This is a genomic window from Embleya sp. NPDC020886 (genome assembly GCF_044333915.1).
Lineage (GTDB): Bacteria > Actinomycetota > Actinomycetes > Streptomycetales > Streptomycetaceae > Embleya.
In genome coordinates this window covers 169225-225424 of sequence record NZ_JBIRRX010000012.1, presented here as the reverse complement: position 1 = coordinate 225424, position 56200 = coordinate 169225, and the positions used below count along the sequence as shown (strand labels likewise).

Annotated in this window: 55 protein-coding genes and 1 tRNA gene (2 of these 56 running past the window's edge); 20 read left to right on the top strand and 36 right to left on the bottom strand. The window is 71.2% G+C overall.

Annotated features, from left to right (window positions below):
• Together efeB and ACH4U8_RS34085 are read left to right on the top strand one after the other, a co-directional pair.
• Window positions 1–767: the 3' portion of an iron uptake transporter deferrochelatase/peroxidase subunit gene (gene efeB / locus ACH4U8_RS34090; protein WP_379987940.1), read on the top strand. 502 nt of this gene lie to the left of the window's left edge; only the last 767 of its 1269 coding nucleotides appear in the window; its start codon lies beyond the left edge, outside the window; the stop codon is at window positions 765–767.
• 5 nt (window positions 768–772) lie between these two features.
• Window positions 773–1198 (top strand): hypothetical protein, encoded by a 426-nt coding sequence (locus tag ACH4U8_RS34085; RefSeq protein WP_395782326.1) that lies wholly within the window; start codon window positions 773–775, stop codon window positions 1196–1198.
• A 60-nt stretch (window positions 1199–1258) separates the two neighbouring features.
• Here ACH4U8_RS34085 and ACH4U8_RS34080 read toward each other — a convergent pair whose 3' ends face one another.
• Entirely contained in the window at window positions 1259–2200 is a 942-nt protein-coding gene (locus ACH4U8_RS34080; protein ID WP_395782325.1) for an NADP-dependent oxidoreductase, read from the bottom strand.
• 67 nt (window positions 2201–2267) lie between these two features.
• Here ACH4U8_RS34080 and ACH4U8_RS34075 point away from each other — a divergent pair, with 67 nt between their 5' ends.
• Window positions 2268–2675, top strand: a complete 408-nt coding sequence (locus ACH4U8_RS34075) for a helix-turn-helix domain-containing protein (protein ID WP_360311207.1) — start codon at window positions 2268–2270, stop codon at window positions 2673–2675.
• Between the two features lie 19 nt (window positions 2676–2694).
• On the opposite strand, the gene ACH4U8_RS34070 is transcribed toward ACH4U8_RS34075, so the two are convergent.
• The 5 genes from ACH4U8_RS34070 to ACH4U8_RS34050 form a co-directional block, all read right to left on the bottom strand.
• On the bottom strand, window positions 2695–3294 hold the full coding sequence (locus ACH4U8_RS34070; protein ID WP_395782324.1) for a hypothetical protein: 600 nt from the start codon (window positions 3292–3294) through the stop codon (window positions 2695–2697).
• Complete coding sequence (locus tag ACH4U8_RS34065) at window positions 3295–3444, bottom strand: hypothetical protein (RefSeq protein ID WP_395782323.1); 150 nt, start codon at window positions 3442–3444, stop codon at window positions 3295–3297. It lies immediately after the preceding gene.
• Between the two features lie 125 nt (window positions 3445–3569).
• Complete coding sequence (locus tag ACH4U8_RS34060) at window positions 3570–4058, bottom strand: MarR family winged helix-turn-helix transcriptional regulator (RefSeq protein ID WP_395782322.1); 489 nt, start codon at window positions 4056–4058, stop codon at window positions 3570–3572.
• Window positions 4059–4130: 72 nt separating this feature from the next.
• Window positions 4131–4961 (bottom strand): ABC transporter permease, encoded by an 831-nt coding sequence (locus ACH4U8_RS34055; protein WP_395782321.1) that lies wholly within the window; start codon window positions 4959–4961, stop codon window positions 4131–4133.
• The gene (locus ACH4U8_RS34050) at window positions 4958–6025 is read right to left on the bottom strand and encodes an ATP-binding cassette domain-containing protein (protein ID WP_395782320.1); all 1068 of its coding nucleotides are present in this window, start codon (window positions 6023–6025) and stop codon (window positions 4958–4960) included. The genes ACH4U8_RS34055 and ACH4U8_RS34050 overlap by 4 nt, the downstream gene beginning before the upstream one ends.
• 150 nt (window positions 6026–6175) lie before the next feature.
• On the opposite strand from ACH4U8_RS34050, the gene ACH4U8_RS34045 reads away from it, so the two are divergent.
• Entirely contained in the window at window positions 6176–6931 is a 756-nt protein-coding gene (locus ACH4U8_RS34045) for a TetR/AcrR family transcriptional regulator (protein WP_360311211.1), read from the top strand.
• A gap of 98 nt (window positions 6932–7029) precedes the next feature.
• On the top strand, window positions 7030–9102 hold the full coding sequence (locus ACH4U8_RS34040; RefSeq protein ID WP_395782319.1) for an FGLLP motif-containing membrane protein: 2073 nt from the start codon (window positions 7030–7032) through the stop codon (window positions 9100–9102).
• Here ACH4U8_RS34040 and ACH4U8_RS34035 read toward each other — a convergent pair.
• Genes ACH4U8_RS34035 through ACH4U8_RS34025 form a run of 3 tightly spaced genes read right to left on the bottom strand, consistent with a single transcriptional unit; the run spans window position 9077 to window position 11510 of the window.
• Entirely contained in the window at window positions 9077–9550 is a 474-nt protein-coding gene (locus ACH4U8_RS34035) for a hypothetical protein (RefSeq protein WP_395782318.1), read from the bottom strand. The genes ACH4U8_RS34040 and ACH4U8_RS34035 overlap by 26 nt on opposite strands.
• Window positions 9551–9555: 5 nt before the next feature.
• A complete protein-coding gene (locus tag ACH4U8_RS34030; protein ID WP_395782317.1) occupies window positions 9556–11187 on the bottom strand; it encodes an alpha/beta hydrolase in 1632 nt (543 codons plus the stop codon).
• Window positions 11181–11510 carry a hypothetical protein gene (locus tag ACH4U8_RS34025; RefSeq protein WP_395782316.1) on the bottom strand — a complete coding sequence of 110 codons (330 nt, stop codon included), beginning with the start codon at window positions 11508–11510 and terminating at the stop codon, window positions 11181–11183. Before ACH4U8_RS34025 ends, ACH4U8_RS34030 begins: the two co-directional genes overlap by 7 nt.
• Window positions 11511–11832: 322 nt before the next feature.
• Here ACH4U8_RS34025 and ACH4U8_RS34020 point away from each other — a divergent pair, with 322 nt between their 5' ends.
• From ACH4U8_RS34020 to pheA, 3 genes are all read left to right on the top strand, one after another.
• Window positions 11833–12012 carry a BRO family protein gene (locus tag ACH4U8_RS34020; RefSeq protein ID WP_395782315.1) on the top strand — a complete coding sequence of 60 codons (180 nt, stop codon included), beginning with the start codon at window positions 11833–11835 and terminating at the stop codon, window positions 12010–12012.
• Window positions 11943–12626 (top strand): BRO family protein, encoded by a 684-nt coding sequence (locus ACH4U8_RS34015; protein ID WP_395782314.1) that lies wholly within the window; start codon window positions 11943–11945, stop codon window positions 12624–12626. Before ACH4U8_RS34020 ends, ACH4U8_RS34015 begins: the two co-directional genes overlap by 70 nt.
• An 854-nt stretch (window positions 12627–13480) precedes the next feature.
• Window positions 13481–14431 carry a prephenate dehydratase gene (pheA, locus tag ACH4U8_RS34010; RefSeq protein ID WP_395782312.1) on the top strand — a complete coding sequence of 317 codons (951 nt, stop codon included), beginning with the start codon at window positions 13481–13483 and terminating at the stop codon, window positions 14429–14431.
• A 19-nt stretch (window positions 14432–14450) separates the two neighbouring features.
• Here pheA and ACH4U8_RS34005 read toward each other — a convergent pair whose 3' ends face one another.
• Together ACH4U8_RS34005 and ACH4U8_RS34000 are read right to left on the bottom strand one after the other, a co-directional pair.
• Window positions 14451–16097 carry a diacylglycerol kinase family protein gene (locus ACH4U8_RS34005; protein ID WP_395782310.1) on the bottom strand — a complete coding sequence of 549 codons (1647 nt, stop codon included), beginning with the start codon at window positions 16095–16097 and terminating at the stop codon, window positions 14451–14453.
• 30 nt (window positions 16098–16127) lie between these two features.
• Complete coding sequence (locus ACH4U8_RS34000; RefSeq protein WP_360311227.1) at window positions 16128–16940, bottom strand: phosphatase PAP2 family protein; 813 nt, start codon at window positions 16938–16940, stop codon at window positions 16128–16130.
• Between the two features lie 102 nt (window positions 16941–17042).
• Here ACH4U8_RS34000 and serS point away from each other — a divergent pair, with 102 nt between their 5' ends.
• Window positions 17043–18320 (top strand): serine--tRNA ligase, encoded by a 1278-nt coding sequence (gene serS, locus ACH4U8_RS33995; protein ID WP_360311229.1) that lies wholly within the window; start codon window positions 17043–17045, stop codon window positions 18318–18320.
• Complete coding sequence (locus ACH4U8_RS33990) at window positions 18317–19111, top strand: HAD family hydrolase (RefSeq protein WP_395782308.1); 795 nt, start codon at window positions 18317–18319, stop codon at window positions 19109–19111. Before serS ends, ACH4U8_RS33990 begins: the two co-directional genes overlap by 4 nt.
• A gap of 1 nt (window position 19112) precedes the next feature.
• On the opposite strand, the gene ACH4U8_RS33985 is transcribed toward ACH4U8_RS33990, so the two are convergent.
• The 5 genes from ACH4U8_RS33985 to ACH4U8_RS33965 form a co-directional block, all read right to left on the bottom strand.
• On the bottom strand, window positions 19113–20372 hold the full coding sequence (locus tag ACH4U8_RS33985) for a CynX/NimT family MFS transporter (protein WP_395782306.1): 1260 nt from the start codon (window positions 20370–20372) through the stop codon (window positions 19113–19115).
• Complete coding sequence (locus ACH4U8_RS33980) at window positions 20369–21139, bottom strand: FadR/GntR family transcriptional regulator (RefSeq protein ID WP_395782304.1); 771 nt, start codon at window positions 21137–21139, stop codon at window positions 20369–20371. The genes ACH4U8_RS33985 and ACH4U8_RS33980 overlap by 4 nt, the downstream gene beginning before the upstream one ends.
• Before the next feature lie 72 nt (window positions 21140–21211).
• Entirely contained in the window at window positions 21212–21688 is a 477-nt protein-coding gene (locus tag ACH4U8_RS33975; protein WP_395782302.1) for a hypothetical protein, read from the bottom strand.
• Window positions 21685–22503: an alpha/beta hydrolase fold domain-containing protein gene (locus tag ACH4U8_RS33970; RefSeq protein WP_395782300.1), complete on the bottom strand. Its 819-nt coding sequence runs from the start codon at window positions 22501–22503 to the stop codon at window positions 21685–21687. Before ACH4U8_RS33970 ends, ACH4U8_RS33975 begins: the two co-directional genes overlap by 4 nt.
• A gap of 56 nt (window positions 22504–22559) precedes the next feature.
• Window positions 22560–23954, bottom strand: coding sequence for an MFS transporter (locus ACH4U8_RS33965; RefSeq protein WP_395782370.1), 1395 nt, complete (start codon window positions 23952–23954; stop codon window positions 22560–22562).
• A gap of 170 nt (window positions 23955–24124) precedes the next feature.
• Here ACH4U8_RS33965 and ACH4U8_RS33960 point away from each other — a divergent pair, with 170 nt between their 5' ends.
• The 4 genes from ACH4U8_RS33960 to ACH4U8_RS33945 all read left to right on the top strand — a co-directional run bounded on the left by ACH4U8_RS33960 (window position 24125) and on the right by ACH4U8_RS33945 (window position 27775).
• A complete protein-coding gene (locus tag ACH4U8_RS33960; RefSeq protein WP_395782298.1) occupies window positions 24125–24796 on the top strand; it encodes a TetR/AcrR family transcriptional regulator in 672 nt (223 codons plus the stop codon).
• 58 nt (window positions 24797–24854) lie between these two features.
• Window positions 24855–25742, top strand: a complete 888-nt coding sequence (locus ACH4U8_RS33955; RefSeq protein WP_379987934.1) for an LLM class flavin-dependent oxidoreductase — start codon at window positions 24855–24857, stop codon at window positions 25740–25742.
• A gap of 85 nt (window positions 25743–25827) precedes the next feature.
• Window positions 25828–26631, top strand: coding sequence for an HAD-IIB family hydrolase (locus tag ACH4U8_RS33950; protein WP_360311245.1), 804 nt, complete (start codon window positions 25828–25830; stop codon window positions 26629–26631).
• Window positions 26632–26800: 169 nt separating this feature from the next.
• The gene (locus ACH4U8_RS33945; protein WP_395782296.1) at window positions 26801–27775 is read left to right on the top strand and encodes a phosphotransferase; all 975 of its coding nucleotides are present in this window, start codon (window positions 26801–26803) and stop codon (window positions 27773–27775) included.
• Window positions 27776–27844: 69 nt separating this feature from the next.
• Here ACH4U8_RS33945 and ACH4U8_RS33940 read toward each other — a convergent pair whose 3' ends face one another.
• The 16 genes from ACH4U8_RS33940 to ACH4U8_RS33865 all read right to left on the bottom strand — a co-directional run bounded on the left by ACH4U8_RS33940 (window position 27845) and on the right by ACH4U8_RS33865 (window position 46857).
• A complete protein-coding gene (locus ACH4U8_RS33940; protein ID WP_395782294.1) occupies window positions 27845–29410 on the bottom strand; it encodes a protein kinase in 1566 nt (521 codons plus the stop codon).
• A gap of 393 nt (window positions 29411–29803) precedes the next feature.
• The gene (locus tag ACH4U8_RS33935) at window positions 29804–30955 is read right to left on the bottom strand and encodes a protein kinase (RefSeq protein ID WP_395782292.1); all 1152 of its coding nucleotides are present in this window, start codon (window positions 30953–30955) and stop codon (window positions 29804–29806) included.
• 165 nt (window positions 30956–31120) lie between these two features.
• A complete protein-coding gene (locus ACH4U8_RS33930; RefSeq protein WP_360311253.1) occupies window positions 31121–31654 on the bottom strand; it encodes a bacterial proteasome activator family protein in 534 nt (177 codons plus the stop codon).
• Between the two features lie 27 nt (window positions 31655–31681).
• On the bottom strand, window positions 31682–34525 hold the full coding sequence (locus tag ACH4U8_RS33925; protein ID WP_395782290.1) for an FtsX-like permease family protein: 2844 nt from the start codon (window positions 34523–34525) through the stop codon (window positions 31682–31684).
• Entirely contained in the window at window positions 34522–35271 is a 750-nt protein-coding gene (locus ACH4U8_RS33920) for an ABC transporter ATP-binding protein (protein WP_379987936.1), read from the bottom strand. The genes ACH4U8_RS33925 and ACH4U8_RS33920 overlap by 4 nt, the downstream gene beginning before the upstream one ends.
• Window positions 35268–35852 carry a PadR family transcriptional regulator gene (locus ACH4U8_RS33915; RefSeq protein WP_360311259.1) on the bottom strand — a complete coding sequence of 195 codons (585 nt, stop codon included), beginning with the start codon at window positions 35850–35852 and terminating at the stop codon, window positions 35268–35270. Before ACH4U8_RS33915 ends, ACH4U8_RS33920 begins: the two co-directional genes overlap by 4 nt.
• A gap of 98 nt (window positions 35853–35950) precedes the next feature.
• Window positions 35951–36763 (bottom strand): hypothetical protein, encoded by an 813-nt coding sequence (locus tag ACH4U8_RS33910; RefSeq protein WP_360311261.1) that lies wholly within the window; start codon window positions 36761–36763, stop codon window positions 35951–35953.
• A gap of 152 nt (window positions 36764–36915) precedes the next feature.
• The gene (locus tag ACH4U8_RS33905; protein WP_395782288.1) at window positions 36916–37635 is read right to left on the bottom strand and encodes a hypothetical protein; all 720 of its coding nucleotides are present in this window, start codon (window positions 37633–37635) and stop codon (window positions 36916–36918) included.
• Between the two features lie 196 nt (window positions 37636–37831).
• Complete coding sequence (locus ACH4U8_RS33900) at window positions 37832–38812, bottom strand: NAD(P)H-quinone oxidoreductase (RefSeq protein ID WP_395782286.1); 981 nt, start codon at window positions 38810–38812, stop codon at window positions 37832–37834.
• A gap of 10 nt (window positions 38813–38822) precedes the next feature.
• The gene (locus ACH4U8_RS33895) at window positions 38823–39971 is read right to left on the bottom strand and encodes a potassium channel family protein (RefSeq protein ID WP_395782284.1); all 1149 of its coding nucleotides are present in this window, start codon (window positions 39969–39971) and stop codon (window positions 38823–38825) included.
• Window positions 39968–41158, bottom strand: a complete 1191-nt coding sequence (locus ACH4U8_RS33890) for a molybdopterin molybdotransferase MoeA (protein ID WP_360311269.1) — start codon at window positions 41156–41158, stop codon at window positions 39968–39970. The genes ACH4U8_RS33895 and ACH4U8_RS33890 overlap by 4 nt, the downstream gene beginning before the upstream one ends.
• A 23-nt stretch (window positions 41159–41181) precedes the next feature.
• Window positions 41182–42039, bottom strand: a complete 858-nt coding sequence (locus ACH4U8_RS33885) for an NTP transferase domain-containing protein (RefSeq protein WP_395782282.1) — start codon at window positions 42037–42039, stop codon at window positions 41182–41184.
• Entirely contained in the window at window positions 42036–42788 is a 753-nt protein-coding gene (locus ACH4U8_RS33880; RefSeq protein WP_360311273.1) for a TrmH family RNA methyltransferase, read from the bottom strand. Before ACH4U8_RS33880 ends, ACH4U8_RS33885 begins: the two co-directional genes overlap by 4 nt.
• A 91-nt stretch (window positions 42789–42879) precedes the next feature.
• Window positions 42880–44175 carry an HTTM domain-containing protein gene (locus ACH4U8_RS33875; protein WP_360311275.1) on the bottom strand — a complete coding sequence of 432 codons (1296 nt, stop codon included), beginning with the start codon at window positions 44173–44175 and terminating at the stop codon, window positions 42880–42882.
• Window positions 44162–44983: a DUF5819 family protein gene (locus ACH4U8_RS33870; RefSeq protein WP_395782280.1), complete on the bottom strand. Its 822-nt coding sequence runs from the start codon at window positions 44981–44983 to the stop codon at window positions 44162–44164. Before ACH4U8_RS33870 ends, ACH4U8_RS33875 begins: the two co-directional genes overlap by 14 nt.
• A 227-nt stretch (window positions 44984–45210) precedes the next feature.
• Window positions 45211–46857, bottom strand: a complete 1647-nt coding sequence (locus ACH4U8_RS33865; protein WP_360311279.1) for a long-chain-fatty-acid--CoA ligase — start codon at window positions 46855–46857, stop codon at window positions 45211–45213.
• A gap of 122 nt (window positions 46858–46979) precedes the next feature.
• Between ACH4U8_RS33865 and ACH4U8_RS33860 the strand changes: the two genes are divergently transcribed.
• Entirely contained in the window at window positions 46980–47669 is a 690-nt protein-coding gene (locus ACH4U8_RS33860) for a PaaI family thioesterase (RefSeq protein WP_395782278.1), read from the top strand.
• A gap of 24 nt (window positions 47670–47693) precedes the next feature.
• Here the strand turns inward: ACH4U8_RS33860 and ACH4U8_RS33855 are convergent, their stop codons facing one another.
• Both ACH4U8_RS33855 and ACH4U8_RS33850 read right to left on the bottom strand, forming a co-directional pair.
• Entirely contained in the window at window positions 47694–48026 is a 333-nt protein-coding gene (locus ACH4U8_RS33855; RefSeq protein WP_360311283.1) for a rhodanese-like domain-containing protein, read from the bottom strand.
• A 134-nt stretch (window positions 48027–48160) separates the two neighbouring features.
• The gene (locus tag ACH4U8_RS33850) at window positions 48161–48979 is read right to left on the bottom strand and encodes a hypothetical protein (RefSeq protein WP_360311285.1); all 819 of its coding nucleotides are present in this window, start codon (window positions 48977–48979) and stop codon (window positions 48161–48163) included.
• Between the two features lie 182 nt (window positions 48980–49161).
• Here ACH4U8_RS33850 and ACH4U8_RS33845 point away from each other — a divergent pair, with 182 nt between their 5' ends.
• Window positions 49162–49749: a TetR/AcrR family transcriptional regulator gene (locus tag ACH4U8_RS33845; RefSeq protein WP_020557109.1), complete on the top strand. Its 588-nt coding sequence runs from the start codon at window positions 49162–49164 to the stop codon at window positions 49747–49749.
• A 222-nt stretch (window positions 49750–49971) separates the two neighbouring features.
• Here ACH4U8_RS33845 and ACH4U8_RS33840 read toward each other — a convergent pair whose 3' ends face one another.
• Entirely contained in the window at window positions 49972–51354 is a 1383-nt protein-coding gene (locus tag ACH4U8_RS33840) for a DUF2252 domain-containing protein (RefSeq protein WP_395782276.1), read from the bottom strand.
• Between the two features lie 122 nt (window positions 51355–51476).
• A tRNA-Leu gene (locus tag ACH4U8_RS33835) sits at window positions 51477–51560 on the bottom strand.
• Window positions 51561–51947: 387 nt separating this feature from the next.
• On the opposite strand from ACH4U8_RS33835, the gene ACH4U8_RS33830 reads away from it, so the two are divergent.
• The 4 genes in view from ACH4U8_RS33830 to ACH4U8_RS33815 are tightly spaced (at most 10 nt apart) and all read left to right on the top strand, a layout consistent with a single transcriptional unit that may run on beyond the window.
• Complete coding sequence (locus ACH4U8_RS33830) at window positions 51948–52838, top strand: FhaA domain-containing protein (RefSeq protein ID WP_395782274.1); 891 nt, start codon at window positions 51948–51950, stop codon at window positions 52836–52838.
• A gap of 10 nt (window positions 52839–52848) precedes the next feature.
• A complete protein-coding gene (locus ACH4U8_RS33825; protein WP_360311291.1) occupies window positions 52849–53385 on the top strand; it encodes an FHA domain-containing protein in 537 nt (178 codons plus the stop codon).
• A gap of 5 nt (window positions 53386–53390) precedes the next feature.
• Window positions 53391–54977, top strand: coding sequence for a PP2C family serine/threonine-protein phosphatase (locus ACH4U8_RS33820; RefSeq protein ID WP_360311293.1), 1587 nt, complete (start codon window positions 53391–53393; stop codon window positions 54975–54977).
• Between the two features lie 10 nt (window positions 54978–54987).
• A protein-coding gene (locus ACH4U8_RS33815) for an FtsW/RodA/SpoVE family cell cycle protein (RefSeq protein ID WP_360311295.1) crosses the window boundary here: on the top strand, window positions 54988–56200 show its 5' portion. The gene runs 449 nt beyond the window's last position; only the first 1213 of its 1662 coding nucleotides appear in the window; the start codon lies at window positions 54988–54990; its stop codon lies beyond the right edge, outside the window.

Sequence of the window (56200 nt, the reverse complement as noted above, 5' to 3'; positions counted from 1 at the left end):
TGGACCCGGCTCGCGGCGACGGCGACCTGTTCGTCCAGGTGTGCGCGGACGACGGTCTGGTCGCCTTCGGCGCGGTCCGCGTGTTGCAGAAACTGGCCAAGGGGGTGGCTCGGGTCCGCTGGCAGATGAACGGCTTCTCCCGCTCGCCCGGAGCCACGGACAAGCCGAGGACGCACCGGAACCTGATGGGCCAGATCGACGGCACCAACAATCCGAAGCCGGCCGATCCCAAGTTCGACGAGAAGATCTTCGTCGCCGCCGGGGCCGGTCCCGAACAGGGCTGGGCCACGGACGGCACGTATGTGGTCTTCCGCCGGATCCGGATGTTGCTCGACACCTGGGACGACCTGGACAAGGGCCATCAGGAGCGGGTGATCGGCCGGGCCAAGGACACCGGCGCGCCGCTGACCGGTGGCGGCGAACACAGCGCCGCCGACTTCGGCAAGCGCGGCCCGAACGGCGAACTGGTGATCACCGCGAACGCGCACATGCGGGTGGCGGCACCGGAGTTCAACCGAGGGGCGACGATGTTGCGCCGCGGCTACTCCTATCACGACGGGTTCGGCACGGACGGCGCTCCGGACGCCGGGCTGCTGTTCGTCGCGTGGCAGCACGATCCGGACGACGGCTTCGTGCCGATCCAGCGCAAGTTGGCTCGCGGCGACGCGCTGTCCCCGTTCCTGCGGCACGAGGCGAGCGCGCTGTTCGTGGTCCCGCCGGGGTGCGCCCCGGGCGGGTATGTCGGTCAATCCCTGCTGGAGGGCTGAGGGCGATGCGACGTCGATGGTCGGCGGGGGCGCTCGCCCTGCCGCTGCTGCTCACCGGCTGCGGGAGTTGGGGCGCGGAGGGCGGTCCCGGTTCGTACATGAGCGAGGCCGAGGCGACCGCGGCGGCGTCCGAGGGGGTCGCGGCGCTGGGCGCCGACGGGGTGCAGCGGATCGAGTTGCGGGTGGACGACAAGCTGCGCTTCTCGCCGTCGGTGATCCGCGCCCGGACCGGGCCGTTGGTGATCACGCTGGCGGACACCGGGATCACCCCGCACCAGATGATCCTGCCCGGCGGTGCGCCGGTCGCACCGTCCGAGGGCGGCAAGTCCCAGGACATCAAGCTGAGTTTCGGCCGGCCGGGCTCGTACACGTTCAACTGCATGTACCACGTGGGCACCGGCATGGCGGGCACGATCGAGATCACCGAGTAGCGGCTGCTCGGCTTCGATCGGCCCGCCTCGCGGCGGTGCGGCGGCAGCGACGGATGCCGCTCAGGGGATCAGCACGATCTTGCCGGTGGTGCGGTTCGCCTCGGCCAGTTCGTGTGCCTTGACCACCTCGGCCAACGGGAACGTCTCGGAGACGATCGGGCGCAGGTCGCCGGCGTCCACCGCCGCCGCGATCAGGGCCAGGCGTTCGGGGTTGGGGTCCAGGTCGAAGGTGAGCCCTCGGCGGCCCGCCGCCTCGGCCTTGGCCGCCGTGACGTCGGCGGCGGGCGGGTTGGTGATGTTGAGCAGCAGGCCGCCGGGGCGGAGCGTGGGCAGCGAGCGGTCCTCGTAGTCGCCGCCGATCAGGTCGAGCACCACGTCGACGTCGCGGACCGTCGTGCCGAAGTCGGTGGTCGTGTAGTCCACCACCTCGTCCACCCCCAGCTCGCGCAGCAGTTCGTGCTTGGCCGCGCTCGCCGTGCCGATCACGTACGCGCCCCGGGACTTGGCGATCTGTACCGCCAGGTGTCCGACCCCGCCCGCCGCCGCGTGGATCAGCACCCGTTGGCCGGGCCCCACCTCGGCGCCCTCGACCAGGGCCTGCCACGCGATGGACGCGGACAGCGGCAACGCGGCGGCGTGCACGTGGTCGAGCGAGGTCGGCTTGGGCGCGAAGGACGCCTCCGAGGCCACCACGAATTCCGCGTAGCCACCGGCCGGGTGCGGGAAGTCCGGGAGGCCGTACACCTCGTCGCCCACCGCGAGGCGTCGCACCCCGTCGCCCACACCGGCGACGACGCCGGAGACGTCCCAGCCGAGCGTGAACGGCGGCACCAGCCACATCCCGCCGGCCCGGATCTTCACGTCGATCGGGTTGACCCCCGCGGCTCGCACTTCGACCAGTACCTCACCCGGTCCGGGCGTGGGTATCGCGGTCTCGATCAGCCGGAGAACCTCCGGGCCGCCGAGCTTGTCCTGATGCACGGTGATCATCTTCGTCGTCATGTGGGCAAGCATCGGCGTGCGGGTACGCAGTTGTGAAGAAGGCACTTTCCTGGTACCTGGGTACCTCATGCATACCCCTCCTGACCTGCGCCCTTTCGGCGGTGCCGATGTCTATCTCAGCGACTGCGCGTCGCGCGCAGTGCTGCACCTGATCGCGAACAAGTGGGTGGCGCTCGTCGTCGGGGCGCTGCATCCGGGGACCCTGCGCTACGCCGAACTGCGCCGCCGATTGGGCGGGATCACCAAGAAGATGCTCACCCAGACGCTGCGCGACCTGGAGCGCAACGGCCTGGTCCGGCGCACGGTCCATCCGACCGTCCCGCCGCAGGTCGAATACTCGCTGACCGCACTCGGCGAGAGCGTCAGCGGCCTGATGCAGGAGATCCGGACCTGGTCGGAAAGCCACATCGAGGAGATCGCCGCGGCGCAACTGGCCTACGAGGAAGCGGCGTCGAGCCGCCCCGCAGCGGTCTGACCGTCGCTGCCGCCGCCGATCAGCGCCGATCCCGCGCTTCGCGCAGCGCCGCTCGAAGCTTGGCGACGCCGGCGTGGGCGTTGATCCGGGCCGAGAAGCCGAGCGTGACGATGCCGATGACGACCGCCGACGGCAACATCGCAACGCCCGTGCGGGCCGCGCCGTAGCCGAGCACGTGCTGGAGGTACAGCGCGATCATCAACTGGAAGGCGAACAACGCGCCGACCATCAACATCTGGATCGCGTTGGCTCCCGACACCCGAGCCGACCGGAACACCCGCAGCGGCAACAACGGCGTGCGCGCCTTGGCCTGACGCAGCACGAACCCGAGGACCAGCAGCAGCGAGACCGCCCCCATGCCGAGCGTGCGCACCGAGGCCCAGCCGTGCGCGTCGGCCGCCACGATCGTGTAGACGAGCAACATCGAACCGGACGTGATCAGCAGCGCGCCCCACAGGTCCGCGCCCGCGGCCCGCCCGAGCCCACGATCGGCGACCGGCAGACGGAAGGCGAGCACGGTGGCCGCGACGCCGATCGGCACGTTGACGAAGAAGATCCAGTGCCAGGTGAGGGCCTGGGTGAGCAGGCCGCCGAAGGCGATCCCGTACGCGTTGACCACTCAGGCCAGGCCCGACTGGGAGAAGCCCAGATCGCGCTGGATGGCGGGCAGCGCCACGGTGACGATCGTGCCGTCGAGGACCACCGTCGACACGCCGGCGCACAACACCGCGAGCGCCGACCAGCGGGCCCTGTCCGTCGCTTCGGCCATGCGTGACATATCCGCTCATCTCCTCTGGACGACCTCGACCTACAGGAGAGACGTCAGCAGATAGTTTTATTATAGACGATCTCTTACAGACTCTTCTCTTATCGACTCTTCTCTTACGGATGGATCTATCGCTTCGGCGTCCTGGCCCGTCGTACCGTCGCCTCGGACTCGACCGGCTTCGCGAGCACTCCACCGACCAGGCGGGTCAGCGCCGACACGAACACCGCACGCTCGTCCTCGGGCAGCGCCTCCAGCACCTCGCGATGCACGCCGTCGACGATCCCGCGCCCGGCCCGGACCAGGTCGCGCCCGGCGTCGGTCACCACGATGATCCGCGCCCGCCGGTCGGTCGGCGCGGGCCGCCGTTCGGCCAGGCCGGCCCGCTCCAGCTCGTCCATGGCGACCACCATCGTGGTCTTGTCCAGATCGGCCAGCTCGGCCACCTGGGCCTGGGTCAGATGGCGATCGATCGCGTGCGCGAGCACGCAGTAGCTGCGCGGCGTGACGTCGATCGCCGCGAGGGCGGCTGCCATCCGGGTGTTCATCACGTGCCCGGCGTGCACGAACATGCCGGTCATGTCCAGGACGGTCGGGGCCGGGCTCTCGGTAGTCATACCGGCAGCGTAACAAGATAGGTAAGCCGATAGATTGTCCCGTAGCAGATCTGTGTGTGCCCGAGAGCGGACCTACGTACGCCCGAGCGCCTGGAAGCGCCGCACCGCGAGCGGCAGGAAGATCGCGGTGATCAGCAGCGGCCAGAGCATCGCCATCGACAACGCGTGCTGCTCGATCCAGCCGCCGCCGTGTGGTGCCGGGTTCCCGAACAGGTCGCGGATCGCGTTCGCGGTGGAGGAGACCGGGTTCCACATCGCCACCGTGCCCAGCCACTGCGGCATCATCGACGGCGGCGTGAAGACGCTGGAGACGATGCCGAACGGGAAGGCCACCGCGAACAGGCTGCCCGCCGCCTCCGCGTTGGGCACCAGCAGACCCAGGTAGACCCCGACCCAGGTCAACGCGAAGCGCAACAGCAGCAACAGCCCGAAGGCGGCCAGGGTTTCGGGCAGGGTGCCGTCCGGGCGCCAGCCGACGACGAGCGCGATCGCCGCGAGCACGGCGAGGTCCAGGCTCGCGCCGAGCACATCGGCCACCCCACGACCGGTGACCACCGCCGAGGGTGCCATCGGCATCGAGCGATAGCGGTCCATCACCCCGAGTTGGCGGGTGAACGCGACGATGCTCGCGGTGTTCATGAACCCCTGCGCCATGGTCATCGCGAACATCCCGGGCAGTGCGTAGTCCTGGTAGTCGACCGCCCCGCCCACATCCATCGCACTGCCGAAGACGTACACGAACAGCAGCACGGACACGATCGGGAAGCCCAACTGCCAGGCCAGCGCGCTGGGTTGTCGGGCGATGTGCACCAGCTCGTTGCGCACGACGGTCAGACAGTCCGTGATCGCCCAGTACAACCGGCGCTCGGGCGCCTGAATCGGTCCTGCGATGGTCGCGCTCACGGACGGATCGCCTCCTCGACGGGTGCGGCCTGCGGCCGGTCCGGTGTGGACCCGGTGGACGGCGGGTCCGGCTCGTGGGCGCGCCGGCCGGTCAGCCGGAGGAAGACCTCGTCCAGGGTCGGCCGGCGCACACCGATGTCCTCGATCGCGATCCCCGCGTCCTGGCAGGTCCGCGCCACGTGGGTGAGCGCCGCGACCCGATCGCCGACCGGCGCGGTCACCCGTCGTTCCTCGCGGTCGGTCACCGGCTCGCCGCCGCCGTCGGCCACCCGGGCCACCACCTCGACCAGGCGCGGCAGATCGGCCGTGTCGCGTACGACGATCTCGATGCGATCGCCGCCCAGGTCGCGCTTGAGCCGGTCCGGCGTGTCGTCGGCGATCTTGCGGCCGCGATCGAGCACCGCGATCCGGTCCGCCAACTTGTCGGCCTCGTCCAGGTATTGCGTGGTCAACAACACGGCGGTGCCGCCCGCGAGCAACGAACGCACGGCCCCCCAGACCTCGTTGCGCCCACGCGGGTCGAGGCCGGTGGTCGGCTCGTCCAGAAAGAGCACGTCCGGCGCGAGAATCATGCTCACCGCCAGGTCGAGCCGCCGACGCATGCCGCCGCTGTACTGCTTGACCCCCCGGTCGGCGGCCTCGACCAGGCCGAAGCTCTCCAGCAGTTCGTCCGCCCGGCGGGCCGCCCGGCGACGATCCAGATGGAACAGCCGTCCGAACAGGGTCAGATTGCGCCGACCCGTCACCGCCTCGTCGACCGCCGGGTGCTGGCCGACCAGCCCGATGTGCCGACGCACCCGGCGGGGATCCCCGGTCACGTCGTGGCCGGCGACCATGGCCCGGCCGCCGTCCGGGCGCAGCAGCGTGGACAGGATCCGGACCGCCGTGGTCTTGCCGGCCCCGTTCGGGCCGAGCAGTCCCTGCACGGTGCCGCGCGGCACGGTCAGGTCGAAATCGTCGAGTGCGTGCGTGTCGCCGTAGCGCTTGGTCAGGCCCTGCGCGAGGACCGCGGGGCCCGTTGTCCTGATCGGCCGTTCCGGCTGTGTGCCGAGCGACGTTCCCATCGGTCTCCTTCCCGACCTCCAGCAAACCGAGTACACCGTACCCGATGGCGCGTACGGCGTACTCAGTTTTCGCGGACGGGTTCTGCCGGGACGTCGAGGGGGCGGCGCACCGACCTCGGCGGCCGGTCCGGCTCCTACGATGGGGACACCATGACGAGCACCGACCACACCGGCAGCGGCGACCTCGCCCGCAGCCTCGAACTGCTGTGGGGCGTGGACCGCAAACCCGCCCGCGGCCCCAAGCCGGCGCTGACCCTGGACCGGATCGTCACGGCCGCGATCGCGGTGGCCGACGCCGAGGGGCTGGACGCGGTCTCGATGCGGCGGGTGGCCGCCGAGATCGGGTCCGGCACGATGTCGCTCTACCGGTACGTCCCGGGCAAGGCCGAGTTGATCGACCTGATGGTCGACAAGGTCAACGCACCCGGCGACTGCGCCGAATTCCCCCCGGGATCGGGCTGGCGCAACGCACTGGAACAGGTCGCGCGCGGCATCTGGCAGATGTACAACCGGCACCCGTGGTTGCTCGGCGTCGATCAGGCCAGGCCGGTCCTGGGCCCCAACTCGCTGCTGGCCCTGGAACTCACGCTGGCCGCGATCGGGGACGCGGCGTTGTCGGACCGGGAGAAGATGACGATCCTGTCGATCATCGACGGCGGCTACGTCAGCGGTATGGCACGCACCCACTTCAACACCGTGCACGCGGAACAGCGCACCGGCGTCAGCGACGAACAGTTCTGGGCCGCGCAGGCCCCGCTGCTGAACGCGGCGATGACGAGCGGGCGCTATCCGAGACTGGCCGCGCTCGCCGAGGACAGCTTCACCCAGGACGGCGAGGCGGTCTTCGAGTTCGGCCTGCGACTCCTGCTCGACGGCTTGGAGACGTTCATCGACCGCCGATCCTGACGTCCGGTATCCGTCCGATGTCGGATTCGACGGACCGGTCCCCCGAAGCGGAACCGGCCGGCATCATCGTCGGTGCTCGGCTACGGGGAACGGGGATCATGAACTCCAGAATGCTGCGGAAACGGGTCGCGCTCGGGACGGGGATCGGGGCGGTGGTACTGGCGCTGGCGCCGATCGCCCTGGCCGCCCCGGCGACCGGGGCCGCCGGGGCGTCGGTGACCGTGACACCCGGCACGGCGAAGCCCGGGGACGTGGTGGCGATCCGCGGCTCCGGACTGACCGGCTGCGCGCTGAACAAGGTGGACGTATATCTGCTGTCGGCCAACGGTGGCAGTTCCGGGCAGTACCAGGACCTGCTCGCGGCCGACCTGCCCGTGGACACCGCCCACGGCGGCTCGATCGCGTTCCGACACGAGGTTCCGGCACCGGTCTACAGCTCGAACGCTGCGGGCAGCATCCCCGGGCCGGTGAACCGGATCGCCGTGCGCTGCATCGGCGAGGAGGAGAAGGTCCTCGCGCAGGCGCCGATCGAAATCGACACGTTTCGGCCCGAGGAGACCCGCAAGGCACCGGCCGACCTGTCCGCGAAGCGGCTGATCCTGGAGCCGGCCACCGGGGCGCCGGGCACCGAGGTCACCCTGTGGACGGACCTGCACTGCGGCGTCGACAACGCGAGCGACGACGCGCGGGTGACCTGGGGTGGGCGGGACCTGACCAAGCTCAGCGTGCAGTCCACCGGGAATCGGGGCGAGGCGTACCGCTTCAACGTGCCGGACGGGCCGAATCGCGGCCCGCAGCCGGTCACCGTGAGCTGCTTCGCGCAGGGGCCGAGCATGCCCGACAACGGGGTCACCCTGCGTACCGACTTCCGGGTCGCCCAGCCGGAGTTGGCCCTGACGCCCACGCAGCCCACCGCCGGGCAACCACTGCGGATCGCGGGCAGCGGATTCGTCGCGTGCGGCCGACCGGTCGACGGGACCGGCACGCTGACGGTGCGTCATGGCACCACCGAGCTGGGTACGGTGCCGGTCGCCGCCGACGGGCGGTTCGCGGGCGAACTCCGGGTGCCGCGAGAACTGCCGGGCGGAGAGGGGACGTTGACGGTCGCCTGCACGGCGGGTGCGGGGTACGACGGCGACTTCTCGGTACGGGTCGCGGTCCTCGGCGCGGCCGCGAGCGCGACTGCGGCAGACCGGTCCGAGGCGGCGATGAACCTGCCGAGCCCGAGCATGTTGTTCGACGAGCCCCGGCCGGTGCTGCTGGCCGGCGCGACGGCGGTGGTGGCCCTGCCCGTGCTGGGCTTCTCGGCCGAACTGTTCAACAAGACCTGGGAACGCAACCACCTGCGGATCCGACGCCGGCTGCGCCCGGGCGCGGCGCGGCCTCGATCGCAGCCGCGAGTACCCGAGTTGCAGGTGCTCGCCTTCATCCTGCTCTCGGCCGCGTTCTGCGTCGCGGTCGAACCTGGCACGGGCTGGAACGCGGGCACCGCCGCACTCGCGCTGGCCCTGGTGGCGGCGGTACCCCTGGGCGTACTGGCGTACGAGGGCTCGGCGGAGGCGTACCGACGCCGCGTCTCGCGCATCCGGGCGCTGCCTCGGCTGTTGCCGGGGGCGCTGGGCGTCGCCCTGGTCCTGGCCGCGGCCTCGCGCCTGCTGCATCTGACGCCCGGCTACGTATACGGCCTGTTCCTGGCCTTCACCTCGGCGGGCCTGCGGCGGATGTCACCGGCCGACGAGGGCCGGGCGGTCGCGCTGGGCTCGTGGTCCCTGGCGGGCCTCGCGGTGGTCGCGTGGGTGTGGCGCATCCCGGTCACCCACGTCCTGAACGAATCGGACGGCGCACCCTTCGGCTGGGTCTTCGCCGAGGACCTGCTCACCCAGTGCTTCGTGGCCGCGGTGGTCGGCCTGGTCTTCGGCCTGCTCCCGATGCGATTCATGGACGGCCACGCCCTGTGGCAATGGAACCGCTGGGCCTGGGCCGCCATCTACGCCCTGGCCATGTTCCTGTTCGTCCTCGCCCTCCTCGACCCCACGGGCGCCGCCGACGGCATCACCAAGGACATGTGGCTCCGCTCAACCATCCTCTTCACCACCGCCGCACTCACCTCCGTGACCTTCTGGGCAATATTCCGCCTCCGGCCACCTAGGGACGATCCGATGCGACCGTGACGCACGGAGAAGCGACCTGCACTGCAACACGCTTCTGATCCTCAATACCTTTTACCCAGATCACATAACCGTCTCGGGGGTTCGTTGCGCTGAGCACCGGACTGGGGACGGTCGGCGGGGTTTCATATCGGCCGATATCCCAGCCGCCTGCTTTCAGATAGTCATGCAGGCGTGTCACTGCAGGGCCGATTTCAGTCGATTGCAAGTCGTCAACCTGCCAAAAGTGATCCACCCCGTAGATTTTGCCCTCACTCGCCGAACAATCGCGCGGAATCCGGCCTTCATTCATCCCAGTCATCGCCTTGACTTCGAGAGCATCGAACACACGACTTGAATACTGGGTCACCTGATTGTCTACATCAGCACGAGTCGGCGCTCTATATTCGCGGATCGTCACTTCATTACCACATCCCGACAGAATTGCAAGAGCGACCAGAGCTCCACTCATGAACTTCAAGGTCGACTTCCCCAAAGCAGCTTTGTCTCGCCATATCGTCCAGCAACCACAGCAGCCTGGTTATCGAGACTTTCAGGATGCTCACCCTCCCAATACTCGCTGTGTCCATGGGCGCCTTCGGTGGTCATGCGATTGGCGCCGAAGGAGAGGTCATCCGGGGTAACGCGACGCCAGCTTCTCTCTGTCTTGACTGCGGGAGAATGAGCCCCTGATCCGAGAGCCGGCACAGAATCACCGTCTGCCGCACCCACCCAGACATGATTGGCTGGAAGGTTCAGATCTTCCGCCTTCGACACATGCATTCCGGGGCTCCCTGCAACGATAATGTCCCGGGCATAGATACCCCCCTCAGATTTGGCAGACTCTCCAATCACAACCGAACCATAGCTATGACCGATGACTGTGATGTGTCGCTGCGAATCAATGCCTTGCGCAATTCCGACTCCCTGCAAGAACGACTTCAGCTTCGGAGCGGCCGACTCGGCATCCGAAGAAGACAGGGCGTGGGCGAGCGTGTCGGGTGCGTCATATCCCAGCCAGGAAATAGCGCTGATTTCCCCTGGAGACGTATATCGCTGGCCCGCAATTACCAAGCGCCGCATTCTCCGGACGTGATCGCCGAGGTTGGCCAACCCTGACCCCGTCCCCGGGACGTATACCGCCGTGTGGGCCGCCGTGTCCGGGTTGCCGATGGCGACGATCGCGCGGCCGTCGCCTTTGGCGCTGAAGCCCATCAAGTACAGGTCGCCGCCGGAGCGAAGTGTCGCCTCCAGGCCCTCGATCGCCGCCAAGCGCTCCTTGAGCGCCGTGACGCGGAATCGCCACTTCGCATCGTCCGTGCGCCCCGCCGCATCCCGCTTCGCCCGCGCGGCGGCCAATTCCGCAACCAGCGCGACCTTCGTCTCGGCCAACGCGACCCGATTGGCCCGGTCGCGAACCTCCGTCGGCAACCCGTCCATCGCCCCCAACACCGCCGGATAGCCGGCCAGATACATCGCCCGCTCGGACGGATTCAGCCCCGCCCACCACTTGGCCGCCGCGACGGGATCACCCTTCGGAATGGTGGCGAGGTCCAGGCCCGCCAACGCCGTCACGCACGCGCCGTCCGCAGCCGTATCCGCCCAGTCGGCCGTCCCGGTCGGATGCAACCGGCCCAGCGCCTGCGCACACTGCGCGTCCACCTCGGTCGCGGCCCGAATCGACGTGGCCAACCGCCGCTCCAACTCGTGTCGTCGCGAGTTCATCGCCCCGTCCGCACGCCGTGTCGGATCGGCCGGCTCCACCCGCCCGTCCTCGAACACGGTGAACCCCGAAGCAGCGGCCTCCGCCAGCCCCGCCCACAACTCCTGCTGCGCGACGCGGAGTCGGTCGGCCGCCGTGTCCAGGACGGTCAGCACACAGCGGGCCTCCTGCGCCGCCACCATGACCTGCTCACCCCGCGCGGCCACCCCCCGCTCCGCCGCATCCGCATCCGCGCCCTCCCAGCGCGAGGCCCGCAACGGCCCACCGACACCCGTCGTCGCCCGCCCGACCAACCCGTCCAACGCGGACGCCAGTTCGGTCCACTCGGCCACCGCCCGATCGAGCCCGCCCAAAGCGGCGTCGCGCAGTTGCGTCAGCGTCACCATCGGCGCCGCGCCTCCGCGAACGCACCCGCCGCCGCCTGATCGGTGCGATCGTGCGCGTCGGCGTTCGCCGTCAGCACCTCACCCAGCCCGCCGTACCCATCCGCGAGCGCCCGCAGGTGATCCGCCCACGCCGCCGTCAACGCGCCGGCCGCCGCCGCAACCGCGAACCCGAAACACCCGACGACCGCCACCCCCGGCTTGCCGGCGGCCTGCCGCAACGCCCCGGCCACCTCACGAGCCGCCGCCGCCCCCTGCCGCAGCGCCCCCGTCTCGACCCGAACCCGCGCCGAGCCGCCCCCACCGACACTGCCCCCACCAGCCAAGACCCCTCCCAGCGACCGTTCGATTACCTACTGCAACCAAACGATACCCATCGAAATCAACCGCCCGACCACCGATTTCCGCGAATCCCCCAAGAGCGAACAGATTCACCAACCAACGCGTAACCGGATCGCAAGCCGACTCGTTCATACGTATGGGCGAACGAAGTGAGCCGTTCGGGGGACGCGGGGGGTGCGGCAACAAAAGCCGACGGCGCACCAAGCACGATCCCGCTCGCCCGAAAACCGCAGGTCAGACGGGTTCCGCGCCAAAAGGACATGGAACTAATCAGAATAATTCACAATAAATGAGCCAGGAGCCGAAGTGAGCCACCCGAACATCGTCGAGATCTTCACCTACGGAACCCACGGAGGGGAAAGCCAAGTGCGCGTCGTCATGATCGACGACGACCCGTGGTTCTGTGCCCGCGACGTGTGCGCAGTGCTGGAGCACACCAACTCACGGATGGCGGTGGCCAAACCGCAGGTCAGAGGTCTTCCGTAAGCAATCCTTACGGAACCTCCGACCCGGGCGGCAACCCGAACATGACCTTCATCAGCGAGGCCGGTCTCTACTCACTGATCCTGCGAAGCAACAAGGCAACGGCCAAGCCCTTCCGACGCTGGGTCACCCACGACGTCCTCCCCACCATCCGTCGCACCGGCCGCTACATCCCCGCCACCAGCGAAAACATGGATGACCTGCTCTCCCGCGCGATCGGCTCGATCACCGATCTCGCCGCCCGTACCGGGGACCTGACCAAAGCTGTGGAGATCAACACGATGGCCGTGTCCCGCCTCACCGCCGGGTTCGAGTCGGCGACCCAGTTGTCCACAGCTACTGCTCACACGACCCCTCCCACCTCGGAAACCCACAACCCGGCCCAAGTTCTCCACAGCGATTTCCACAGGGTTATCCACAGGCGCGTCCCCCTCTCCACACCCGGTGATCGACGTCGCCTCACCCCCGAGGTCGTCGCCGAGTGTCGGCGCCTGGCGCGGGACGGGGTGTCGGTCTATCGGCTCGCCCGCCGGCACGGCGTGAGCGACTCGACCATGCGCTCGGCGGTGCGCGGCCAGACCTACCGCTATGTGCCCGAGCCGCCCGTGGGCCCCTGACCCGACCCCGTCCGCGCCGGCCCCCGCCCCGCGCGACCGCCTCGATGGTCCAGACCACCGCCACCACCCGCGCCGAAGCAGCCCCCGCGCCCCGATCACCTCCACCGCCCATGCCGGCGGTGCCATCGCCCAGCCGAGCGGCCGGCCCACGCAAGCCCCCGGCAGGGTCACCGACCCACCGTCCCGCCCCGGCCCGAAGCCCGGACCGGCACCCCCGACCCAGCCTCCCGGCGACTCCCCTCTCGCCGCGTCGCAACCGGTGAAACCCCAGGTCAGAGCCGATTCACGCACACCGTGACGGCATGTCGATTCCCCTGGCGCCCGCCACCCTCACCGGCCCCGTCACGGTCCCCGTGCCCCCGCTCGCGCCGCCCGCGATCGGAATCGGTCCAACGCCCCGACCGGCGACGGACCGAACACCCAGCGCAAGCCGGGTGCAACCCCCTCGCCGTCATGATCGGCACCACTCCTCGCAACAACCGTCGGTTCGCCGCCACCCACCCGGCCACCGACAGGGACCCCGACGGTGCGCGTCCCCACCCCGCACCGACCCACGAAGCCGACCCGCCCCAGCACGCGTTTGACGACGAACAGCCCCGCCGACAACCGCCCCGTCGCCTGAACCCCGAACCCCACCACCACCCGGTCGAAGCCCCCGTCGCGCCACCCCCACCATCACCGGCCCGGCGACCGGGAGCAGCCCGGCGACGCGCCCGGGCCCGCAGTCCCCGACAACCAGCCTCGCCGCGTTTTCCACAGGCTCACCCGCACCCTCGCGGCGGCACCACACACCGCGACCGTCCACACCACGGAACACGACCGGAGCACGCCGGCCGGCTCAGTACAGTGACGACATGTCCGACGCCCGCACGCCCGCCGCCGCGCCCCGCTGGACCTACCTCGGCCCCGCGGGCACCTTTACCGAGGCCGCCCTGCGCATGCTGCCGGGCGCGGAGCACGCCGAGGTCACCCCGATGGAGTCGGTGCCCGCCGCCCTGGACGCGGTCCGCCGCGGCGACGCCGACGGTGCGGTGGTCGCGCTGGAGAACTCGGTCGAGGGTGCCGTGTCCATCACGCTGGACGAACTGGCCACCGGCGCCCCGCTGGTGATCACCGCCGAGATCCTGCTGCCGATCGCCTTCGCACTGCTGGTCCGTCCCGGGGTGACCCTGGCCGACATCAAGACCCTTTCCAGCCACTCGCACGCCCAGCCGCAGGTGCGCAACTGGCTCTCGGCCAACCTGCCCGACGCGCACTGGTACTCGTCCGCGTCCAACGCCGACGCCGCCCGCCTGGTCCAGGAGGGTCGCTACGACGCGGCCCTGGCCGGCGAGTTCGCCGCCGGGCCGTACGGCCTGGTGCCGCTGATCACCGACATCCACGACGTCGAGGGCGCGGTCACCCGGTTCGTCCTGGTCGAGCGCCCGGACCGGCCCACCGTGCCCACCGGCGCCGACCGCACCACCGTGGTCGCGTACATCGTGGACGACCACCCGGGCGCGCTCCTGGAGATCCTCCAGGAGTTCGCCGTCCGCGGGGTCAACCTGACCCGGATCGAGTCACGGCCGACCGGGGACGGGCTCGGGCACTACTTCTTCTCGATGGACGCCGAGGGCCACGTCGCCGACGCCCGGGTCGGCGAGGCGCTGATGGGGCTGCGGCGGGTGTGCGCGGCGGTGCGCTTCCTCGGGTCCTACCCGCGCGCCGACCAAGTCCGTCCGCAACTGCGCCGGGGCACCTCGGACGCCGAGTTCGCCAACGCGAGCGAATGGCTGGCCCGCGCCCGCGGCGGTGGCGGGATCTGAATCGGTACGGCGCCGCCCCTCAGGGCACCCGCACCGTGAGCGAGCCGGGCCGGATCCGCACCGCGAGCCGGGTGCCGGGCCCGATCGCATCGCCGTCCAGCTCGCGCGGCTCCGGCCGATCGGTCTCGATCAGCACCCGTCGGCCGGTGAAGTGCTCGATCGGGCGCAGCCGTTGCTGCTTGACCGGCACCACGGCCGGCTCCTGGGAGCGGCGCCGGCCTATCACGCGGACCGTGGCGTGTGCCCAACCGGTCATCCCGTAAGGCGCGAACACCACCACGTCCAACAGCCCGTCGTCCGGCGCCGCTCCCGGCAACAACTGCATGCCGGCCTGGAGCGCGCCCACGTTGCCGACCAGCACCATCCGGGCCCGTCGCCGGATCGGCTCACCGTCGTCCACGGTCAGCGTCACCCGCATCCGCCGATCGCGCAGGTGCCGGGCGCCGGAGACCACGTAGGCGGGCCAGCCGACCTTCTTCTTGAGCGCGTCCGGCGCGTCCGCGACCATCGCCGCGTCCAGCCCGATGCCGGCCATCGCGGTGAAGCAGCGCGGCTCGGTGCCCGCCGTGACCGCGAGTTCGTCGTCCGGGTCCACCGTGCCCAGGTCGATCCGCCGATCCCGCCCGTGCATCGCCACGTGCAACGCGTCGGCGATGTCGATCGGCAGGCCCAGGTTGCGCGCGAGCAGGTTGCCGGTGCCCGCCGGAATCACCGCGAGCGGGGTGTCCGTACCGGCCAGCGCACCGGCGCACTCGCGGATCGTGCCGTCGCCGCCCGCCGCGATGACCAGGTCGACCCCCTCGGCCAACGCCTTCGCGGTCACCCCGGCGCCCGGATCGAGCACCGTCGTCTCCAGCCACAGCGGTTCGGCCCACCCGGCGTCGTGCATGATCCGGTCGATCCGGGTGCGCGACTCGGCCACGTCGAGCTTGATCGGATTGACCACCAGCGCCGCCCGCGGCAGCCCGCCGTCGGCCCCCTGCGGGGCCTCGCGTCGCCGGGAGCGATAGCCCCAGACCGACTTCGGGGACAGCAGGGCGCGGTTCATCACCACCAGCACGACGCTCGCGTACACCATCGACAGCAGCACGTCGCTGGGGTGGTGCATGCCGCGGTACATCCGGCTACCGGCCACCGCGAGCGGTATCGCGCCGAGCAACACCCAGACCAGGACCGCCGGCCAGCGCCCGCGCAGCCGACCGGTGAGCAGCACCGCCAGCCCGCCGTACAGCGCGAACGCCGCGCCGGTGTGCCCGGACGGGAAGCTCGACGTCGCGGCCGCCGCGTCCAGGCGGGGGACGTCCGGGCGATCGCGCGCGACGAAGAGCTGGACGAGGAAGAACACCAGCGCCTGCCCGGCCACCGAACAGGCCAGGAACATCGGACCGCGCCAGGAGTGGCCGACGATGCGGGCCACCACGACCGCGAGCAGCGTGGTGGCGATGATCACACGGGTGTCGGCCAGTGTGGAGAACAACCGCGTGACGTCGTTCCAGCCGCCCGAACGATGCTCGGCGAAGGTGCGATCGAGGTCGTCCTCGACGGTGAACGGCCAGACGCCGTCGAGGGTCTTGGTGATCAGCAGACCGAGGCCGACCATGACGAACGTCAATATCGCGAGGGGCAGGACGATACGGCGCAGGAACCGTCCTGCTTCGGTGAGCATGACCGACATTCTTACCCGGCCGTGCTTCCTTCAGTTCCGCCGATCCGAGGAGTGCCCGTCGGTTCCGGGTCGAATGTGTGAAATCTCCGGATCGAGGTCGTGCCCCTCGATCTCCGGTTCCAGGCCCTCCTCGGTCGCGTCCACGTCCCGTAGACCGGCGTCGCGGCGCCACCATTCGAAGACCGCGGAGGTCGCGGCGAGCACGATCAGGCCGAGCACCCAGCCACCGACCACGTCCGTGACGTAGTGCACGCCGAGCGCGACCCGGGTGAAGCCGACGCCGATCGCCGAGCCGATCGCGACCACCCAGGCGATCGGCCGATACACCCGAGGTATCAGCGGCAACAGCGCCAGCAGCAGCACCCCCGGGCCGACCACACCCATCAGCGCGTGCCCGGACGGGAAGGACCAGCCGCCTGCGTGGTCGACCGGGTTGGGCAGATTCGGCCGGGCCCGGGTGAAGACGAGCTTGAGCCCCGCACCGAGCAGGCCGCCGATCACCATGGTGGCCACCGCCCACACCACCAGTCGGCGGGCGCCGCGCCACCAGAGCCAGACGCACATGACGGCGACCAGCAGCCGGTACATGTTCGGATCCCAGACCCAGTCGCTGAGGATCCGCAGCGCGTGTTGCCAGTCGGGATGTTCGCGGACCCAGTCGTTGAGGCCGGTCGCGACGTCCTTGTCCAAGTCGAGCAACGGCGACCACTTGGTCTCCACCAGCAGCGCGAGCAGCCCGAACGGCACGGCGCCCACCAGCAGCGCGAGGGCGACCAGGGTCAGCCTGAGGCCGAATCGCCGGTCCGGGTCGAGGCGCTTCCTGGTCCAGGTGGGAGTGCTCATCTCTCATTCTTAGCCCGGATTCGGGCCGGCACGTGTGTTTGCGGGTGGTCGGCTTCGTCGCACTCGCGAAATCCGTTGGCGGGGCCCCGGTAGGCTTTGGCCGTGATCGACCTGCGACTGCTCCGTGAGGATCCCGACCGTGTCCGCGCTTCGCAGCGCGCCCGCGGCGAGGACGAGACCATCGTCGACGCGCTGCTCGCCGCGGACGAGCTCCGCCGCTCGTCCGGTTCCCGGTTCGACGCGCTGCGCAACGAGCAGAAGTCGATGGGCAAGCAGGTCTCCAAGGCCAAGGGCGACGAGCGGCAGGAGCTGCTGACCCGGGCCCAGGCGCTGGCCGCCGAGGTCAAGACCGCGGACGCGGAGCAGGCCGAGGCCAAGGCCGAGACCGACCGACTGCTCAAGGCGCTGGCCAACCTGATCGACCCGGACGCGCCGGTCGGTGGCGAAGAGGACTTCGTCACGCTCGAGGAGATCGGCACGCCGCGCGATTTCGCGGCCGAGGGCTTCGAGCCGCGCGACCACGTCGAGCTGGGTCGGATGCTCAAGGCGATCGACGTCGAGCGGGCCGCGAAGGTGTCCGGCTCGCGCTTCTACTACCTCACCGGCGTCGGCGCGCTGCTCGAACTCGCGCTGGTCAACATGGCCATCGCGCAGGCGACCGAGGCCGGCTTCACGCCGATGTTGACGCCCGCCCTGGTGCGTCCGCACGCGATGGAGGGCACCGGCTTCCTCGGCCAGGCCGCGGAGAACGTGTTCCACCTGGAGGCCGACGACTACTACCTCGTGGGCACCGCCGAGGTGCCGCTCGCGGCGTACCACATGGACGAGATCATCCCGGCCGCCGAACTGCCGCTGCGCTACGCGGGCTTCTCGCCGTGCTTCCGCCGCGAGGCGGGCACCTACGGCAAGGACACGCGCGGCATCATCCGGGTGCACCAGTTCGACAAGGTGGAGATGTTCTGCTTCGTCGCGCCGGAGGAGGCCGAGGCGGAGCACCGGCGCCTGGTGGCGTGGGAGAAGGAGTTCCTGAACCGGCTCGAACTGCCGTACCGGGTGATCGACGTCGCGTCCGGCGACCTCGGCGCCTCGGCCGCGCGCAAGTTCGACATCGAGGCGTGGATCCCGACCCAGGGCAAGTACCGCGAGGTCACCTCGACCTCGAACTGCACCGAGTTCCAGGCCCGCCGGCTTCAGGTGCGGATGCGCGACGAGCAGGGCACCCGCCCGCTGGCCACGCTCAACGGCACGCTGTGCGCGGTGCCGCGCACGATCGTGGCGATCCTGGAGAACCACCAGCAGCCGGACGGCTCGGTGGTCGTGCCGGCGGCGCTGCGTCCGTTCCTCGGCGGCCGTGAGGTGCTGGAACCGGTGCAGGCGTGACCTTCTCCCTGGTCGCCACCGACCTGGACGGCACGCTCCTGCGCGAGGACCACACCGTCTCGGCGCGCAACCGTGCGGCGCTGGCCCGGGTCACCGCGGCCGGTGCGAAGCACGTGATAGTGACCGGGCGCGCGGTGTCCTGGACGCGTCCGGTGTTCGAGGCGTTGGGCTACCGGGGGCTCGCGGTGTGCGGGCAGGGCGCGCAGGTCTACCACGCGGGCGAGCAGCGGCTGCTCACGTCGGTCACGCTGGACCGGGCACTGGCCAGGCTGGCCACCGAGCGGTTGACCGAGGAACTGGGCGACGTACGGTTCGCGGTCAGCCGGGACGGGTTGACCGGCGAGGTCGCGGTGGAGCGCGGTTATCCGTACAACCCGGTGTTGCCGGTGCACGTGCTCCGTGACCGCGACGAGCTGTGGTCGGAGCCGATCCTCAAGCTCTACCTGCACCACGACGACTACGACGACGACCGGCTGACCGCGTGCGCCCGCAAGATCTGCGCCGGTCTGGTGGACGTCACGCATGCCGGCACGAACATCGTCGAGTTGTTGCCGCTGGGCCTGAGCAAGGCGGTCGGCCTGTCCCTGGCCGCGCGCAGGCTGGGCGTCAAGGCCGCCGACACCATCGCGTTCGGCGACATGCCCAACGACGTCACCATGTTCAAGTGGGCCGCCCACGGCGTGGCCATGGCCAACGCCCACGCCGAACTGCTCACCGTCGCGGACGAGGTGACCCTGTCCAACATGGACGACGGCGTCGCGGTGGTCCTGGAGCGGCTGTTCCCGGCCTGAGTCAGCCGACGGGTGGCCCGGCGGGCACCGAAACCTCCCGCGCCACGCGCACGTGGATCGGCCGCGAGGCGCCCACCCCGCAGACCAGCGCGCACCCGGACAACACCAGCATCAGCACGATCGGCACCGTCCACCCGCCCGTGGCCTGGTGCAGCGCCCCGGCGGCCAACGGCCCGAACGCGGCGAGCACGTAGCCGACCGCCTGCGCCATCCCGGACAATTGCGCGGCCGTGTTCGGATCCGGCGAGCGCAGCACGATCAGGGTCAGCGCGAGCGACACCGCGGCGCCCTGGCCCAAGCCCAGGATGGCCGCCCACGCCCACGCCCCGCCGGTGGGCGCGACCATCAGCCCCACATAGCCGACCACGATCAGGCCGACCGAGCCGAACACCAGCGGGCTCTGGTTGCGCATCCGACCGGCCAGGATCGACCCGGCGAACGAGGCCGGGATCTGCACGAACGTGCTGAACGCGAAGATCGTCGCCGCGGTGCCCTTGCTCATCCCGTTGTCGGTGAGGATGGTCGGCATCCAGGCGAGCAGTACGTAGAACAGCAACGACTGCAGGCCCATGAAGCCGGTCACCAGCCAGGCCAACGACGACTTCCACAGGCCCGGCACGTGCGGCATCGCGGCCGGGACACTCCCGCGCCGGCGGCGCACGTGCGGCAGCCAGACGGCCACCGCCACGAAGGCCAGGAGCGCCCAGACGCCGAGCGCCGGCTGCCAGCCGTGTCCGATGGTGTTCTCCAGCGGCACGGTCGCACCCGCCGACACGGCGGCGCCGAACACCATGGCGGCGCTGTACACGCCGATCATCGCCGCCGCCCGGTGCGGGAACTCGCGCTTGACCACGCCCGGCATCAGCACGTTGAGCACCGCGATCCCGGAACCGACCAGCGCGCCGCCCGCGAACAGCGCGGTCAGGTCCGGAACCACCCGCAGCAGGATGCCGAGGCCGACCACGACCAGCGCACCGAGCAGCACGAGTTCGGTGCCGTACCGGCGGGCCGCGATCGGCGCGAGCGGCGAGATCAGGCCCAGGAACAGCACCGGTATCGCGGTGATCAGGCTGCCCGTGGTCGCGGACAGATGGAACACCTCGCGCAGTTCGCCCACCAGCGGGGACACGCTGGAGAGCCCGGCCCGCATGTTGAGCGCGATCAGCACGATGCCGGCGAGCAACAACGCGCCACCGGTCGCCCTGGCGGTGCCGCCGGCGGCCTTGCCGGTCGGGGGTATGCGCAGCTCGGTCGTGCTCATGCGTCGTGCTCCCTGCGGTGGTGCTTCGTCGGGTCGTGCAGCAGTGCGTCGAGGGCGAGCACGGCGGGTTCGAGGATGCGGCGCACGGCCGACTCGGCCGCGTCCGGATCGGCCGCCTCGATCGCCTCGGCCAGCGCCACGTGCAGGCCGTGCGACGCGTCCGGGAGGGTGCCGTCGCCGACCACCGTGCGGATGGCGCGCCACAACGAGTCGCTGAACCAGCGGTAGGTGGCGACCATCGCCGAGTTGTGCGACGCGATCGCGATCGCGGTGTGGAAGGCCACGTCCTGTTCGACCAGGTCGTCCAGCTCGCCCTCGGCCGGCTCGCCCCGGTCGAAGTCGTGCGGCTCCGGGCTGTCCGCGCTGCCGTCCGCCGCGCCGCGACGGATCAGTGCGCGGCGGATCCGGTCCAGGTCCTCGGCGGTGCGGCGCTGGGCGGCGAGCCGGGCGGCCTCCACGTCCAGCGCACGGCGCATCTCGAAGATGTCCCGCAGGTCGGCGTGCTCGATCCGGCGGACCAGGTCGCCAGGGTCGGTGGTGGAGCGTACGTAGGTCCCGTCGCCCTGGCGCGACTCCAGCATCCCGGCGTGCACGAGCACGCGGATGGCCTCGCGCACGGTGTTCCGACCGACCCGCAGCCGTTCGGCGATCACGCTCTCGCTGGGAATGCGCGCGCCGACCGGCCAGGTGCCGGCGGTCAGTTGGGCGCGGAGCTGATCGATCGCATCGTCGACGAGGGAACGTCTACCGGCTGCCTGGAGCGACATGGACTCTCCCGAATTCGTGGGGTTGCCCAGTCATCCTACAAGTAGCTGCACAATGCATGCACCGGGGATCGCTCAGCGGCCCGTCGTCGCCGGGACGATCCGGAAGTCCCGCCGGAAGACCAGGTTGTGCAGGTCCGCGGCGGCGATCGCGCGCAGCGTGGGCAGTTCCTCGGCGGCGTCCTCGGGAGTGAACACGTTCAGCGGCCAGTCGCCGACCGTGCCGCCGCGCAGGTGCGGGTGGTGGAAACCGGCGCCGTAGTACGCCCGCAGGAGGATCGGCCCGAGGCCGGCCGCGCGTTGTCGCGGCCAGGACAGCTCCCAGACCGCCTCCAGGCCGCCGTCCCGCGCGGGTCGCACGCCGGTGGCGGTGCACTCGCCGGTGCCCAGCAGCAGATCGTGGTCCAGGTCCGCCAGGGCCCGGCGGGCGTGCGGGTCGAGCAGCGCGACGGCCGCGCGGAACAGCGCCTCCTTGTCCGCACGCGAGACCGCGTCGCCGTGGGTGCCGTCGCGCAGGTCCGCGAAGTGCCGAAGCAGAGCGCCGTTGTTCATCGATTCCTCCGGGTGGGTCGGGCCGCGTGGTGGGTCGCCGCGTACGCGGTGCCCAGGCGGTGTCGAAAGCTCGGGTCGGTCAGGAAGGCGCCGTGGCCGGTGCCGGCGGGTTCGTGCAGTTCGACCGGGACACCGGCGGCGCGCAGTCGTCGGGCGTGGTCGCGCACGTCGTCCACGACCGGGTCCAACGCGCCGGCCGCGAGGATCGCGGGGGCGACCCCGGCGAGGTCGGCGGCCTCGCGCGGGGTGCTGTACAGCGCTCGCGCGCCGACGGCGGCCGGGTGGACCGACGCCTGTCCCCGGTACGCCCGCCAGGCCGAGCCGAGCGCGGCCCGGGACGGGAAGGCGGTGGGTCGGCTGCGGTAGGACTCGGCGCGGCGGTCCGGGTCGATCGGCGGGTAGGCGAGCAGTTGCCCGGTGAGCGGCCGACCCCGGTCGCGCCGGACCAGTGCGGCGCAGGCGGCGATCGTGGCGCCCGCGCTGTCCCCGCCGACCGAGAGCGGCTCGGCGCCGACCCGGTCACCGGCCCAGTCCAGCACGGTGAGCAGGTCGAGCAGGGCGGCGGGGTGCGGGTGTTCGGGGGCCAGCCGGTAGTCGACGCCGACCACCGTGGTCGAGGCGACCCGGGCCAGGTGGGCCAGCGCGGGCGCCCAGTCCTCGGTGCCCCCCGAGTGCCAACTCCCGCCGTGCGCCCAGACCAGGAGGCCGGCCGTGCCGGGGCCGCCGGCGAAGATCCGGACCGGGACGTCGTGGTCGGCACCGGGCACGGGGATCGCCGGCGGCAGGGTGTCGAAGGCGGCGTGGGTCGCGGTCATGACGGATCTCCTCGGTCTGCTCGGCGGCACTGGGTCGAGACTCGCCCGGCCATCGCTCAGGTGGCCGAGCGCCCGGTCCGACGCGGGGCCAGGAACAGGCCCGCCAGCAGCGCGCCGAGCAGGACCAGGGCCGAGTCGGCCAGGATCGCCACGCCGACCCCGGACAGGACCGCGTCGGGTCCGGTGCTGCCGAGCGAGTTCATCCGCGCGGTGGCGATCGCGCTCATGATCGGGATGCCCATCGTGATGCCCACCTGCTGGGTCATCGTGGCCAGACCGGTGGCCAGGCCCTGTTCGTCGTCCGGCAGGCCGGAGGTCGCGGTGATCATGAAGCCGACGATCATCAGCATGTTGCCCACACCGCCGACGAAGGTCGCCGCGAGCAGCAGCCAGATCCAGCCGCCCGAGCTGCCCAGGGCGACCAGCGACACGGTGGCCAGGGCCTGGACCACGCCGCCGGCGACGATCGTGGTGCGGGTGCCGAACCGGCCCACCACCCGGCCGCCGAGGGTGCCGCCGAGGACCGTGCCGATGCCCAGCACGCCGAAGGCGAGCCCGGTGGCCAGCGGCGAGTAGTCCAGGACCTCCTGGAGGTAGAGCGTGAGCAGGAAGACCAGCGAGGTCTCGGTCACGAACGCGATCAGACCGGTGAGGTTGCCCCACAACACCGAGCGGCGCTTCATGATGCCGACGGGGACCAGCGGCGAGGCGGCGCGGCGCTCGATGAACCAGAAGGCGACCAGGAGCACGACGCCGGCGACCAGCGAGCCGAGCGTGCCGGCCTCGCCCCAGCCCTCGGCGCCCGCCTGGGTCAACCCGAAGACCAGGGCCAGCAGGCCGCCGGTGACCGCGATCGCACCGGGCACGTCGAGCCTGGGCCGGTGGGTCGGCCGGGCGTCGGTGATCACCGACGGCGCGAGGATCAACACCAACGCGGCCACCGGCACGTTGACGAAGAAGGCCCAGCGCCAGGACAACATGTCGGTGAGCAGGCCGCCCAGCACCGCGCCCGCGGTGAATCCGGCCGACATCAGCGCGCCGTTCAGGCCCAGCGCCCGGTCCCGCAGCGGCCCTTCCCGGAAGGCGGTGGTCAACAACGACAGACCCGCCGGAGTCACCGCCGCGGTGGCCAGTCCCTGGAGCACCCGGGCGGTCAGCAACATCTCGGGCGACGTGGCGAAGCCGCCGAGCGCGGAGGAGGCGCCGAGCAGCGCCATCCCGCCCAGGAACAGTCGCTTGCGGCCGAACAGGTCCGCGACCCGGCCGAACAGCAGGGTGAAGCCGGCGGCGGTCAGCGCGAACGCGGTGGCCACCCATTGCAGGTTGTTCAGCGAGAAGCCGAGGCCCTCGCCGACCACGGGCAGGGCGACGTTCAGGATCGAGAAGTCCACCGCGATCATGAACTGGGCGCCGAGAAGGAGGGTGAGGATCAGCTTCTGCCGGCCGGTCATCGAGCTGCGCTCGGTGTCGGGTACGGCGGTGGGTGGGGCCGCGACCGGCCTGTCGGTGTGCTCGAGCGTGGACATGTGAATCTCCCGAGATGCTCTAACGGGTCTACTTTCCCGTTAAGATGCTCCGAAGGTAGCACGCTGGAACGACTTAATGGAACAGGAGTCCCGTTATGACCTCGGACGGTCTCGCCGGCGATCCCCCTCCCGGCTCCGCAGGCCATCCCCCGGCGCCGGGAGAGGGGCCGGCCGACCCCGGCACGGTCCGCCCCGGCGGGCGCACCGCCCGGGTCCGCGAGGCGGTGCTGCGCGCGGCCGGGGACGCCCTCGCCGAGCGCGGCTTCGCCGGCCTGGACCTGGCCGACGTCGCGCAGCGGGCCGAGGTCGGCAAGACCACCGTCTACCGACGCTGGGGCAGCACCACCGCGCTCGTCGCCGACCTGCTCGTGGACATGGCCGAGAGCTCGGTCGCGCGCACCGAGACCGGCTCACTGCTCGGCGATCTGCGGGCCAACGCGCACCTGGTGCGCCGCACCCTCACCGACGAGCGGCAGGGCGCGCTGTTCAAGGCGGTGATCGCCGCGGCGACCTGCGACGCCCGCACCTCGGACGCGCTGCACGCGTTCTACGCCACCCGGATCAAGGAGTGGGCGCCGTGTGTGGAGGCCGCGATCACCCGCGGCGAGGCGCCGGCCGGAACGGACCCGCACGAGGTGATCCGGGCCGTGTCGGCGCCGCTGTACTACCGACTGCTGGCGAGCGGCGACCCATTGGACGAGGCGAGTGCGGAACTCGCCGCGACGGCCGCCGCCGCCGCGGCCCGGGCGGGGGCGTACGTGCGCTGACCGAACCGCGGCGCCGGCCCGTCGCGGGGTCGGCGCCGCGGGCACGTATGGTCGAGCGATGCGTTTGAGCACTGTGATCCTCCCGATCCACCGCTGGACCGAGGGCCGAAAGGTGTGGCGTCGCGCCGAAGACCTCGGGTTTCACGCCGCCTACACCTATGACCACCTGTCCTGGCGCAGCTTCCGCGAGCTTCCGTGGTTCGGGGCGATACCCACCCTCACCGCGGCCGCGACGGCCACCGAGCGGCTGCGGCTGGGCACCATGGTCACCTCGCCCAACTTCCGCCACCCGGTCACCCTGGCGAAGGACCTCGCCGCCATCGACGACATCAGCGACGGCCGGTTGATCGCGGGCATCGGCGCCGGCGGCACCGGCTTCGACGCCACCGCGCTGGGCCAACGGTCGTGGTCCCCCCGCGAGCGGGCCGACCGGCTCGCCGAGTTCGTCCCGCTGATGGATCGCCTGCTCAGCGAACCGGCGGTGACCCAGGAGGGCACCTACTACACCGCGCACGACGTGCGGATGATCCCGGCCGGCCGGCAACAGCCCCGGGTGCCGATGTACATCGCGGCGACCGGTCCCCGAGGCATGCGCCTGACCGCACGGCACGGCGAGGGCTGGATCACCTACGGCGACCCCCGCGGCCCCAAGGACGTCCCGGCCCAGGACTGCCCGGCCGTGATCGCCGAACAGCTCGCCCGCCTCTCCGACGTCTGCGCGGCCGAGGGCCGCAAGCCCGACGAGTTGGCGAAGGTGCTGCTGCAGGGCTCGACCCTGGAGCGACCGCTGGACTCGCTGGACGCGTTCGTCGACTACGCGGGCCGCTACCGCGAGCTGGGTATCACCGAACTGGTGCTGCACTGGCCGGTGCCGGACTCCGTCTTCGCGGCCGACCCGGTCGTCTTCGAACGCATCGCCACCGAGGGACTGCGCCAACTCGACTGAGCGATCCGGTCCCGCGCGCCGGGCGCCCGGACACCGCGCCCGGCCCCGTGGACCCGACGAATCGTTTCTGAGCGAGGATGTACCCGTGACGATCACGAATCGCCCACGCCTAGTGGCCACCGACCTCGACGGCACCATCGTGCGCGACGACGGGTCCATCTCCGAACGCACCCTCGCCGCGCTGGAACTGGTCGAGTCCGCCGGCGCCGAGGTGGTCTTCGTGACCGGCCGTCCACCGCGCTGGATGAACCGCGTCGCCGAGGTCACCGGCCATCACGGCCTGGCCATCTGCGGCAACGGCGCGGTCGTGTACGACCTGCGCGCCGAGCGGATCGTGGGCACCCACACGATGGACGTGACCGCCGCCCGCAAGGTCACCGAGCTGCTTCGCGAGGCGGTGCCGGACGTGTGCTTCGCGGTGGAGACCGAGACCGGGTTCATGCACGAGCCGGACTACCCCGCGGTGGAGCGCGACGTGTCGATCGTGCACGCGGTCGGCCCGGTCGAGGAACTGTTGACCGGGCCGGTGCTCAAGCTGCTCGCCCGGCACCACAGCCTGGACCCGGACGTGTTCCTCGCGCTGGCCCGCGAACGGGCGGGCGCGTACGCGGAATTCACCCACTCCTCGGCGATCGCCCTGGTGGAGATCAGCGCCTTGGGCATCAGCAAGGCCAGTACCCTGGCCTGGTTCTGCGCGCAGCGCGGGATCCGTACCGAGGACGTGGTGGCGTTCGGCGACATGCCCAACGATCTGCCGCTGTTGGCCTGGGCCGGACAGGCGTACGCGGTGGCCAACGCGCACCCCGACGTGCTGGCCGCGGTGGCTCGGCACACCGGCAGCAATCAGGAGGACGGCGTCGCCCAGGTCCTGGAAAAGTTGTTCGGCTGAGTCGGGCCGGCGCCGGTCGGTATCGGTGTACGCACCGGCCGACTCCTCGAACGCGTGACAACAAAAACACGCTTACGCGTGAAGGTTGCACAGTGTAGCTACTCGATTGCTTTCCGTGACATAGATTGGCGCCGTGTACACCCCCTCCCGGCCAGGGTCCCCACTGGCTGTGACGATCGACCGCTACCGAGTCGGCGAGGCTCTCTCGTTCCGGCCCATCGCCGAGGGCCTCCTCAACCGAGGTTACGAGGTCGTCACCACCAGGGGACGCTGGTTTCTCAAGCACTATCTGGACCAACGACCCGACACCATCCGCTTCCAGCACCACATCACCCAGCGGCTCGCCGTCTGCGGGATACCCGCGCTCCCGCCGGTGGCCGACCGGCGCGGGCGCACCGTGCTCACCTCGCGCGGCCGCTGGTTCGCGCTCTACCCCTGGGTGGAGGGCACCCACCGACGCGGCACCGAGCTCGACGCCCGGGGCTGTGCCCGGGTGGGTGCGCTGCTCGGCGGCGTGCACGTGACGTTGCCGAAGCTGCTCCCGCCCGTACAACAACCGCTGCTGGTGCCCACCGCCGACCCGCACGAATCGTTGGCCACCGTCGAGCGCCTGCTCACCCGGATCCGCACCCGATCCGAGCCGAGCGCGTTCGACCGGCTCGCCGAGCTGCGGCTGATCGAACGGCGCGCGATGTTGCTGCGGCACGCGCACCGACGGCCACGCGACCACGAGGCACCGCGCACCGGCTACGTGCACGGCGACTTCCACCCGCTGAACCTGCTGTATCAGGGCACCGAGCCGGTGGCGATCATCGACTGGGATCGGCTGGCGGCCCTGCCCGACACCGAGGAGCTGGTGCGAGCCGCGCTGATCTTCTTCACCGACCCGATCTCGGGCACCCTCGACCTCGATCGGGTCCGCGGCTACGTGGCCGGCTACCGCGGCGTGGTCGACCCGGGACCCACCCAACTCGCCGCCGCCGTGCACCGACTGTGGTGGGAACGACTGAACGACTTCTGGATGCTCACCCGGCACTACCTCGAACACGACCCGCGGTGTGCCCCGCTGTTTCCCGCGTCCGCCGCACTGATCGTGTGGTGGACGATGGCCTACGACGAGGTCCTGAAGGCGTTCCTGGGCTGACGACCGACCCGGTACGCGAGAACCCGCGGGCGCCACGAATCGTGGCGCCCGCGGGTTCGCAGGCTCGGATCAGGGGGTCGTGCCGGTGCCCGGATTGCCCGGACCGCTGCCACCGCCACCGACCGGGTCCGGCGGCTTCGTCCCGCCACCCTTGGTCGGCGTGGTGGACGTGGTCGGGCGCGTCGTCTCGGACGGCTTGGTCGGCGGGGGCGAGGTCGGCGGGTGCGTCTGGCCCGTGGTCGTCCCGCCCGGATCCCGCGTGTTGCCGAACGTCGGGTTCGAACGCGTCTGCGGCGGGAAGGACGGGGTCGTGCTCGACGTCGCCTTGCCCGGGTCGGGCTTGTTGCTCGTAGCCGGCTGGGCGACACCGTTGTCGCTCGTCGTGGCGGCGGGCGACTCCCGCTTCGTCGACGGACTGTCGCCGCCCCCGAACCCCTTGGCCAGGAACACCGCCCCGACCGCCACCAGGATCACCGCGAGCGCGGCCACCAGGAAGACCGGCAGCCTGCGCTTGGGCGGCGGGTCGTGCGGCAGGATCGGCAGCGGTCCGGTGCCGCCGTCGTTGGCGGACTGCCCGGGCAGCGTGCCGGTACCGGGGTGCCCCGCGAGCGGCGGCATCGCGGCGGTGGCCTCGGCCGAGCCGGAGTGCGCCGAGCCCACCGCCGTACCCGCGGCGGCCTGGCTCCACGAACCGAACTCGGGCCGCGGCGCCTGCTGGGTCGGCACCCGCGGCGGAACCGCGACCGAGACCTGCTGACCGGCCAGCGCCCGGCGGATGTCCATCCGCATCTCGTCGGCGGTCTGGTACCGGTCGTCGGGGTTCTTCGCCAGCGCCTTCAACGCGATCGCGTCCAGGTGCGGAGGCACCCGCGGATCCATCATCGACGGCGGCCGGGGATCGTCCTGGACGTGCTGATACACCACCGACAGCGGCGTATCGCCGTTGAACGGCGGGCGCAGCGCCAGCAGTTCGTAGAGCAGGCAACCGCTGGAGTACAGGTCGCTGCGCGCGTCGACGGTCCGACCCAGGGCCTGCTCCGGCGACAGGTACTGCGGCGTGCCCATGACCATGCCGGTCTGGGTCATCGTGGTCGCCGCGCTGTGCATCGCGCGGGCGATGCCGAAGTCCATCACCTTGACCGCGCCCGAGTTGGTGATGATCACGTTCGCGGGCTTGATGTCGCGGTGGATGATGCCGTGCCGGTGGCTGTACTCGAGCGCCTCCAGGATGCCCTCGGTGACCCGCAGGGCCTGCTCCAGCGGTATCGGGTTGCCCTCGCCGAGCAGTTCGCGCACCGTGCGGCCCTCGACGCACTCCATCACGATGAACGGCACCAGCTCTTCGCCGACCCGGTCCTCGCCCGTGTCGTAGACCGACACGATCGCGGGATGGTTGAGCGACGCCGCATTCTGGGCCTCACGGCCGAAGCGCGAGCGGGCCACCGGGTCCTGCGCGAGGTCCGGGCGCAGCGTCTTGACCGCGACCGTGCGGCCCAGCCGTACGTCGTGGGCCATCAACACCTCGGCCATGCCACCGCGACCGAGCTGGCGGCCGAGTTCGTAGCGGCCGGATCCGACCGTCTTCACCTGTGTGCCGGACGCCTCGTGGTCGTCCGGTCCCTGCGGCGGGGTCATCGCTCCTCGCCCTGTGCGTCGGGGCGGCCCGCCCGGGGCCGCCGAACTGGGCCGATGGAGTCCGCCGCGAGCAGATCGGAGCGGAAAACACCACGGGAGCGGGGGAGCACGACGGTTCCAACGACCGGCCGGCCACAAAGGCACGCCGACTCGGACGTCAGGGTGGTGGCCGGGGACTCGGCGATCATCCTCGGCAGTCCCCTCACGTGGCGCCCGGGGGTGAACCCGCGCCGAAGTGCAGATGAAATGTGGTGCTTCCTCGGTTCAAGTCCCGAAACGATACCGGGATCGGTGGTACTCCCGGGTGAGAGCCCATGGTAACGGGATTCCGGCACCCCGGCCGATGCCTTGGGCCGCTGCCGGCACCGGACCGCGCGATCGTGCCGGCGCGGGTCAGCGCAACATCAGGATCGACGCGAGCACGGCCAGCACGCCCAGCACGGTCGCCGCGAACGCGGCGCCCGCGCCGCTCCTGCGGCCGTAGGCGCCCGGCGCACTGTGCGCGCCCGCCGAACGGGCCCTGGGCCCGAACCCGGACAACATCCGCACCCACGGCGGACCGCCGCCCGGCAGCCGCGTCGGTCGCTGCCCCATCGGCCCCGCCGACGTCGCCGGTATCGGCGGTCCCGGCGGCGGCGCCGGGACGCCGGCACCGTAAAGCACCGAATCCCACACGTCCGCGGGCAGGATCCGGCGCACCGACTCGCGCATCCGCCCGGCGGTGTCGAAGCGCAGACGCGGGTCCTTGCGCAGCGCGTGCAACACCAGATCGTCGACCGCGCCGGGCACGTCGGGCCGGTACGCGGAGGGCGGGGTCGGCTCCTCGCGCATGTGCCGATACGCGATGTGCACGGCCGTACCGCCGTCGAACGGCGGCATCCCGACCAGCAGTTCGTGCAGCAGGCAGCCCACCGAGTACAGGTCGCTACGGGTGGACGCGGGATGACCGAACGCCTGCTCGGGGGAGAAGTACTGCGGGGTGCCCATGATCCGACCGGGGTCGGTGAGCGCGCCGTCGGTGACGAACAGCGCGCGGGCGATGCCGAAGTCCATCACCTTGACCTCGCCGCTCGGCGTGATCATCACGTTGACCGGCTTGATGTCGCGGTGCACCAGACCGCGGTCGTGGCTGTACTCCAGCGCGTCGAGCACCTTCGCGGTGATCGCCAGGGCGCGCGGCCACGGCACCGGGCCGTGCGCCTCCAGCAGATCGCGCAGGGTCAGGCCCTGGATCAGCTCCATCACGATCCACGGCACCAGCACGCCGTCCTCACCGGGATCGGCGCCGGTGTCGAACACGGAGACGATCGTGGGGTGGTTCAGCGCGGCGGCGTGCTCGGCCTCGCGGGCGAAGCGCGAGCGCGCGACGGTGTCCTCGGCCAGGTCGCTGCGCAGGCGTTTGACCGCGACGATGCGATCGAGCAACAGATCGTGCGCCTCGTGCACGACGGCCATGCCGCCGCCGCCGATCCGGCGCCCGGTGCGATACCGCCCACCGCCGAAGACACGCCCGTTCGCCCGAGCCGGGTCCCCCGAAACGGTCACCGTCAGGCCGCCCTCCACGCCGCACGACTCGCGCACGCCCTCGGCCCGAGTCGACCTACCGAAAAGCGCTCCCGTCGCATCGCCGACAGCCTGTCAGAGACACGACGAGAGCGCAGCGGGTCGGTGCCATCGCGCACCGACCCGGGGTACGCCCCTACCGGAACGCTAGAGGTAGGGACCCGACTGGGTGTGCGGCGGTTCGCCCTGGCCGCCCGGAGCCATGCCGGGCGGCAGTGCCCGGCGCATCGTCTCCAGTTGTGCGCGCGCCGCCATCTGCTGCGCGAACAGCGCGGTCTGGATGCCGTGGAACAGGCCCTCCAGCCAGCCCACCAACTGTGCCTGGGCGATCCGCAGCTCGGACTCGCTGGGCACCGAGTCGTGGGTGAACGGCAAGGAGAGCCGATCCAGCTCCTCCACCAGTTCAGGGGCGAGCCCCTTCTCCAGCTCCTTGATCGAGCTGGCGTGGATCTCCTTGAGGCGCACCCGGCTCGCCTCGTCGAGAGGAGCCGCGCGCACCTCCTCCAAAAGCTGCTTGATCATGCTGCCGATGCGCATGACCTTCGCGGGTTGTTCGACCATGTCGGTCACCGCGAGTTCACCGCCCTCTTCACCGAGGCCGCCGCCGAGCGCCATGCCATCCGGCCCGACGATCACCACCTGCGGGTTTTCACCATTCGCTTCGTTGTTCGGCGTATCCATACATCTCATCCTAGGAGCGCCGGAGGGTTATCCCGTCCTGCTGCGCACCACCGCACGCGATCGTGTCAAAAGCGCCGCGAGCAGGGCCGCGAGGATCGGCAGCACGATCAGCGCGAGAGCCATCTGCGTCCACGGAATCACCAGTTCGGGAGCATGCAGCCGGCTCCTGGCGTCGGCCGGCATCGCGTCCCACAGCGCCGACTTCTGTCCTCGGCGCACGACCACCCCCGCCAGTGCACCGGCCGCCAGTCCCAGCGCGGTGCCCAGGAGCGCGATCACCCCGCTCTGGAACGCGGACAACCGGCGTCGCACACTCGGCGGCGCGCCCACCGCGCCCAGGGTGGCCAGATCCTTCTGCGCGTCGGCCAGGGCCAATCCGGTGGCCACCCCGGACGCGCCGATCGAGATCACCAGCGCGAACACCGCGAGCAGCAACATGCGCGCGTCGCTCCTCGGCTGGAAGCCCCGCTCGACGAAGACGAAGCCCCGGTCGGAGACCTTGGCCACCTGGTCCTCCAGCCGTTGCTTCTCCGCGTCCGAGGGCGAACGCCCGGCGTCGTAGACCAGACCGGCCGGCTCGACCGCGGCCCCGAGCACCCGGGCCGCCTCGGGCGAGGCGAACATGCCGGACAGACCGAAGGGGCCTCGCACCGACACGGCGGGCAGCCGGACACCGGGCGGATCCGCCCGGACCTCGTTCGGGGCGGGCGGGCGAACCGGTCCGGCGAGGAACATCTCCTGCGCCTTGACCTCGACCGTGCCGTCCGGCCCGACGTAGCCGTCCTCGAACAGCACGACCCCGCCTCGGGACAACACCTCGACGGCGCGTGGATCGTCCGCGCCGGTCAGCTTGCGCAGCAGATCCGGCTCCCCGACGACCGACTGGAAGAAGCCGTTCCGGGACCGCACCTCGACCGGGCAGCGCGGATCGTCGCGCCACCGCTGCGCCTCCTCGGCGTTGCGGGCCGGGCAGCGGGCCTCGGGCAACTTCTGCGGCTGGTACGTGACACACCGGCCCTCCCCCGTACAGGGAGTGCCCAGGGTGCCCAACACACCGCCCTTCGCGTCGGGCAGGATCCGCTCCACGGCCTGCCGGACGTCCTCGGCCTGCCCGGCGCTCACCACCTCCTCACCCGGTATCCCGCTCATCGGCATGCGCCCGGGGAAGCCGACCAACACGTGGTTCTCCTGGGCATTGGGGCGGTACTCGTTGCGCTCGTCCGCGTTCTGACTCGACCAGACCACCGCGATCACCACCGAACCCGCCACCGCGGCCATCACCGCGGCCATCGCGGGCGCGCTGCGCGGACGACTGCGGGCCGCGTCACGCAGCGCCAACCGGGGAGTCAGCGGCAGGAATCGGCCGAGCCTGGCCGTCGCACCGATCAGCGCCGGGCAACACGCGACCAGGCCGAACTCGGCCGCCACCACCCCGGCGACGATGATCTTGTCGTCCGCCCGATCCGCGCCGAACAGGGCGACGCCCACGCCGAGCGCGGTGACCGCGGCCCCGACGATCGGCAACACGCGCGAGCCGCGCCGAACCCCCCGGCGCCCGGTCAGCGAGGCGGCGATGTCCTCGCGGGAGGCCAGCCAGGCCGGGACGAGCGCGGCGAGCACACCGACGGCGACGCCCACCGCCCCGATGCCGAGCAACTCCAGCGCTCGCACGTCGTAGCGGCCCGACAGCGCGCCGGAACGCTCGGCGACCCAGTTCCGGATCGACGCCGCGACGACCAGGCCCACCGCCGTACCGACCACGGCCCCGATCACGCCCAGGACCAGCCCGCCGCCGAGCACCACCGCGCCGATGTGCCGACGGCTGCCACCCGCCACCCCGATCAGCCCGAGTTCGCGTCGCTTGCGGCGGGCACCCACCGCGAAGGCCGGACCGGCGAGCAGGATCATCTCCAGCAGACCCAGGCCCAGGCCGATGCCGCCGAGCCGAAGGGCCCGCGAGTCGGCCCACTGGCGCGGGCTGTCGAAGATCCAATCGGCCCTGGCGGGCGGATCCCGCAACACCGCGGCGGACCTGATCAACAGACCCTGGCGGTTCGCCGCCGACACCTCGGACCACGGCATGCCGCCCCGGACCCGGATCAGCGTGGCGTTGTCCATGCCGTAGACCCTGATCCCGCCCGGTCGCGCGTGCATCTCGTCGATCAGGGCGCCCGGCGCGGCCATCACCACCTGGTCGCGCAGGCGGTTCGGCAGCACGATCGTGCCGACGATGCGAAAGGTCTTGTTCGTGGACTTCTCGGTCAGCGTTCCGCCGACCCGGTAGCCGGCCGATCGGCGCAACTCCTCGGTGACCACGACCTCGTCCGCGGCCCGGGGAGCCCGCCCCGCGCGTTGTACGACCATGCCCTCGGCGAGCGGGTTGCCGTAGTCGAACTCACGGATGCGCACGTCGGTCCGACCGTGCGCGGTGGACACCGCGCCGAAGGTGGCACGGTCGGGCAACTGCTCGGTGACACCGGGGATCAGCGAGGCCGGATCGCGACGCGGTGCCGCCTCGGTCGGCGCCGCGTCGGCCTGTCCGGACTCGGCCGGGGTCGGCGCCGCTCCCCCGGTCGTGTCCACGGGCCGCCAGTCGTCACCGGTCGGATCCTGTCGAATCGCGACCGGACGATTCCCGGGCTTGGAGTTGCCCCGGTCGGTGGTGTCCGACACCAGCGCGTCCGCCCGCCCCATCGAGCGGGAGATCACCTCGTCGGTGTCCAACTGCACGCTCCGCCAGGTCACATCGGCCGCGCTCATGCCCAGCACCGGGACCGCGATCATCGCGACGATCAGCGCGCTGCGGCCCTTGGCCCGCAGCGCGTCCCGACGGGCGATCCGCAGCGTCGCCCGCCACGAGCTCACGCTCATCGCGAACCGCCCCGGGACAGCAGCGACTCGGCGTCGGCCGAGGGGCCGGTGTCGTCCACGAGCCGACCGTCGCGCAGGAACACGATCCGGTCCGCCCAGGCCGCGTGCCGGGCCTCGTGGGTCACCAGGACCACCGCCGCGCCGGACTCGCAGCGCGCGCGTAACACCCGCAGCACCGCCTCGCCGGTGGTCGAGTCGAGCGCGCCGGTGGGCTCGTCGGCCAGCACCAACCGGCGCTCGCCCACCAACGCCCGGGCTATCGCCACCCGTTGTTGTTGGCCGCCGGACATGTCGTCGGGAAATCGCTCGCCGAAGTGTTGCAGGCCGACCTCGGTCAGCGCCTCGTGCGCGGCCTGCCGGGCCCGGCGGATCGACATGCCGTCGAGTTCGAGCGGCAGCGCGACGTTCTCCGCGGCGGTCAGCGCCGGCACCAGGTTGAGGTCCTGGAAGACGTAGCCGATGCTGCGTCTGCGCAGCGCGGCCATCCGGCGCCGATTGAGCCCGCCCAGCGGCCGGCCCTCGACCAGCACCTCGCCGTCGGTGGGCCGGTCCAGACCGCCCGCGAGCATCAACAGGGTCGACTTGCCCGAGCCGCTCGGTCCCATCACGGCGAGCATCTCGCCCGGTACGACGGCCAGATCCACCCCGGCCAGGGCTTCGACGCGGACGTCGCCCCGACCGTGGACGCGGCCCACCGACCGGAGTTCCAGTATCGGTTCCACAGTGCCCCCTGTAGCCGTGGTCATCGGCGCGCGCCGCGCCTGCGGACGGGTGTGGGCCGCTCGTCCGGCGCGGGCGCGGCCGGCTCCCGCTCGGCCGCCCGACGGGCCAGCCGCGCCTCGCAGTGGTCGAGCCAGCGCACCTCGGCCTCCGCGTGGAAGATCAGTGATTCCAGGACGAGTTGCCACGCCATGTCGTCCTGGGCCGCGCGGGTCTTGAGCCGGGTGTAGTCCTGCAGCGCCCGCAGCGTGTGGGTGCGCTGTCCCTGGACCACCACCCCGACGTCGATGCCGGGCACGGTGACGGCCATCGCGAGCTTGATCGCGAGTTCGTCCCGCGGCGGGTTGGTCCGCGACACCGGCGCCTCGAACCACGCGCGCAGTTCGAGCCGACCTTCGTCGGTGATCCGGTAGAAGACGTGCCCTTCGTCGTCCTCGCCGTCCGGCGCGACCAGTCCGTCGCGGTCCAACCGGCCGAGTGTGGTGTAGACCTGACCGACGTTGAGCGGCCAGGTGGATCCGGTCCGGGCCTCGAACTCGCTCCGGAGCTGATAGCCGTAACGAGGGCCCTGATCGAGCAGTGCGAGCAGACCGTGCTTGATGGACATACCGAGTATGTATACCCGGTATGCTCGACGGCGCAAGACGGCACGCGGTCGGAAAGGTGGGTGCGAGGTGCCGGATCGGCCGGCGAACGGGCCAGTCGTCAGTTGTCGTTGGGGATTCCGACGCGGCAATTGAAGTCGAACGTGTACCGCTCGGTCTGCGCGTTGGCGACCGGTTGCAGGATCAGCAGTTGCACGACCCCGTTCACGTCGCCGAACAGTTGCGGCGGGATGCGCCAGGTGACCGCGATGCTCTGCTGGCGCGGGCCGCTGCCGGTGAAGTGCAGGATGTCCTGCGGATACACGAACACCTTCTCGTACACCCACTGGAAGACCACGTCCCCCGGGCCCGCCCCGTCCACGAGCACGGTCCCGAGGAACTCCACCTGATCGATGCCGTTGCAGCGCACCCAGGAGCCGTTCGCCCGGTCGGCGCCCAGCCGCACGTCGCTCACCCGGAACCGCTGGCCCAACGGCGGTGGCGGGGTCGGCGAGGCACCACCGGGGCCGGCCGTCGTGGGACCCCCGCTCGATCCGCCGGACGGTCCGCCCGGGGCCGAGGTGGCGGGCGGGTTACCCGGTCGGTCGCCCGAGCCCGGGGAGTTCCCGGGCGGGGCGGTCACCGTCTCGGTCACCGTGACCGTGGGCACCGGGACCGGCTGCCCGTTCGTGGTCGGCGAACCGGCCGACGTGGGTGCGCCGCCGGTCGGCGCGGGGGTGCCCTCGATGCTCTGGTCCTGGGCGGGCAGTTGCGGCGGGATGTCCGCGGGTGTGGGTGCGGATCCGTTGTGGCGGGCCGGCATGCCGGGGCCGGAGCCGCAGATGTTGGTGAGCACCAGCAAGGTGATCAGGGTCAGCGCGATGATCGTCGGGCCCAGCGGTATGCGCCGGTGAAATCCGCCGATCGACCCCATCACGCCTCCTTCCCCACCACCGGTCGGACGTTCCCGGAAGGTACCGCCGCCTCGGGACGCGTCCTCGACGAGCCTGCACCCTTCATTCCCGATGCGCCAGACACACAGTCTGCCCGGCGGAACCGACGCCCGTCCCGCCGCTCAGTGTCCGCTCAGTGTCGTCGCGGCGCCGGGAAACACCGGATGAGCAGTCCACCGGCGCAGACGATACCGGCTCCTCCGAGGGCAATCAGAGTCAAATTCACAACGGATGGACCGGTTCTGGGCAGCGTGGGCGGCGCATCGAAGGCCCAAGGGGTGACAGGAGCGGAGGTGTCGGTCGAGCCGATCGGGTCGGACTCGATCAGATACCGCGCCACGACGCGCCCGCCGGAGCGCACGGCGTACACCCCGGGCCGATCGTCGCGGGTGATCTCCGCCCCCCAGGAACGGAGTTCGTCCAGGCCGTCGGTGCCGCCGGTGAGCAGGAGTTCCCGCTCGACGTCGAGCACCGCCCGGCCCGATTCGTCGGTCACCGGACGGGCGCCGTGGGCGGCCAGCCGGTCCAGGAGACGATCCCACTCCTGTTGGGTGGGCGGATCGGTGACCGGGGCGGGCTTCGGCGGGCCGGTGGGCTCGGCCGGCGCGTGTCCGTGCACCGCCGGGTCGGGATGCAGTTCGGCCGTGCCCGGCGCCCGCCCGCGTGGGGAGGCGCCCGATTCCGCGTCGCCGGGCGGGGGCGTCACGGGCGGCGACCCGTCGGTCGGGGCGGGCGTCCCGGCACCGGTCGGCAGCGACGCGCCGGCGATGACCGGGGCACCGGGAAGGGCAAGGGCCGCCGCGAGCACACACCCGGCAGCCAATCGACGCGCGAAGCCGCCGGGGGTAGGCATGTCGTCAGACTAAGGAATATCGACAAAAGACCCATCCAGCGACATTCGCCTCGGCGGACCGATCATCCGATTTTCATTCATCCGGCGGCAGGTCGCACCGACCCACCGCACCGACACCACCCGCGGCGACCCGCCGACCCCTCGGGACTCACGCCCGCCTGCGGCGACCCGCAGCCGCGACCCGCGTCCCGGCGGGTCAACGCACCTTCAGCAGCACCTTGCCGATGTGCCCGCTCTCCTCGACCACACGGTGCGCGTCGGCCGCCTCCGCCATCGGCATGATGCGGTCGACGATCGGCCGCACCCGCCCCGCGTCCAGGAGCGGCCACACGTGCTCGCGAACGGCCGCCACGATCGCGGACTTCTCCGTCGTCGGGCGGCCGCGCAGCGAGGTCGCCGCGATCGCGGCCCGCTTCGTCAGCAGCTTGCTCAGGTCCAGTTCGCCCCGAGCACCGCCCTGGAGGCCGATCACCACGAGTCGGCCGTTGACCGCGAGCGCGTCCACGTTGCGATCGAGGTACTTGGCGCCCATGTTGTCCAGGATCACGTCCACCCCGGCCCCGTCGGTGGCCTCGCGGACCCGGGCCACGAAGTCCTCGTCCCGATAGTTGATCGTGACGTCGGCACCCAGTTCGCGGCAGCGCGCCAGCTTGGCCGCCGATCCCGCGGTGGTGAACACCCGGGCGCCCGCGGCCGCGGCCAACTGGATCGCCATCGTGCCGATGCCGCTGGACCCGCCGTGCACCAGGAAGGTCTCGCCCTTGCGCAGATGGGCGACCATGAACACGTTCGACCAGACCGTGCAGACCACCTCGGGCAGCGCGGCGGCCGAGACCAGGTCCACCCCCTCGGGCACGGGCAGCAGTTGACCGGTGGGCACCCGGACCCGCTCGGCGTACCCGCCGCCCGCGAGCAGCGCGCACACCTCGTCGCCGACCGCCCAGCCGGACACCCCGGCACCGACCTCGACGATCCGGCCGGAGGCCTCCAGGCCGGGATGGGGCGATGCGCCCGCGGGTGGATGGTAGAACCCCTGGCGCTGCAACAGGTCGGCCCGATTGACCGCCGACGCGGCCACCTCCACCAGCACCTCGCCGGGTTCGGGTTTCAGGTCCGGGACCTCGGTCCAGGTCAGTACCTCGGGTCCGCCCGGCTCGGCAATCGTGATCGCGTACATGGCATCCAGCCTATGAGTCGCCCGTTTTCGGCTGCGGTTTGTGCGATTTGATCACCACGAGTCGGTCACCCGCACCGAGCACCGCCGCCTCAGGGTCATCGTGCCGCAACGTACGGTGTCCGCGCACCACGGCCACCACCAGATCGCCGCATTCGCTCGGCGACTTGCCCGCCTCGCGCTTGTCGATCGGCCGCTCGACCAGATCCATGCCCTCGCCGTAGTGCATGAGGTCCTCCATCACCTCGCCGACGTTCGGGCTGAGCATCGAGAGCCCGAGCAGCCGACCCGCCGCGCTCGCGGTGGTGACCACCGAGTCGGCCCCGCTCTGCCGGATCAGCGGCGCGTTCTCGTCCTCGCGGACCGCGACCACGATCCAGGCCCGCCGATTCAACTGCCGTGCGGTCAGCGTGACCAGGGCGGCGGTGTCGTCCCGGTTGACCGAGACGATGATGTTCCGCGCCCGCTCCACCTCGGCCCGGCGCAGCACCTCGGCCCGGGTCGCGTCGCCGGAGACCACCACCAGCTTGTCGTCGTCGCTCGCCTCGGTGACCGCCTCGGGGTCCGAGTCGACGACGACGATGTTCTCGCGCGAGACGCCCTGTGCCATCAGCGTGTGCACCGCGCTGTACCCGGTCGTGCCGTATCCGACCAGGATCGTGTGGTCGCGCAACGTGGACCTCCAACGGTTGAGCCGCAGCAGCTCCCGTGTGCGCTCGGTGAGCACCTCCAGGGTCGTGCCGACCAGGATGATCAGGAAGATCACCCGCAGCGGGGTGATCAGGACGACGTTCACCAGCCGGGCGCTGTCACTCGCGGGGGTGATGTCGCCGTAGCCGGTCGTGGAGAGGGTGACCGTCGCGTAGTACACCGCGTCGAGCAGCGAGACGTGCTCGTCCACCGTGTCGCGGTAGCCGTCCCGATCCAGGTAGACCACCGCGATGGTGACCGCCAACACCAGCAGCGCCATCCCGAATCGGCGCAACACCTGGACCAGCGGGCCGGGCCGGTCCTTGGGGATGTGTACGCTCGCGCCCGCCTGACCGGCCAAGCCCGCCGGTTCGTCGGCGTTCCGCTTGAGCGTCGGCAGCGGTCGGGCGAGCGAACCGCGCGGCCCGCGGCGATCGGCCGGCCGGTCGTCCGGAAAGCGCACGGTCTTCATCGCGGCGCCCCGAGCACCTCGACCCGATCACCCGCGCGCACGCCGCCCGGCGGCACCACCGCGATGCCGTCGGCGACCGCGAGCCCGCGCAACATCGCCGGGCCGGAGAAGGCCAGCGGGCGATCCGCGCGCATCGGCACCAGGCGGGTGTCGTGCGGGTGGCCGGCGATGTCGGCACCGACCCGGATCCGGCGCGGGCGCGGTTCCGGGCGGCCGGAGAGTCGGCGCAGCAGCGGCACCGCGAGGGTGAGCATGCCGGCCACCGCGGCCAGCGGGTTGCCGGGCAGGCCGACCAGATAGCGGCCCGCGCCGGGGCGCTCGCCGGGCAGGTGGGCGAGCAACATCGGATGCCCGGGGCGGACCGCGACGCCGTCCACCAGGACGTCCGCCGCCAGCTCGGCGAGCAGCCGGTGCACGTGATCGCGCGGACCGTCGGCGGTGCCGCCGGTGGTGATCACCACGTCGGCGCGGGACGCGCTCACGTGTCCGCGCAGCGTGTCCGGGTTGTCCCCCACTCGGCGAACCCGCAACAGGTCGGCGCCGAGCGTACGCAACCACGGCGTGATCAGCGGGCCGAGCGCGTCCCGGATCCGCCCCTCCCGGGGCAACCCGGCGTCGAGCAACTCGTCGCCCAGCACCAGGAGTTCCACCCGGGGCCGGTCGACCACCACGAGTTCGTCGTAGCCGGAGGCGGCGGCCAGCCCGGTGACCCCGGGGGTGACCGTGGTGCCGGCCGGCAACAACTCGTCGCCGCGCCGGCATTCCTGGCCGCACGCGCGGATGTCGGTGCCCTGCTGGATGTGCACGTCGCCGAACAACGTGCGGCCCTCGACCCGGCTCTGTTCGCTGCGCAGCACGGCGGTGGCCCCGTGCGGGACCCGGGCGCCGGTGGCGATCTCGACCGCGTCCCCGTCCCGCATCACGCCGATCTCCGTACCGGCGTCACCCGCGAGCAGCCGCCCGCGCACCCGCCACGGCCCGGGGCCGGCGACCGCCCACCCGTCCATCGCCGAGGTGTCGAAGGAGGGCAGGTCGGTGAGCGCGACGATGGGCCGGGCCAGCACGTGGTCGCGGGCGTGGTGCAGCGTGCGCGAGACCGCGGGCAGCGCTCGCCCGGCCGCACGGGCGGTGGCGCGGGCCTCGGGCCAACCCAGCGCGTGCTGCGGGTGTGGCTCGGCACGCGGCATGGTCCGACTCTCCCCAGGGATCATCAGGCGCCCGGCTCGGCGCCCGGGCCGCGACGCTCGGCGAGGTCCTGTGCCTGGCGCAGTGCCTCGGCCACCGCCGCAGCACCGCCGCCCCGACTCGCCGCCGCGTAACCGACCAGGAAGGAGGTGAGCGGCGCGGCCGGTCGCTGTACGTTGTGCGCCGCCACCCGGGTCATGTCCAGCAGCGCCGTGATGTCCACGTCCAGTTCGATGCCCAGTTCCTGCTTGACCGCTTCGGTCCACTCTTCCAGGCCAGTCATGTCTCTCCTCTTCGGGGCTGTGTCCATCCTCCCCGACCGTGTACGCGCCTCGCGCACATCCGCCCAGGTGTCGCAGTCGAACACGGCGCCGGGCTCGGCCCGGATCCGGCGCACCGCGAGCGGCCCGACCACCCGGCGCAGCGGCGCCCCGGCCGGTTCGGCCAGGGTCGCGACGCCGTCCCGCAGGGCCGCACTGCGATAGGCGGCGAGCAGGATCTGGTCACGCCCGTCGGCGTCGACCGCGACCGCGCCCGCCGATCCGGGGTCCGCGTCCAGCGCGGCCACCAGGCGCTCGATCAACTCGCCGGGCACGAACGGCAGATCGGCCGCGAGCAGGACGACCACCTCGGCCCGCACCAGCGGCAGTGCGGCGGCCAGCGCGGCCACCGGGCCGCCGCCGGGCGGTTCCTCGCGCACCCACACCACCGGGCGCCCGGTGGCTCGGCGCGGCCCGGCGACCACGATCCGCTCGGCCCCGGCGACCGCGGCGAGCACCCGGTCGAGCAACGAGACGCCCGCCACCAGCAGTCCGGGCTTGTCCGCGCCGGCCAGCCGACGGGCCGCGCCGCCGGCCAGGACGACCGCGTCGTAGCGGCTCACGTCGGTGCGTTCGCGGAGGTCGTGGACCAGCGGAAGAGCGTCATCCCGACGCTGGTCGCGAGGTTGTAGCTGGACACCCTGGGCCGCATCGGGATGGCCACGAGCAGGTCCGCGCGCTCGCGCAGCGCCGCCGAGACGCCGTGGCGCTCGGTGCCGAACGCCAGGATCGCGTCGTCCGGGATCTCGGTCGTGCGCAGGTCGACGCCCTCGGGGTCGAGCACCAGGATCGGTCCGGCCGGCAATGTCTCCGGGCCCACCCGCGCGACCGCGGTCGCGAAGTGCAGCCCCGCACTACCCCGGACCACGTGCGGGTGCCACGGGTCCAGGTCGCCGGTGGTGAGCACGGCGGCGACGCCGAAACCGGCGGCCAGCCGCACCACCGCGCCGACGTTGCCCAGGTTGCGCGGGTTCTCCAGGAGCACGATCGGCGCGGTTCGGGCCCGCCCCGACGCGAGGTCGGACTCGGGTCGACCGGCGAGTGCCACCACCCCGGTCCGGCCGGCGCGCGGGACCAGGTCGCGCAGGAACGGCTCGGACACCTCCTGCGCCGTCTCCTCCAGAAAACCGCCCACGTCGGCCGCGAGTTCGTCGGCCAGGGCCCGCACGGCCGCCCGGTCGGTGGTCACCACGAGTCTGATCTCGGCGCCGAACCGCACCGCGTGCTTGACCGCGTGGAAGCCGTCGAGCAGCACCGCCCCGGGCGAGGCGGCCCGCCACAGCGCGAGGGTCTGCATCTCGTGGGGGTTCATGACAGCAGCGTAGGACCTGTCCGAGCGGGTCCCGGACGCTCGGCGGCGGCATCGCGCCGCCGAGCGCCGGGGCCTTGTTCGAGCGGCCGGATCAGGCCCGGCCCGAGGCCGTGGCCACTCCCTCGAGTCCGTCGGAGGGGTCCGGGGCCGATGCTTTCGGGTCGACCGCGGCGGCCGGTTTCGCGGCGGCCGGCCTGCGGCGCAGCCGCGCCGTCAGCCGGGCGATCACCCGCGATCGGGTCCAGATCAGGAACGCGGTGGGCAGGAACAGCGCGTCGCCCACCGACATGGACGCGGAGAACGCGGGCAGGCCCAGCAGGATCGCGATGCCGATGTGCATGCCGATCAGAACCACGATCGCGGCGTACTTGACCCGCTTGGCGAACAGCATGAACACGAAGCCGACCTGGATGAACACCGTGAGGTAGCCGATCAGCACGCCCATCTCGGCGTTCTCGGCGAGCCGGTGGCTGAGCCCGGGCCACGGCGCGAAGTACTCCAGGTTCAGCACGTAGTGCATCGCCGTGCCGTCCTGCCAGTACGAGCCCTGCACCTTGTACAGCCCGGCCGCGCCGTAGATGAAGCACACCTCGGCGGCGATCACGAACAGCGCGCAGTTGTGCACGACGGTCACCAGGCCGGCCCGCACCTGCTCGACCTGCCGCGGCAATCGCCACAGCGCGCCGAAGGCGACCGCTATCCCGGGGACCCAGATCCATTGGCAGACGAACGCGAAGGAGAACTCGGGATCCGGAGTCCACGAATCGGCGCGACAGGTGGTGCCGAGCGCGACCATCGCGAGCAGCGCGACCAGCACGCCGACCTCGTGTCCGGGGCCGGTGCCGGGTCGGATTCCGGTGCGCCTGGCCCGGCGGGCGTCCAGCGACCAGACCCGTCCGCACGCGGTGAAGGCGAGGTAGATCGCCATCAGCAGCAGCACCGTGTCGCCGCCGTCGGTCATCAGGATGGACCGGCTGTTGAACGACACGACCATGATCGCGAACAGGATGCTCATCGCCCGGGTGTGCCACCCGAGCACGAACAGCGCGGAGATCACGATCGCCGCGAGGTAGACGCCCTCGAACCACAGGCGCGAGTCGCTCTCCAGGAGCAGGCTGACCCCGCCGATGCCGCCCAGCAACTCCCGGGCCATGTCCGGCGACCAGGCCGACTGGTCGCCCCAGATCTCCCGGCGGTTGAAGTACTCGCGGATCAGGCCGACCAGGAAGACCAGGCCGTAGCCGATCCGCAGCAGGGCCGACTGGTGCACGGCGAAGGTACGGGTGCTGACGGTGTCGAGGGTGCGCACCAGCCACGCGCCGACGGCGTCCTCCGCCCGGCGGTACACGCTCGCCGCGACGCGCGGCTGCGGCTCAGCGGAAGTCATCGGGCTTCGTCTCCCACCAGCCGAGCGTGCGGTACGCGGTTTCCGGCTCGGGCTTGCCGCCGGGCTTGCCGACCGGCGTGGTCGCGACCCGGATCCGGATGGATTCGAGCCTGCGGTCGGCTCCCGCGTCCTGGAAGCGGTGCACCACGATCCGGCGCAGGTAGCGCTGGGTCAGCGGGCCGCGGGTGCCGATCGCCGTCTCGTCCTTGGCCTCGTGCGCGTCGGTGTAGCTCGACCACGCGCGCCGGATCATGTTCTGGTCGGCCTTGCTGGGATAGGGATTGCCCCGGATGTGCTTCAGGTCGTCCCCGGTCAGGTCGGACCAGCCGGACTCGACGACGGTGCCGTCCGCGTTGCGCACCCGCGACTGGGCCTGCAGGCGGAAGTTCTCCGACATCGGATTGGGCGCGAACAGCGCCCAGTTCTGCTCGAAGTACGGATAGACCCAGGTGCCGGTCTCCTTGCGGTAGTCCTGGGACAGCGTGTTGCTGGGCGCGACGTGCAGGAACACGAAGAACACGTGGACCAGCGTCACCAGGATCGCGAGTATGGCGAACAGCGCGGAGATCGAACGCACCGCGGTCGAGCGGCGCTCGTCCGAGGGCACCGCCGTCTCGGTCGGTGTGTCGACGGGGGCGCGCTCCCCCGCCTGGGCCGGGATCCGGGCCGAGGCCCGGTCCGGTTCCGGCACCGGAGCTCGGTCCGCCGCGTCGGCGGTCGAGGTGCCCACCGCCGTCGTACCGGCCTGGGGGCCGGGCTGCGACCGATCCGCCGGTTGCCCGGGCGCCGCGTCGTCAGGCGACTGCATGCCTCTCCCGTGGTCGATGGGTCCGCCGGTCCGGACCCGTGCTGCCGGCACGCTACCGGGTCGAGTCCGCCGGACGTGTCGAAACCGCTGCCAACCACCCGGTGGGGACGGTTTCCGTGACCATAGAACGTGTTCTACTCTGAGCGCCGGTGCGATCCCGACCCCGCGGCGATGTCCGGCACGGGGGTGCGGACATGCCGGGCCGGGATCGCACCGTCACGGCCGACTCACAGGTCCAGCACGCCCTCGCGGTCGTACGCCCGGTAACGGCCGAGGAGTTCCTCGCGCCCCGCGTCGTCGAGCAGCCGGTAGTCCGCGCCCCGCTCGGGCCGCCACCACACCTGTCCCGCCGCCCGAAAGCCCGCCCGACGCAGGCCGACCTTGTGCACCTTGTTGGTCGCGGTGGTGGGCACCTCGTCCACCACCCGGACGAACACCGGCGCCATCTTGGTGCCCAGATCCGGCTGCTCGGCCATGAACGCGGCGAACTCGCCCGGGTCGAACTCGGCCCCCTCGCGCACCTGTACGCACGCCATCACCTGATCCCCGGTGACCGGATCCGGGACCCCGTACACCACCACGACCTCGAACGGGGCGAAGCGCGCGAGGATGCCCTCGATGCCCGCCACCGCCAGGTTCTCGCCGTCCACCCGCAACTTGTCGTCGGCGCGGGCGGCAAAGTAGAGGTATCCGGCCGCGTCCCGGTAGAAGTGGTCGCCCGTCCAGTACTGCCCGTCGCGCGCCCGGGCCGCCGACGCCTCCTCGTTGCGCCAGTACCCCTCGAATCCGTTGCGCCCGGTGTTGACCAACTCCCCGATCGCCGCGTCCCCGTTGACCAACCGACCCGCCGCGTCGAACTCGGCCCGCGCGCACTCCGCCCCGGTCGCCGGATCCAGCACCGCGGCGTGCTCGGGACACGGTCCGACGGCGCCCGCGGGCGTGCCCGGCCGCCAGTTGACGCTCATCCCGCCCTCCGAGGAGCCGTATCCCTCGGTGAGCGCACAGCCGAACCGGGCCTCGAAGCGCGCCATGTCCACCGCACCCGCCTCGGTGCCGAACCCGGCGCGCAGCGGGTTGTCCCGGTCGTCCGGCCGCTCCGGGGTGGCCAGCAGATAGGAGATCGCCCGGCCCACATAGGTGAAGTAGGACGCGCCGTAACGACGGATGTCGGGCAGGAACGCGGACGCGGAGAAGCGCCGACGCAACGCGACCGCGCCGCCCGCCCGCAGCGCCGGCGACCAGTTCGCCATCAACGCGTTGCCGTGGAACATCGGCATGCAGATGTAGTTGACGTCGTCCGGCCCGAAGCCGAACTGCTCGGACAACACCGTCCCGGCACCCGCCAGCCGGCCCTGCGAGCAGACCACGCCCTTGGGCGCACCGGTGGACCCGGAGGTGAACACGATCAACAGGCGGTCGGCGGGGTCCGCGACCAGGGCGGGCAGCGCCGCGTCCGCGTACGGGCGCAGCAGTTCGTCGTACGCGGGGTCGTCGACCACCAGGATCCGCTCCGCCGGGATACCCAGGTCGAGCCCTTCGAGCAGCGGCAGATGCGCGCGCTCGGTGACGATCACCCCGCACTCGGCGTGCGTGATGTCGCGTGCCAGCTCGGCGCCGCGCCGAGTCGAGTTCACCCCCACCAGGGTGGCGCCCGCCACCGCCGCACCGGAGAGCCAGTGCGGGAACTCGGGCACGTTGTCGAGCAGGACGCCCACGTGCGGCTCGACCCCGCGCGGCAGCAGGTCGGTGAGCAGCGCCGCCCGCGCGGCGGCGGCCCGGGCCAGCTCGTGATGCGTCCAGGTTCGATCCTCGAAGTGGAGCCCGGTCCGTTGGTCGCCCCATTGGTGATGGACGAGTTCCGCGATCGTCACCATGCCGCACTCCCTCACCGAGATCCGCTCAGGCCGGATCTGATAGACCGTTAGATCTGATGCACCGTCATATTCTTTGCCCGCATTCTTGGCAAGATCAAGAAAAGTGTCACGGAGGTACGGGTATGAACTCGAACACCAGGCCGCTGCCGCCGGCCTCGGCCACCGCGCTCGCCGAGCTGATGGCCGGCACGCTGCCCGACCCCTCGACCGTGACCGCGGAGGCGCTGGACCTCGCGGATCGGGTCCGGGACCTGGTCGAAGCGGTGGTGTGGACGGACGTGGACGCGGCGGTGCGCGCGGACGCGGCGCGACGGGTCGCCGAACTGACCGAGTTGCTGAGCGCCGCCCGGCGCCCGCAGGCGGTGTCGCTGATCCGGTATCCGAACGGCCGACTGGAGCATCTGACCCAGATGGGTTCGGGACGGCTCAACCCGCAGGCGCCCAGGCTGATCTTCGAGGACGTGGAGCCCCGGCCGGACGTCGCCGCCGACCCGGAGTCGGTACAGATCCGCGCGCACTGCACGCTGACCGCGGCGCACGGCGGGCCGCCCGCCCGGGCGCACGGCGGGATCGTGGCGGTCGTCCTCGACCAGTTGCTCGGCGTCGCCGCGTCCGCGGCCGGCGCCCCCGGGCTGACCGCCGGGCTGGACATCCGCTACCGCCGGGCCACGCCCTACGACGTGCCGTTGGAGCTGACCGGGCGCTGGACCGGTCGCGAAGGCCGCAAGAGCTTCGCGACCGGTGAGATCCGCGCCGACGGCGAGGTGACCGCCGAGGCGACCGCCGTGTTCATCGCGGAACGCCGATCCTGACCGGTCCCGCGACCGGTCCGCGGGTCAGACCACCGCCGGGGCGGCCGTCGTCTCGCTGACCATCGGCCGTCCGGCGGCCTCCCAGGCCAGCATCCCGCCGTCGACGTTGACCGCGTCCCACCCCTGCTGCCCCAGATAGTGGGTGACCTGGGCGGACCGGCCGCCGACCCGGCACATCACGTATACGCGGGTGTCGTGCGGGACCTCGGCGATCCGCTCCAGGAGCGTGCTCATCGGGATGTGCCGGGCGCCGGCCACATGACCGGCGTCCCATTCGTGCACCTCCCGTACGTCCAAAACGAAGGCGTCGTCAGGGACCGCGGCGGCGGGCACGGCCGGCGGGGGCGACAGGTGCATCACATCTCCGGGAGTTCGGGCGTCCGGAACCCGTCCGGCCGCGCTCATCGCACATTGTCGACCATCGGCGCCGGGCACCCGCGCCTCGCACGAGCGAACGATCGAGTCCGCCGCGCCGGGCCGGGGGTCGCGGGTCAGGGGTCGACCAGCGTGCCGAGCACCTTCTCCTTCTCCGCGATGTCGTGCAGGAGCTGATCGGCCAGGTGCTCGAGCAGCCCGTCCGGGTCGTTCGGGGCGAGCTGGAGCAGTTGCCCCATCGCGCCCTCCATGAGCTGATCGCGCAGACCCGACAGCTCGGCCCGCCGGTGGGTGAGCCAGGCCAGTCGGCTGCGCAGCCACTGCCCGCGACTCTCCGCGTCCGGCCCGGTCGCGCCCTGCGGGGAGGTGGCCCATTCGGTACCCAGGGCCAGCAGCTCGGTCACGTCACCGCGCGCGTAGGCGGCGTTCACCCGGGCGATGAAGGTGCCTCGGCGCTGCTTCTCCTCGGGATCCTGGACCAGGTCGGGGTGCGCCCGGCGGGCCAGCTCGCGAAAGAGTTTACGTGCCTCGGCACCGGGACTGACCCGGTGCACCTCGGGCACCGGCATCGGCTCGTCGGCCGCCTCGCCGGCGCCGCCCGTCGCCCCGCCCGCACCGTCGAGGGCGCCCAGCAGCGAGTCCAGGTCCGGCATATCCGTGACCACACCACGCAACTCGACCGCGCGCCGGATGTCCGCCGGGTCGCCGGTGTGCGCCGCGATCGCCTCCGCGATCAGGGCGTCCAGCTCGTCGAGTCGCTCGTAGAGCGGTCCCAGCCGGCGGTGGTGCACGATCGCCAGGTTGTCCAGCTCGACCTGAAGGGTCGTCACATCCACTTCGTCGTCGAGCAGCGCCGTCTCCGCGGCGGCGACCTGTTGCTCCAACTCGGCGATTTCGGGGTCCGACCAGGGGGTCGGCGCGCTGACCTCGTCCATCACGTCCCTTGTGTGCTGTTCTGTTCCCGCGCGACACCGGCCGGCGGGCGCGTCTGCCGGACTTTGAAGATCAAATCACTCGCAACACCCCCCAGCAGCCTATGTGGTAGGGCAGCATGGTCAGGCCGTCCCTGGCCAGTCGATCCAACAAAGCAGTTGGCTAGAGGGGATAAGATCCAGCCATGCCGCCCGACACCGCACGCACCCGAGCCAAACTTCTCGACGCCGCCCGCGCGGAGTTCGCCGAGCACGGCATCGCCGGCGCCCGCGTCGACCGCATCGCCCTGCGCGCCGGGGTGAACAAGGAGCGCATCTACGCGTACTTCGGCAACAAGGAGCAGCTCTTCCAGCACGTGCTGACGGAGTCGCTCCAGGAGCTCAACACGGTCGTCACGATGCCCAACGACGACCCGGCCGAATACATCGCCCAGGTCTACGACTTCTACTGCGCCCGCCCGGAGCTGCTCCGGCTGCTGGTGTGGGAGGCGTTGTACTACGGCCACGACCCGGTTCCGGACGAGGAGCGGCGAGTCACGAGCTACGCCGCGAAACTTCAGGAGTTCGCCGATCATCTCGGCGTGAAGCCCTCGCCCGACGTCGCCCAACTGCTCTTCTCGCTCATCGGCGTCGCCGCCTGGCAACAGACGATGCCGCAGATGTCGCGGGTACTGCTGGGGGCCGACTCGGAATCCGAGGAGGCCCGGGCGAACCGGCGCAAGCACCTCATCGAGTTCACGCGAGCGTCCATCGCATCGATGAAGCAGTCCTAGGGCGCACGGCCGGATGAAGGGTCCACCCTTCATCCGGCATGCCCACGCGATACCGCTCTTCCCGCGGCTCCACCGGACGGCCCGCGAATTCCCGCACCGTCACCCGTATCCTTCGCAGCCCGACGCCACATCCGGTGGAGATCCCGCGCTGCTCGTCGGCGGGCAGGTCCGGGACCTGCCCGCCGACGTCCCGGCCGGCCGCCGCGCACGGCCGACCCGGGATCAGACCCCGGTCTCGGCGGGCAGCCGCCCCGACCGCACGGCCGCGAGCAGTTGTTCGTGATCGGCCTCGGTGCGATCCGCGTAGCGCACCGCGAACCGGGCGAACGCGTCGTCCAGCCGGTCGCTCTTGCCGCAATAACCCGCGAGCACCTTGGGGTCCACCGAGTGGCTGTGCGCGCGGGCCAGCAGCGCGCCGGTCATCCGGGCGTAGTCGTCTATCTCGTGCGCGGCCAGCACGCTCGGGTCGATGCTCCCCTTCATATTGCGGAACCGGCGCACCATGTACGCCCGCCCGTCGATCGAGGTCCACCCGAGCAACGAATCGGTGCCGGCCTGCATCCACTTCTGGCCCACCACGACCCGACGCCCCTCGTGCTCGACGTGCGCGGGCGGCAGATACGGCGCCAGCGCCGAGGGCCGCGCCTCCTTCACCTGGAGCACCAGCGGCTCGTCGCCGTTGCCCAACAACAGCACCACGTAGGCCCGGGTGCCGACACTGCCGGTGCCCACCACCCGAAACGCCACGTCCTCGACCGCGAACCGGGCCAACAGCGGCCGACGTTCGGTGGAGAGCGTGTCCACATAACTCTCCAGGCCCGCCGCCACCGCGTGCGCGAGCGCGTCGTCCACCGCGGTGAGCACCGGCGGCTCCGGCACGAAGTGCCAGGTGCCGTCGGAGCGCCGCCGGGTCGCCTTGGCCGCGAACCGGGCGCTGGTGTTGCGCCGCGCCTTCGCGGTGACCTGGGCCAGCAGACCGGACAACTCGGCCGCGTCCGCGTGCGCCACCAGCGACTCGTCGGCGATCGCGTGCCACGCCTGCAACACCGGCATCCGGGCCAGCACCGACATCGTCCTGCGATACGAGGCCGCCGCGTCGAAGGCGGCCTTGTGGCACGCGTCCGCGTCCAGGCCGCCGACCCGGCCGGCCACCACGAGCGAGGCGGTCAGCCGCTTGAGGTCCCACTCCCACGGGCCCTGGACCGTCTCGTCGAAGTCGTTGAGGTCCATCACCAGCCGACCCTCGGCGGTGCCGAACACCCCGAAGTTCCCGGCGTGCGCGTCGCCGCAGATCTGCCCGGTCAATCCGGTGACCGGCTGCGCCGCGAGATCCGCCGCCATCAACCCGGCGGAGCCGCGCAGGAACGCGAACGGCGAGGCCGCCATGCGTGCGATCCGCAGCGGCACCAGATGATCGAGCCGCCCGATATTGGCCCGCTCGACGCTCTCCACCACGTCGGGCCGATCCACCGCGGGTTCGAAGTTCGCGTGCGCGGCCCGCGACACCCGCTCGCGCAGCCCCTTGCCCAGCGCCTTCGACGCCACATCAGACCTGTCCCGAAAACCCGGAACGATGAATTCCCGCCCCACCGAAGTCCCCGACATGTACCGATCCTCCTCCGGAGCCTGTGCCCGGCCCACACCCAGAGACGACCGGACCGGCAAGCAGTCCGGACGCACGGACATACAGAAAGGCCCCAGGTCGATGACCTGGGGCCTTTGCTCGGTGCGCGAGGGGGGAGTTGAACCCCCACGCCCTTTCGGGCACTGGAACCTGAATCCAGCGCGTCTGCCTATTCCGCCACCCGCGCGAGCAATCAAAGATTAGCACGGGCCCAAGGTCCGATACGAATCCATACCCGCGGGCCCCACCGCTCACACCATGAGCATCCGTATGGACACCCTGAGCAACCAACGGTTCATCTTTGTGGACCGGGATCCCCACGACCCCCGCCTCTCCGGCATGCTTGCCCTGCACCGTACGGTGAACGGGCTTCGACCCCGGCCACGCACACGGTCGCGGCACAACTACTGCAAGCGAGCCACGGAGGAGCCAACAGGGTGTAGGAATCCCTGTGAAAGCCAACACTCCTTACAGTGGCCACGGTAGGGAACCGCGCCCGTTTCCCACGCGTGGATACGATCAGTGAGCAGACTGTAGGACCGGACCGGCCGATCGCGTACGGAAGGAGGTGCCCGTGGGTCCCCTGAAGAAGTTCGAGCAACGGCTTGAGGGCCTGGTCAACGGCGCCTTCGCCAAGGCGTTCAAGTCGGATGTCCAGCCCGTCGAGATCGCCAGCGCGCTCAAGCGCGAGTGCGACAACAACGCGACGATCTGGAACCGCGACCGAACCATGGTCCCGAACGACTTCGTCGTCGAGCTCGGCCAACACGACTATGAGCGCCTGAGCCCGTACGTGCAGCAACTCGGCGGCGAGCTGGCGACCGTGGTGCGGGACTATGCGCAACAACAGCGCTATTCCTTCATCGGTCCGGTCGAGGTCCACTTCGAGCATGCCGACGACCTCGACACGGGTCTGTACCGTGTGCGTAGTCAGGCGCTCGCGGGCAGTCAGTCGCACCATGAACAACAACAGCCCCCACAACAACCGCCCTTCCCGGGCGGGGGGCCGCAACCGGAGCAGCCACCACAGGGTTATGGATACGGTCGACCCGGCGGGCCACCCCCGCCCGGGGTGCCCGCGCCACCGCCCTTCGGCCCGCCCGGAACCCCGGGAACGCCGACGCCTCCCCGGCCGCAGCCGGGGGAGCAGGCCGCCTACGGTCAGAATCCGCCGCCGGCACCACGGCTGCGAACCTGGCTGGAGGTCAACGGGGTGCGTCACGAGCTCACTGCCCCGGTCGTGAAGTTGGGCCGCAGCACCGATGTGGAAGTTCGCGTGGACGATCCGAGCGTCTCGCGACACCACGCCGAGATCCGCATCGGCGCTCCGGCGTCGATCACGGACCTCGGTTCGACCAACGGGATCGTCGTCGACGGCCAGCACTGTCAGCGTGCAGGCCTGCGAGACGGATCGCGCATCGTGCTCGGCAGCACCACTGTCGTGTTCCGCCAAGCCGAGGGGTGACAACGGGCGCATGTCTGAGCTGACCCTCACCGTTATGCGGTTGGGTTTCCTCGCTGTGCTGTGGTTGTTCGTGATCGTCGCCGTACAGGTGATCCGTAGCGACCTCTTCGGCACACGCGTGACCCAACGACCCGCGCGGCGCAGAACCGCCGCGCCCGCCGCCGGTGGAGGAGGTGCCGCTCCGCCTCAGCAGGCGCAGCCGGCCCCGCCCCCGCAGCGGCAACAGGCCCGGCCTCGCCGCGGCCAGCGCAACAATCCCAGCAAGCTGGTGATCACCGAGGGCTCGCTGACCGGCACGACGATAAATCTGACGGACCAGCAGATCACCATCGGCCGGGCCCACGATTCGACCATCGTGCTCGACGACGACTACGCGTCGAGTCGGCACGCCCGCATCTACCCTGCGCCCGACGGCAGCTGGGTGGTCGAAGACCTCGGGTCGACGAACGGTACCTACTTGGACCGTACGCGCCTGACCGGTCCGACCCCCGTGCCACTCGGAGCGCCGATCCGTATCGGCAAGACCGTTATCGAGCTGCGCAGGTAGCCTGAATGAGCCTCTCTCTCCGCTTCGCCGCCGGATCCCACAAGGGCATGATCCGAGAAGGCAACGAGGACTCCGGCTACGCCGGACCTCGCCTGCTCGCGGTCGCCGACGGCATGGGCGGGCAGGCAGCGGGCGAAGTCGCCAGCTCCGAAGTCCTGTCCACCATCGTCGAACTCGACGAGGACGTGCCCGGAGCCGACCTGCTGGACGCGCTGCGTTCGGCGGTCGATCGCGCCAACGACCGACTGCGTGTGATGGTCGACGACGATCCCCAGCTCGAAGGCATGGGGACCACGTTGACCGCGCTGTTGTGGACGGGGAGCCGACTCGGCCTCGCCCACATCGGCGACTCCCGTGCCTACCTCCTGCGTGACGGCGCCCTGGAACAGATCACCCAGGACCACACCTGGGTGCAGCGCCTGGTCGACGAGGGCCGCATCACCGAGGAGGAAGCCGACCACCATCCGCAGCGCTCGCTGCTGATGCGGGCCCTGGACGGGCGCGGCCACGTCGAGCCGGACCTGTCCGTGCGCGAGGCCCGGCCCGGCGATCGTTACCTGATCTGCAGCGACGGCCTGTCCGGGGTGGTCAGTCGGGAGACGATGGAGGGCACCCTCCTGACCTACGGCAACCCCGGCGACGCGGTGCAGGAGCTGATCCAGCTCGCGCTGCGCGGCGGCGGCCCGGACAACATCACCTGCATCGTCGCGGACGTGGTGGACCCGGCCGATCAGCCCTCGGACAGCCCGATCGTGGTCGGCGCGGTGGCCAGCGTGGTGGACGACACCACGACGCTGCCGACCACCCCGGCGTCCCGGGCCCGGGAGTTGACCGCCGGCGAATACGAGACCGAGGCCCTGGTCTCCGAGCCGGGCAGTCGGCGCAAGCCCAAGCCGAAGTCCACGCTGCGCCGGACGCTCCCGATCTGGGGCGGCATCGCGGTGCTCGTGGCGGCGGTCGGCGGCGCGTACTACTGGACGCAGACCCAATACTTCGTGGCCGACAAAGGAGACCACGTCGCGATCTATCGGGGCATCGACTCGAAGATCCTGGGTCTCAACCTCGCGAGCACCTACCAGAGCTACGACGACCTGAAGCTCACCATGATCGGCCAGCCCAACCGGGACGCGGTCAACAGCACGCTCGACGCGGCCAGCCTGACCGAGGCCCGGCACACCATCGACCGGCTCAGGCGGCAGGCCGACGTGTGTCGCAAGGCGTATGCGAGCGAGGACGCGAAGAAGGCGGCGGAGGGCACCCCCGGCGCCCAACCGGCGGGCAGCGTGAACCTGTTCCCGCAGCAGAACCCGGGCCTGCCGGCCACGCTGAACAGCAACGCGCCGGGCGCCAAACACACGCCGACCACCGCGTCCCGAAGCACCCGGAGCTCGTCGACCTCGTCGGCCGACCCGGGCTCCAAGGGCAGAGGCAGCTCGACGACGAGTCCGACCGCACCGGCGAGTTCGGCCCCGCCGAGTACCTCGCCGCCCGCCGCGGTGCCGGAGGCGCCCGGAACGGGGCTCTCCGCCGAAGAGGCCGACCTGGCCAAGCAGTGCTATCCGCGACCGCCCGGAACCACCGGAACAAACTGAGGGGAGCGCCGTGAGCAACACGACGATCACCCCCCAAGCCGCACCGAATCGCCGCAACACCGAGTTGATGATGCTCGGCTTCGCGGTGCTGGTGCCGATGCTGGCTTATGCCAACGTGGGACTGGCGGGGGACGGGTCACTGCCGGTGGGGAGCCTGGTCAAGTACGGGTTCGGCCTCGGCGTCTTCGCGGGCCTCGCCCACCTGCTGGTGCGCAAGTTCGCGCCGTATGCCGACCCGCTGCTGCTGCCGTTGGCGACCTTCCTCAACGGCATGGGCCTGATGTTCATCAATCGGCTCGACCTGGACATCGTCAAGGGGATCGGCCTCCCCAACAACGTCAAGGGCACCGCGGCGGCCACGTCCCAGCTCATGTACTCGGCGATCGGCATCGCGCTGTTCGCGGTGGTCGTGGTGATCCTGAAGGACCACCGGCTGTTGCAGCGCTACACCTACTCGTTCATGGCGCTCGCGCTGGTCCTGTTGGTGTCGCCGATCCCGTTCCCGGGCGACATGTACGGCGCCAAGATCTGGATCCGGCTCGGCCCGTTCAACTTCCAGCCCGGCGAGTTCACCAAGATCGTGCTGACGATCTTCTTCGCGGGCTACCTGATGGCCAAGCGGGACGCGCTCGCGCTGGCCAGCCGCAAGGTGATGGGCCTGTACTTCCCCCGCGGTCGGGACATGGGCCCGATCGTGGTGGTCTGGCTGCTGAGCATCCTGATCCTGGTCTTCGAGCGCGACCTGGGCACCTCGCTGCTGTTCTTCGGCCTGTTCGTGGTGATGCTCTACGTCGCCACCGAGCGCACCAGTTGGCTGCTGTTCGGCGTGATCATGGCGGTCGGCGGCGCGACCATCGTCGGCACCTTCGAGCCGCACGTGCACGACCGCGTGGCGGCCTGGCTGGACCCGCTGGCGGTCTACAACGGCGACGGCTCGGTGCAGTCCGAGCAGCTCGCCCAGGCGCTGTTCGGCTACGGCACCGGCGGCCTGCTGGGTACCGGCCTCAACCAGGGCCACCCGACCGAGATCGGCTTCGCCGCACGCAGCGACTTCATCCTCACCACGGTCGGCGAAGAGCTGGGCCTGGCCGGGATGATGGCCATCTTCATGGTGTACGCGCTGCTGATCGAACGTGGTCTGCGTACCTCGCTGGCCGCCCGCGACCCGTTCGGCAAGCTGCTCGCGGCCGGCCTCTCGGTCTCCATCGCGCTCCAGGTCTTCG

Bases quoted from the DNA above. Each gene is read 5' to 3' on its own strand.
- ACH4U8_RS33975 (WP_395782302.1), bottom strand. From the start codon at position 21,688: ATGAACAACGGCGCTCTGCTTCGGCACTTCGCGGACCTGCGCGACGGC.
- ACH4U8_RS33880 (WP_360311273.1), bottom strand. From the start codon at position 42,788: ATGAACCCCCACGAGATGCAGACCCTCGCGCTGTGGCGGGCCGCCTCG.
- ACH4U8_RS33930 (WP_360311253.1), bottom strand. From the start codon at position 31,654: ATGGATACGCCGAACAACGAAGCGAATGGTGAAAACCCGCAGGTGGTG.
- ACH4U8_RS33910 (WP_360311261.1), bottom strand. From the start codon at position 36,763: ATGGGGTCGATCGGCGGATTTCACCGGCGCATACCGCTGGGCCCGACG.
- ACH4U8_RS34005 (WP_395782310.1), bottom strand. From the start codon at position 16,097: ATGCTCACCGAAGCAGGACGGTTCCTGCGCCGTATCGTCCTGCCCCTC.
- ACH4U8_RS33900 (WP_395782286.1), bottom strand. From the start codon at position 38,812: ATGTACGCGATCACGATTGCCGAGCCGGGCGGACCCGAGGTACTGACC.
- ACH4U8_RS33985 (WP_395782306.1), bottom strand. From the start codon at position 20,372: ATGAGCACGACCGAGCTGCGCATACCCCCGACCGGCAAGGCCGCCGGC.
- ACH4U8_RS33845 (WP_020557109.1), top strand. From the start codon at position 49,162: ATGCCGCCCGACACCGCACGCACCCGAGCCAAACTTCTCGACGCCGCC.
- ACH4U8_RS34085 (WP_395782326.1), top strand. From the start codon at position 773: ATGCGACGTCGATGGTCGGCGGGGGCGCTCGCCCTGCCGCTGCTGCTC.
- ACH4U8_RS33840 (WP_395782276.1), bottom strand. From the start codon at position 51,354: ATGTCGGGGACTTCGGTGGGGCGGGAATTCATCGTTCCGGGTTTTCGG.
- ACH4U8_RS34075 (WP_360311207.1), top strand. From the start codon at position 2,268: ATGCATACCCCTCCTGACCTGCGCCCTTTCGGCGGTGCCGATGTCTAT.
- ACH4U8_RS34000 (WP_360311227.1), bottom strand. From the start codon at position 16,940: ATGAGCACTCCCACCTGGACCAGGAAGCGCCTCGACCCGGACCGGCGA.
- ACH4U8_RS33965 (WP_395782370.1), bottom strand. From the start codon at position 23,954: ATGACCGGCCGGCAGAAGCTGATCCTCACCCTCCTTCTCGGCGCCCAG.
- ACH4U8_RS34030 (WP_395782317.1), bottom strand. From the start codon at position 11,187: ATGGTGACGCTGACGCAACTGCGCGACGCCGCTTTGGGCGGGCTCGAT.
- ACH4U8_RS34040 (WP_395782319.1), top strand. From the start codon at position 7,030: ATGAACTCCAGAATGCTGCGGAAACGGGTCGCGCTCGGGACGGGGATC.
- ACH4U8_RS34080 (WP_395782325.1), bottom strand. From the start codon at position 2,200: ATGACGACGAAGATGATCACCGTGCATCAGGACAAGCTCGGCGGCCCG.
- ACH4U8_RS33850 (WP_360311285.1), bottom strand. From the start codon at position 48,979: ATGGACGAGGTCAGCGCGCCGACCCCCTGGTCGGACCCCGAAATCGCC.
- ACH4U8_RS34060 (WP_395782322.1), bottom strand. From the start codon at position 4,058: ATGACTACCGAGAGCCCGGCCCCGACCGTCCTGGACATGACCGGCATG.
- ACH4U8_RS33875 (WP_360311275.1), bottom strand. From the start codon at position 44,175: ATGACTTCCGCTGAGCCGCAGCCGCGCGTCGCGGCGAGCGTGTACCGC.
- ACH4U8_RS33925 (WP_395782290.1), bottom strand. From the start codon at position 34,525: ATGAGCGTGAGCTCGTGGCGGGCGACGCTGCGGATCGCCCGTCGGGAC.
- ACH4U8_RS34065 (WP_395782323.1), bottom strand. From the start codon at position 3,444: ATGGCCGAAGCGACGGACAGGGCCCGCTGGTCGGCGCTCGCGGTGTTG.
- ACH4U8_RS33895 (WP_395782284.1), bottom strand. From the start codon at position 39,971: ATGAAGACCGTGCGCTTTCCGGACGACCGGCCGGCCGATCGCCGCGGG.
- ACH4U8_RS33960 (WP_395782298.1), top strand. From the start codon at position 24,125: ATGACCTCGGACGGTCTCGCCGGCGATCCCCCTCCCGGCTCCGCAGGC.
- ACH4U8_RS33820 (WP_360311293.1), top strand. From the start codon at position 53,391: ATGAGCCTCTCTCTCCGCTTCGCCGCCGGATCCCACAAGGGCATGATC.
- ACH4U8_RS33980 (WP_395782304.1), bottom strand. From the start codon at position 21,139: ATGTCGCTCCAGGCAGCCGGTAGACGTTCCCTCGTCGACGATGCGATC.
- ACH4U8_RS33890 (WP_360311269.1), bottom strand. From the start codon at position 41,158: ATGCCGCGTGCCGAGCCACACCCGCAGCACGCGCTGGGTTGGCCCGAG.
- ACH4U8_RS33860 (WP_395782278.1), top strand. From the start codon at position 46,980: ATGAACTCGAACACCAGGCCGCTGCCGCCGGCCTCGGCCACCGCGCTC.
- ACH4U8_RS34050 (WP_395782320.1), bottom strand. From the start codon at position 6,025: ATGGGAACGTCGCTCGGCACACAGCCGGAACGGCCGATCAGGACAACG.
- ACH4U8_RS33865 (WP_360311279.1), bottom strand. From the start codon at position 46,857: ATGGTGACGATCGCGGAACTCGTCCATCACCAATGGGGCGACCAACGG.
- ACH4U8_RS33905 (WP_395782288.1), bottom strand. From the start codon at position 37,635: ATGCCTACCCCCGGCGGCTTCGCGCGTCGATTGGCTGCCGGGTGTGTG.
- ACH4U8_RS33825 (WP_360311291.1), top strand. From the start codon at position 52,849: ATGTCTGAGCTGACCCTCACCGTTATGCGGTTGGGTTTCCTCGCTGTG.
- ACH4U8_RS33970 (WP_395782300.1), bottom strand. From the start codon at position 22,503: ATGACCGCGACCCACGCCGCCTTCGACACCCTGCCGCCGGCGATCCCC.
- pheA (WP_395782312.1), top strand. From the start codon at position 13,481: ATGTCCGACGCCCGCACGCCCGCCGCCGCGCCCCGCTGGACCTACCTC.
- ACH4U8_RS33920 (WP_379987936.1), bottom strand. From the start codon at position 35,271: ATGACCACGGCTACAGGGGGCACTGTGGAACCGATACTGGAACTCCGG.
- ACH4U8_RS33870 (WP_395782280.1), bottom strand. From the start codon at position 44,983: ATGCAGTCGCCTGACGACGCGGCGCCCGGGCAACCGGCGGATCGGTCG.
- ACH4U8_RS34045 (WP_360311211.1), top strand. From the start codon at position 6,176: ATGACGAGCACCGACCACACCGGCAGCGGCGACCTCGCCCGCAGCCTC.
- ACH4U8_RS33855 (WP_360311283.1), bottom strand. From the start codon at position 48,026: ATGCACCTGTCGCCCCCGCCGGCCGTGCCCGCCGCCGCGGTCCCTGAC.
- ACH4U8_RS33940 (WP_395782294.1), bottom strand. From the start codon at position 29,410: ATGACCCCGCCGCAGGGACCGGACGACCACGAGGCGTCCGGCACACAG.
- ACH4U8_RS34035 (WP_395782318.1), bottom strand. From the start codon at position 9,550: ATGAGTGGAGCTCTGGTCGCTCTTGCAATTCTGTCGGGATGTGGTAAT.
- ACH4U8_RS33915 (WP_360311259.1), bottom strand. From the start codon at position 35,852: ATGTCCATCAAGCACGGTCTGCTCGCACTGCTCGATCAGGGCCCTCGT.
- ACH4U8_RS33955 (WP_379987934.1), top strand. From the start codon at position 24,855: ATGCGTTTGAGCACTGTGATCCTCCCGATCCACCGCTGGACCGAGGGC.